We start from the raw sequence: 57,671 nt of genomic DNA on the forward strand, positions 1-57,671 counted from the left end.
GCAGGAGGTCAGCGGTTCGATCCCGCTTAGCTCCACCAAAATTCAGACCCTCGCTTCGGCGGGGGTTTTTGCTTTTCCGGGCCTGAAAAAAATCTGTGAAGCTGATAAAAACCCGCTAATCTTCATTCATATATATCCTTTCGTTAAACTCCTTATAAACATTAGGACTTTTCTTGTTTGGGGAACTTGCTTCGCTCAATTAATAAACATAAGATCTTGCGGTTATCACTACGTGTCCAGCCGGAATGTTCTCCAAATCATCATGATGTTGAAAATAAATGCTTCAGCCAAAAAATTTCTGCTGGCCCTAATCCTGAGTCTTATCTCAATTCCTCTGGCGCGCTTGCTTTCGCCTGGAATGGGGATTGATGACAATAATTTGTATCTCGCCTGGCTGCCGCTCAGCGTCATTTTATCTATGCTGCTGCTTTTTGGCCGTCATGCTGTCGTTCCGCTGTTTCTTGCCTTCGCGTTGACCAATATCTGGCTGTTGCCATTACCTTTCCCCCAGAGCCTGGTGCTGCTGGTGTGTCAGCTGTTTGCCCCTGTCCTTGCCTGTGAGGTGTTACGTTGGCGGCTGGGGCCACGCTGGCGGTTCGGGTTGTCCAACGGCCATATGGGATGGCGCATCTTCTGGGCCTGTTTCTTTGCGCCTCTGATGATGAAAGGGGCGATGTATCTGGCCGGACACTTCCTCCATTTCCCTGTTTCAGTCTCCGGCTTCTTTGTCCCGACGTCGGTGATGTACAGTCTGGTAGATATTCAGAGCCTGATCAGCGCGGCGCTGATCTTCACGCTGCTCTTTTACTACCCGTTACGAATGATCCTGAATCCTCGCTACGCGAGTGCTTTTTGGCGGCGTCATATCAGGCCCGCATTTGCGCGCCAGCAGTGGCTGTTTACCCTGAACTGGATCATTGCCCTGGCATTTCTGCTGTTCATACTCTGTGCGCCGTTTGATTCGGAATACATTGCGGGGTACCTGGTTCCCGTCATCTTTATTCTGTTCTTCCTCGTCATCAACCGTTTCAGCTATCCGCTTATTTGTCTGCTCTGGGGCATCTGCGCGTTTTTGCTCGTGGCCTACAACCGCAACTTTTTGCAGGGGGTGAACACGGAGTATGCGCTGTCGTTTGTGCTCTCAGTGCTCATCTCCTTTACCATCTGCATGCTGCATATGTCTCAAATTCAGGGGCGAAGTAATCGTATCAAGCGCAAGTTGCACAGCCAGGCGTTGCAGGACCCTTTAACGGGCTTGCCCAATCTGCGTGCCTTTGAAAGCTATCTGGAGAACCACCCTCAGGCCAGCGTCTGCTGCCTGCGAATGGATAACCTCGAGTTCTTAAGCCGCCACTACGGCATGATGATGCGCGTGCACTGCAAACGAATGGTGACTCAGGCACTGCAACCGTTACTGGGCAGGGAAGAGAGGCTTTTCCAGCTTCCAGGGAGCGAACTTTTGCTGGTGCTGCATGGTTCAGAAACGGCGGCGAGGCTGTCCTACATCGTCGACTTCCTCAATAGCCAGACTTTCTGCTGGCAGGGTGATTCGCTCGATCTCGAGTTTGGTGCTGCCTGGGGCGTGATTGAGGGGGAAGGCGAGGCGTTGCACCACACGCTGGGTCAGCTGAGCTGGCTCTCAGAGCAGGCCTGCGCCGCACGCCGCGTGCTGGCACTCAATAACAGCCTGGCAACGGTTTCAGACAACACAACGGAGCGAGTGCTCCAGTTGAGCCGCGTTAAGAAAGCGCTGGCTGAGGGGGGACTGCGGCTCTACGCACAACCCATCGTCAGTGAATCCGGCGACCGCTATCACGAAATTCTCGCCCGTATGGTCTGGGACGGAAAGGTGATCACGCCCGATCAATTCATACCGGTGATAGCCCAGTTTAACCTCAGCAAGCGCTTCGATCTGCTGGTGGTGGAAACGCTGTTTCGCGCCATGAAAGATCTCCCCGGTGAGCGCTTCTCCGTGAATCTGATGCCCTTTACCCTGATGCAAAAAGAGAGCGCCAACAAAATTATCGCTCTCTTCAAACAGTATGAGATCTCCCCGGCGATGGTGGTGCTTGAAATTACCGAGCAGCAGGCCTTCTCCAGTTCTGAAATCAGCATGCTGAATATCCGTCGCCTTCGTGAATATGGTTGCAGCATTGCCATTGATGATTACGGCACCGGATACGCCAACTATGAGCGTCTGAAGATCCTTGAAGCTGACATCGTGAAAATCGACGGCTGCTTCGTGCGCGACATTCTCACCGATCGGGTGGATGCGATGATCGTGAAGTCAATTTGCGAGCTGGCGAGGGTGAAAAATTTGACGCTGGTTGCGGAGTTTGTGGAAACCGAAGCGCAGCGTGATTTGCTCTATAAGATGGGCGTTGACTATTTGCAGGGTTACCTGATGGGCAAACCCCGGCCAATAGAGGACATGCTGGCCGAACAGCAGGCGTAAAAAAGCCGGGAAATCTCCCGGCTTTTAGCTGTGTGGGTTCTGAAACTTACAGAACCAGCGCCGCGATAGAAGCGGACAGCACGCTCACCAGCGTAGAACCGTAAACCAGTTTCAGACCGAAGCGTGAAACCACGTTGCCCTGTTCTTCGTTCAGACCTTTAATCGCACCAGCGATGATGCCGATGGAGGAGAAGTTCGCGAAGGAAACCAGGAAGATGGACAGAATGCCTTCTGCGCGCGGGGAGAGCGTGCTGGCAATCTTCTGCAGATCCATCATCGCAACGAATTCGTTGGAGACCATCTTGGTTGCCATGATGCTGCCGACCTGCAGCGCTTCGCCGGCAGGAACTCCCATCACCCAGGCCACAGGCCAGAAGATGTAGCCCAGAATACCCTGGAAGGAGATGCTGTGGCCGAACCAGCCGGTCACGGTTGCGAACAGGGCGTTCAGCGCGGCGATCAGAGCGATAAAGCCGATCAGCATCGCGGAAACGATAATCGCCACTTTAAAGCCTGCCAGAATGTACTCACCCAGCATCTCGAAGAAGCTCTGACCTTCATGCAGATTGGACATCTGCAGGTTCTCTTCACTCTGCTCAACGCGGTACGGGTTAATGAGCGACAGAACGATAAAGGTACTGAACATATTCAGCACCAGGGCTGCAACCACGTATTTCGGTTCCAGCATGGTCATGTATGCGCCAACGATGGACATGGAGACGGTGGACATTGCGGTTGCCGCCATGGTGTACATGCGGTTGCGCGACATCTTGCCGAGAATGTCTTTATAGGCGATGAAGTTTTCTGACTGGCCGAGGATCAGGGAGCTGACCGCGTTGAATGACTCCAGTTTACCCATTCCGTTGACTTTAGACAGCACGGTACCGATGGCGCGAATCACAATCGGCAGAATACGGATGTGCTGCAAAATACCAATCAGAGCGGAAATGAAAACAATCGGGCAGAGCACTTTCAGGAAGAAGAATGCCAGGCCTTCATCGTTCATTTTGCCGAAGACGAAATTTGTCCCTTCATTAGCGAAACCGAGAAGTTTTTCGAACATCTCGGAGAATCCTTTCACAAAGCCAAGGCCGACGTCGGAGTTCAGGAAGAACCAGGCCAGCAAGACTTCAATAACAAGCAACTGAATAACATAGCGAATGCGGATCTGTTTACGGTCATGGCTGACCAGTAAAGCGAGGATCCCAACCACGGCAAGCGCGAGGACAAAGTGTAGGACGCGGTCCATATTTGCTCCAAATATGAGGCAGGTTAAATTTCCGTGCACATTCTATGCAACAAGATAAAAGAAAACGAGATCTATGCCGCACTATAGTGAGAACCTGTGAGCGATCTCAAAAAAGGTGATCAACCATACATTTCTGTTATGTTGTGTAAAGGTGTTAAAAGTTACCTTTTTGTACTAATCTGACCAAGAGGCGAGCTTGCGGCCCCTCATTCCACCAACATGGCTCAACACGGCTATCGTTCCTGTCTATCAGAGAAATCATTATCACCTCTCCAAATGAACTTGATAATCATTCTCATTTTGGTAGCATGAAACATAGCAAAGGCTATATTTCAGAGGCAAAAATGACAAACAGTCGCGTTGAGAGTAGCAGCAGTCGCGCAGCGCGCAAGATGCGGCTTGCATTAATGGGGCCTGCGTTCATTGCTGCCATCGGCTATATCGATCCCGGCAACTTTGCCACCAACATTCAGGCGGGGGCGAGCTACGGCTATCAACTGCTTTGGGTGGTGGTCTGGGCAAACCTGATGGCGATGCTGATTCAGGTGCTCTCCGCAAAACTCGGTATCGCTACCGGTAAAAACCTCGCAGAACAAATTCGCGACCACTATCCGCGTCCGCTGGTCTGGTTCTACTGGGTGCAGGCTGAAATCATCGCCATGGCGACCGATCTGGCCGAATTCATTGGTGCAGCGATTGGTTTCAAGCTGATTCTGGGGATCTCACTCTTGCAGGGCGCAGTGCTGACCGGGATTGCAACCTTCCTCATTCTGATGCTGCAAAGCCGTGGGCAAAAACCGCTGGAAAAAGTTATCGGTGGCCTGCTTTTGTTTGTTGCGGCGGCCTATATCGTAGAACTGATTTTCTCACAGCCCGCGATGGCTCCGCTGGCGAAAGGGATGCTTATTCCTGCTCTGCCAACATCCGAAGCGGTATTCCTGGCGGCCGGCGTACTGGGCGCAACAATCATGCCGCACGTGATTTACCTGCATTCATCGCTTACCCAGCATCTGCATGGCGGTACGAGGCAGGAGCGCTACAGTGCGACCCGTTGGGACGTGGCTATCGCCATGACCATTGCCGGTTTTGTGAATCTGGCGATGATGGCAACGGCGGCCGCGGCGTTCCACTTTAACGGCCATACTGGCGTGACCGATCTTGACCAGGCGTATCTGACGCTGGAGCCGCTGCTCAGCCACGCCGCAGCCACGATATTCGGCCTGAGCCTGATCGCCGCCGGGCTCTCCTCCACCGTGGTCGGTACGCTGGCAGGGCAGGTGGTGATGCAGGGCTTCATTCGCTTCCATATTCCACTCTGGTTCCGTCGCGCCATAACCATGCTGCCGTCGTTTGTGGTCATTCTGTTGGGCCTTGATCCGACCCGCATTCTGGTGATGAGTCAGGTTCTGCTGAGCTTCGGGATTGCGCTGGCGCTGGTGCCGCTGCTGTTATTCACCAGCGATAAAAAATTGATGGGAGATTTGGTAAACACCCGGCTGGTGAAACGTGCGGGCTGGACAATTGTCTGCCTGGTAGTTGCGCTGAACGGCTGGCTGCTGGTGGGAACCTTACTGGGGCTTTAATTTGTGCAATAAAAAAGCAGCCCGGGGGCTGCTTTCGCGAAATCAATGTCGGTGGCCGTGACCTCCGTGGCCACGGCCCGGGCCGCGACCCCAGCCTCCGCGGTGGTCATCGCGGTCGTTCCAGCCTTCACGGTAGCCGCGCTCGTAGGCGTTGCGTTTGTCCCAGCCGCGATGCCAGCCGTTGTCGTGACGATGCCAACGGGCATCGCGCCATTCATAGTTGCGACGCCAGTAGTCGTGGTCGCGCCAGCGACCGCCGTCCCAGTAATTTCCGTAATTATCACGATCGCCAATTTGTAATTTTACGGATGGCACCAGGGTGATTTCACCCGCATTGGCGACCAGCGGAGCTGCCGCCAGTAATACCGCTGCCAGAATCAGTGACCTGAACATGTGTCTGTCTCCTTACGATCGAGCCTTTGTCGGCCTGTTAACGCAATATTACGAGGTGTTACAAGCAGGCTGCATCGGCTAACTCCTAATCCCCGGGAGACAGCACTTTTTGCTAAAATTGCTGTTAATCTGTGCCGTTAAGGATTGCGTCGATGGCGGCAATTTCCTCGGCCGTAAACTGACGGTTAGCAAGCATACCTACAGCATCGTCAAGCTGTGCAATTTTGCTGGCACCAATCAGGACCGAGGTGATTTTGTCATCACGCAGCACCCAGGCCAGCGCCATTTGCGACAGCTTTTGTCCGCGCTGCGCGGCGATGGCATTGAGCTTGCGCGCCTTCTCCACCTTCTCATCGGTAATCTGATCGGCTCTGAGGAATTTACTGCCGCTGGCGGCGCGGGAGTCCGCAGGAATGCCGTTCAGATAACGATCCGTCAGCTGACCGCCCGCCAGTGGGGAGAAGGCAACCGAGCCCACGCCCTGTTCCTGCAACAAATCAGTCAGTCCGTTTTCCACCCAGCGCTCGAACATTGAGTACTTCGGCTGATGAATCAGGCAAGGCGTGCCGAGATCCTGCAAAATAGCAAAGGCTTCGCGGGCGCGGTCGGCAGGGTAGTTGGAAAGCCCGACGTACAGCGCTTTACCCTGACGGACAACGTGGTCCAGCGCGCGCATGGTTTCCTCCAGCGGCGTGTCGGGATCCGGACGGTGATGGTAGAAGATATCGACGTATTCCAGCCCCATACGCTTCAGGCTTTGATCGAGGCTTGCGATCAGGTATTTGCGTGAACCCCAGTCACCATAGGGTCCATCCCACATGGTGTAACCCGCTTTACTGGAGATGATCAATTCATCGCGATACGGCAAAAAGTCCTCACGCAAGATACGGCCAAAGTTGCTCTCGGCAGCACCCGGCGGTGGGCCGTAGTTGTTGGCGAGGTCAAAATGGGTAATGCCAAGGTCGAAGGCGTGACGAAGCAGCTGACGGCTGGTTTCCACTAACGTTTCATCGCCAAAGTTGTGCCACAGACCCAGCGAAATCGCCGGCAGCTTCAGTCCGCTCCGGCCGCAGCGGTGATAGGTCATCTTCTCATAGCGTGCCGGATTTGCCTGGTAAACCATCTAAACCTCCAACAGGAACAGGGTGTGTATACGTTTACACTAATCAATGTTGTTCCGCAGGTACACTCCTGATTGCTGTAAATTCTGCTTTCCACTATGAAATTCTTATGCTTCTGGACAGACTCCGCGCATCTCTAATACTCAGAATATCTATGCGGCGAAAGGAAGATGGCTATGCAATCGACATACACAATCGCGGATTATCTGGTGGATCGTCTCGCCGGATGCGGTATTGACCATATGTTTGGCGTGCCGGGTGATTATAACCTGCAGTTTCTCGATCATGTCATCGACCACCCCAGACTGTGCTGGGTTGGCTGCGCGAACGAACTGAATGCCGCCTATGCGGCAGACGGCTACGCCAGGATAAAGGGTGCTGGCGCATTGCTGACGACCTATGGCGTAGGTGAGCTAAGCGCGCTGAACGGCGTGGCCGGGAGTTTTGCTGAGTATGTCCCTGTTTTGCATATCGTGGGCGCGCCGGGCACCGCAAGTCAGCAGCGGGGAGAGATGCTTCATCACACTCTCGGCGACGGCGATTTTGGTCACTTTTTTGAAATGAGTATTCCGCTGAGCGTGGCCCGCGCGAAGCTGACGGCGAGCAACGCCTGCCAGGAAATAGACCGGGTGCTGCGGGAAATGCTCACCGAACGCCGCCCGGCGTACCTGATGCTGCCTGCGGATGTGGCGAAGGCGCCCGCGACAGCCCCTGTAAACGCTCTCACACTTTCCCCTGCTGAAGTGGATAACAACGCTCTGGCCGAGTTTGTGGCCGCGTCGCGTGAGATGCTTACGCCATGTAAACGCGTTGCTCTGCTGGCGGATTTTCTGGCTCATCGCCACGGTTTGCAGCCTATGCTCAGAAGCTGGGTCGCATCTCAGCCAGTGGCCTGCGCCACGCTTTTGATGGGTAAAGGTCTGCTGAATGAGCACCAGCCGGGCTATGCAGGAACCTACAGCGGGGCCGCCAGCGCCGAAGAGACGCGGGCAGCTATCGAAGAATCAGATGCCATTCTGTGTATTGGTACCCGTTTCACCGACACGATCACCGCCGGTTTCACTCATAATTTGCCGCAGGCGAAAACCATCGAGCTTCAGCCGAACGCTGCACGGGTTGGCGCACGCTGGTTTAGCGGATTGCAGATGGAGCAGGCGGCAACGGCGTTGCAATCACTCTGCGCCGAACTTTCTGTGAACTGGAGCCTCCCGGCACCGCGTATCGCTTTTCCAGCAGGGAAATCCAGCGGCGCTTTGACGCAAACCAGCTTCTGGCAGGCGCTTCAGGATGCGCTTCTGCCTGGCGATATCATTCTCGCGGATCAGGGCACGGCGGCATTTGGCGCAGCATCGCTGACGCTTCCGCCAGATGCCATGCTGCTCGTTCAACCGCTTTGGGGCTCGATCGGTTTTACGCTACCTGCGGCGTTTGGCGCGCAGACGGCGGCTCCGGACAGGCGTGTGGTGTTGGTGGTTGGCGACGGGGCGGCGCAGCTGACCATTCAGGAGCTGGGGTCTATGCTGCGCGATGGGCTGAAGCCGCTCATTCTGTTACTCAATAATGACGGCTACACGGTCGAGCGGGCGATCCACGGACCGGAGCAGCGCTACAACGATATTGCTGCCTGGAACTGGACCCAGCTGCCGCAGGCGCTAAGCCTGAACTGTCAGGCCGAAAGCTGGCGGGTGACGGAGACGGTGCAGCTTCGCGAAGTGCTGGAGCTGGCATCCCGCCGTCAGAGACTGAGCTTTGTCGAGGTGGTGCTGCCGAAGCAGGAGATTCCGGAGCTGTTGCGGGCGGTAACCCAGGCGCTGGAGGCTCGCAACAGCGCCACGCAATAGGCCGTTCTAGCGGGGGGGCCTGGTAATCATCAGCGGTTTGCCCGCCAGCAGCAGCCAGGCGGGAAGCATGACGATACACAGCAGCGGCAGCAGGGTGGTGTCCGGCACGACGACGGCGGCCATGAACAGGCTCAGCCAGCCGTCGCGGGTCACCACCAATGTCAGGCCAAGTATCGCGCAGGAAATGGTGATTGCCGCCGGGACCGCATCGACGTGCGCGTGAAGCATCAGGCCGAGCGCCACGGCGACAAACACCGCAGGGAAAATACGCCCGCCGCGAAAACCGCTGGCTGTGGCAATCACCAGAGCCGCGAGCTTCGTGACGGCGATAAGCATGAAATCAGAGGCGCTCAGCGTCTGGCTGAACGCCAGCTGGTGCATCTCATCGAGCCCTTTAAACAGGGTAATTTGCCCGCCGAACGCACCCAACAGGCCCAGCAAAAAGCCGCCAAGCCCTAAAATAAGCACGGGGTGTTTCAGCCTGTGCATCAGCGCATGCAGGCGCGGCAGGCACCAGACCGCCACCATGCCGACGGCGATAGCAATAGCGGCGACGACCGCGCCGCTGAAAATATCTACCAGCCGCATCTGGCTGTAGTGGGCAACGGGCAGCGAAAACTGCGGATGGAAAAACAGGCTGGTGGTTAACGCCCCGGCCGCCGCCGCAATCATCGGGGCGAACAACCGATCCCAGAGGGGCGTATCATCGGAGCTGCTGAGCATCTGCGAGAAAATCAGCGCTGCGGCGATGGGTGTGCCGAACAGAGCGCCAATGGTGCCGGACGCCGCCAGGATGGTCCAGTCTATCGCCCCTACGCGGGGTAAGACGCGGGCACCGAGCGCGACAGCCAGCGCGATATTGACCGACATGATCGGATGTTCCGGACCCAGGCTGACGCCGCCCGCCAGGCCAATAATCAGCGCCAGCAGCAGGCCCGGCAGCGCAGAAGGTTGCACAGGCGCACCGATCAGCGGCTCCGTTGCCGGATCAGGGCCTGCATGGCCCGGACTAAAGCGGATAACCAGACCGACCGCAAGGCCGGTAGCGGTCAGCATCAGGATGATCCACAGGCCTGAATCGACGCCAACGCCCAGACGAGCCGGGAGCGTGGACCAGAGAAACTGTTGCAACAGCGCGGCAATTTTCATTGTCACCACCAGAATCAGGCTGGCGGCGATACCGATAATCAGGGCGGGAACCGATAACAAAAGCATGGTTCTGGCTCGCGGATGGAGCATGGTCATTTCCTTTTTACACTGAGCGCGCAACACTTTGCCGTTTAAGGATAAGAGCTTCATTGCAATTGGTGCTGAAACGGTAAAGTTATAGTGTGACCGGGATCGATAAATCGCGGGCGCTGTTGCGTTGGTCGTTGTTGTTATGCCTGCATGAATTTACAGTGTGCCAAAGACTTATTCTGACTTTAGCGGAGCCGTAACAGAATGACAAAGTTTGCTTTAACCGGGGATGTGGGCGGCACCAACTGCCGTCTGGCGCTGTGCGATCTGGCCAGCGGTGAGATTTCTCAGGCGAAAACCTATTCCGGCCTGGATTATCCGAGCCTTGAGGCCGCAGTGCGCGTGTATCTGGATGAACAGAAAGTTGACGTGAAAGAGGGCTGCATCGCGATTGCCTGCCCGGTCACCGGCGACTGGGTGGCCATGACCAACCATACCTGGGCGTTTTCTATCGAGGAAATGAAAAATAACCTCGGCTTTAACCATCTGGAAATCATCAACGATTTTACCGCCGTGTCGATGGCGATCCCGATGCTGAAAAAAGAGCATCTGATTCAGTTCGGCGGTAACGAACCGGTGGAAGGTAAGCCGATTGCCGTTTATGGCGCAGGGACTGGACTTGGCGTGGCGCATCTGGTTCATGTCGATAAGCGCTGGATCAGCCTGCCGGGTGAGGGCGGCCATGTCGACTTCGCGCCAAACAGCGAAGAAGAAGGGATCATTCTGCAGGAGCTGCGCGCCGAGCTGGGCCACGTTTCTGCGGAACGCGTGCTGTCAGGGCCGGGTCTGGTTTATCTCTATCGTGCGATTGTGAAAGCCGATGGTCGTCTGCCGGAAAATTTACAGCCGAAAGACGTGACCGAGCGTGCGCTAAGCGATGCCTGCACCGATTGCCGTCGTGCGCTTTCGCTGTTCTGTGTGATCCTGGGCCGTTTCGGTGGCAACCTGGCGCTGACGCTCGGCACCTTTGGCGGCGTCTATATCGCGGGCGGCATCGTGCCGCGCTTCCTGGAATTCTTCAAAGCCTCTGGCTTCCGCGGCGGGTTTGAAGATAAAGGTCGCTTCAAATCTTACGTGCAGGACATTCCGGTGTTCCTGATCGTTCACGATAACCCTGGCCTTATCGGCGCAGGCGCGCATCTGCGTCAGGCGCTGGGGCAGGTTCTGTAAGCGAAAAGGCGCCAGTGGCGCCTTTTTTACAGCTTCATCAGCTGGCGAAACTCTTTCACTTTGCTGCGGCTCACCGGTACCTGAAATTCGAGATCCCGCAGGCGCAGAATATAGGTGTTATTGAACCACGGCTCTATCTCACGGATTTTATTGAGATTGACGCAGTAGGAGCGATGACAGCGAAAGAAGTGCGCGGCCGGCAGCTTGCTGCAAAACTCCGTAATGTTCATCGGCATCACCCATGACTCGCGCTTCGTGTAAACGAACGTCATCTTTTCGTGTGCTTCGGCATAGTAGATATCGTGGATTGGCGTGACGTAAATCTTCTCATCGCGTATGAGATTGATGGTGTCGTTTTCCCGCTGCGGGCTGATGGCCTGGCCGTGACCTGTGGCCTGCGGCAGGGCGGCGTTTTCCAGCTTTTGCAGCATCGTCACAATGCGTGATTCCTGATACGGCTTCAGAATATAGTCGAAGGCTTCCAGTTCAAACGCTTCCACCGCATGCTCTTTCCACGCGGTGATAAACACGATAAACGGCTTGTGGGCGAACTGGCTGATGTTCTGCGCCAGCAGCACGCCGTCGAGCGACGGAATATTGATATCGAGGAAAATGGCATCTACGCGGTTATGCTGCAGGAATTTCAGCACGTCCAGTCCGTCGTCAAAGGTGCCGACAATCTCCATCTGGCTGTGCTCTTTAATAAGCCAGGTCAGCTCCTGCTGAGCCAGCACTTCATCTTCAACAATAATGACTTTCATACGACGTCCTTATGTCAGCAGGCTGGTGGTGGCCGTGCCCGACGTGCGCTGGTTCGGCACGTAAAAAGCAATCTCTGTGCCGGGCTCCAGGCGACGGATATGCAGTCCTTCGCCGTAAAGCAGCGTCACGCGGTGATGCACGTTAAGCAGGCCGATTTTATTGCCCGGCATTTCGTTGGCTTCGACTCGCGCAATCACCGCAGGATCGATACCGTGCCCGGTATCCCGCACGCTGATACGCACGCGGTTGCCGCTTTCGGCAATGCTGATGGTCACCACGCCTTTGCCCTTGCAGGGCTGAATGCCGTGGACGATGGCATTTTCAACCAGCGGCTGGATCAGCAGGCTTGGGATCAGGCAGTTCACCTCATCGTCGATGTCGTAGATAACCGTCAGCTTATCGCCAAATCGCGCCTGCTCGATGGCGATGTAGTCCTTGATCTGATACAGCTCTTTGCGGATGTCTATTTGCTCATCGTCCTTCAATTCAATGTTATAGCGCAGATAGCGTGACAGGTTGAAAATCAGCTGCCGGGCGGTGTCCGGATTGAGACGAATCGAGGATGAGATAGCATTGAGCGCGTTAAACAGAAAATGAGGATTAATTTTGCTTTGCAGCGCGCGCAGCTCTGCCTTATTTGCCATTTCGCGCAGCTGTTCGGTGCGTGACACCTCCAGCTGAGTGGAGATGATCTGCGACAGGCCGACCGCCATCTCCTGCAACGATGAAGTGATCTGGTGGGCGTGACGGTAATAAATTTTCAGCGTGCCGGTGACGATGCCCTTCTCCCACAGCGGGATGATGAGCAGGGAATGGATCTCCGGCGTGCGCCAGGCTTCGTCGTCGTTACGGATGATGATTTTACCCTCGCGCAGCGCCTGTTGCGTGCGCGGGCTAATCCCGGGATCGTTGTGCTTATAATTGGCTTCGCCAACGCCCACGTAGGCCAGCACTTTGTCGTTATCGGTGATGGCAACGGCGTCGGCGTGAATATCCTGACGAATGATGTCGCACACCTGACGCAGGGATTCGCTGTTCACATTGCGAAACAGCGGCAGCGTCTTGTTAGCGATATCCAGCGCGACTCTGGCCTGCCGCCCGGCAATGTCCTCTTTTTCTTTTTCCACGCTCTGCACCAGCAGCACGATAAAACCGATGCAGACGCTGCCGAAGATCATTGGCACGCCGATTTTTGCGACGATATCGAGGCCGAGTGAGATCGTCGGTGCCCAGACCACAACCAGGATCATGGTCAGCGTTTCACACAGCATCCCGCCCAGGATCCCCGCTCGCCAGTGCTTCTCTTTGGGGATTTTTCGGTTGATCCAGCCCGAAAGCAGCCCGGCAATAATGCTGGTGATAAAGCAGGGCACAGCCGTCACGCCGCCGATGTCTATCAGGTAACGGTGCGTCCCGGCAATCAGCCCGGTGATGGCCCCGACCCACGGGCCAAAAAGAATGCCGCCGGACATCACCGCGATAATACGCACGTTGACCAGCGAGCCTTCCACATGCACGCCGGACCAGGTGCTGAATAATGCAAACAGGGAGAAGATCGCCGTAACCGCCAGCAGCTCTTTTGGCGTATGGGCGGACTTGTGCAGCAGCTCGCGAAACAGCCGGATGCGGATGAGGAAGAACAGGCAAATCAGCATCAGGGCGGCCCGGTCAAAAACCGCCAACAGCATGTTAAAAATTTCGTGCATAGAAGTGCCACAGCCAGGAATGGAACCAATATGATAAAAAACCTCGTCGGCGATAGCCAGCAATCACGTCGGGAGCAGAACGGGGAAAAGGCGCAATTAAAAAAGGGGATAATGTCTGTGCGCCTGCAAAAGCAGGTTATTAAGGGGATTTGGCGTTTTTTCAGGTAAATAAGTTGATAATGAACTGTGGCTCATTATTTTCATAAGCCGTTAAAACGGGCTGGCAGGGTATCTGCTTTGTGATTAAAACTTCCTCATTTCAGCTCGCACAACTATTTTTACACCGCCCTCTCGACAGCAGGAAAAAATTCAGGTTATTTTCGTGAATGCCACACAGGTGGCAGCGTCGCTCGGACGGTCCGGGCGCTCACGTTATCCGAGGAATTTATGGCTGAGTTCAAACCTGAACGCCGTTTTACCCGCATCGACAGGCTTCCCCCTTACGTATTCAACATCACCGCTGAACTGAAGATGGCTGCGCGTCGGCGCGGCGAAGACATCATCGACTTCAGTATGGGTAACCCTGACGGTGCCACACCGCCGCACATTGTTGAAAAACTGGTTACCGTGGCCCAGCGCCCGGACACCCACGGCTATTCCACCTCTCGCGGTATTCCACGCCTGCGCCGCGCAATATCGCGCTGGTATCAGGAACGCTACGACGTGGAGATCGATCCGGAAAGCGAAGCCATCGTCACCATCGGCTCAAAAGAGGGGCTCGCGCATTTAATGCTGGCGACGCTCGATCATGGCGACACCGTTTTGGTGCCGAATCCAAGCTACCCCATTCACATCTACGGCGCGGTCATTGCCGGGGCACAGGTACGCTCGGTGCCGCTGGTGGAGGGCGTTGATTTCTTTAATGAACTCGAACGCGCTATCCGTGAAAGCTACCCGAAACCGAAGATGATGATCCTCGGCTTCCCGTCGAACCCGACCGCGCAGTGCGTCGAGTTGGATTTCTTCGAGAAAGTGGTGGAGCTTGCGAAGCGCTACGACGTGCTGGTGGTTCACGATCTGGCCTATGCCGATATCGTTTACGACGGCTGGAAAGCGCCGTCCATTATGCAGGTGCCCGGGGCGAAGGACGTGGCGGTGGAGTTTTTCACCCTCTCCAAAAGCTACAATATGGCAGGCTGGCGTATCGGCTTTATGGTTGGCAACCCGGAGCTGGTCAGTGCGCTGGCGCGTATCAAAAGCTATCATGATTACGGCACCTTCACACCGCTGCAGGTGGCGGCCATCGCTGCACTGGAAGGCGATCAGCAGTGCGTGCGCGATATCGCCGCGCAGTATAAACGCCGCCGCGACGTGCTGGTAAAAGGCCTGCACGAAGCGGGATGGATGGTGGAGATGCCGAAGGCGTCGATGTACGTCTGGGCGAAGATACCTGAGCAGTACGCCGCCATGGGCTCGCTGGAGTTTGCGAAGAAAATGCTGCATGACGCGAAAGTCTGCGTCTCGCCGGGGATTGGTTTCGGCGATTACGGTGACACACACGTACGCTTTGCGCTGATTGAAAACCGTGACCGCATCCGCCAGGCCATTCGCGGTATCAAAGCGATGTTCCGCGCAGACGGCTTGCTGCCAGCGGCGAGCAAAGCGGCGACGGAAGACGCTGAGTAATATCAATTGCCCGGCGGCACTTCGTTTGCGCGGGCCTACAAAATCCATTTCTTTTCGTAGGCCGGGTCAGCGTCAGCGCCACCCGGCAGCTACACCCAGAAATGCAAACAGGAGCCAAAAGGCTCCTGTTTTTTAACTGCATGCTCAGGGCTAAATCATCAGGGCGAAGGTGCCGGCCCAGACGATGACCATAAAAGAGATGCCCATAATAAAGTATTTCACGTCACATCACTCCGCGTATGTTTTGATACGCCCTAATGAAAACTATCCTGACTGAGTATAGAGAGCTGACACCGCCTCAGATAAAACTGGGATTTGTCCTGTTTTACCCTTCGGCATCACCTCAGAATGCTGAGCTTCATGTGCTCCAGACGGCGCTAATGTACGCTTAAAAATGAGGGGTGACAAGCATGATTTTTTTATTAATTTTTAGTTACTTACGAGTGTCGTGGAACGGCGACACATTAGTTTCGGCCTGCAATAAATCCCTTTCTGGCGACGTTAAAAAATGCGGCAAACTGAGCGGTAGTACCGCATTGAAATTATAGGGTTTTTACGCGAAGCGAAGAAAGTGAGCCAGCAAAAAGGATGCTGGCTCAGCAGAGAAAAGCGACTAACGGTATTGCAGAATGCCCTGAGCCGCAGGCAGATAACGCAGAGAGAACCAGACCACGTCTTTGCCACAGCGGGAAGTTTGGGCCAGCTGGGCCGCCATTTGTTTGGCTGCCATGGGCTGCGCGCTAAACGTTTTGCCTGGCGTCACGTCAAAAACCTCATACACGGTGCCGCGAGCGGGCGACGTGGCGTGACAGCCTGCTGCCGCGTCCAGATACAGCTGACGCTGGGTCGGGTTCAGCGTTTTGACGCCCAGACCATCCTGCACCCACACGCCGATCCGCAGTTTTTCAATCTCAGCGATCATCGCGGCATAGCCTTCAGGCGTCATGTTGCCCGCAAAGAAGCTGCTGATATACACCGGTTTGTTGTCGTGTTTTGCCAACAGTTGGCGCGTGTCGCTGAGCCAGGCAAGCAGTTCGACACGCCTCTCCGGGCTGCGCCAGTTCAGATCGTCGATTTCCGCACTCAGGTACCAGCCGTCAGGCCGAAAGTCAGGCGAGTCCGACCAGCGTTTTGCCTGCTGCAAATCGGCCACGCGCAGGCGACCAAGATAGTGCTTCAGCGCGGCAGCTGACTGCTTCTGGCGGGAGAAAAACTCCGGGTCGGCATTGAGGCCAACGATCACCTTCAGTCCTGCTGATTGCGCGGCGGCGGCCCGCTGCCTGAGCTGCTGGCTGCCGTTTTCATCGGCAAAAGCGGTGCCGTACTGCGTCCATTGCAGCACCAGCGTATCGAATCCCTGGCGATGCAGCTTCTGCATCAGCGTCGACCACTGTTCAGCAGAAACGCCGCTGTCGCGTAGCTGCGGCTGCCAGAACACGGCTTTCATGGCGTTCGCCCAGGGGCTTGCCAGCAGCGCCAGCAGCAAAAGGTGGCGTAGTTTCAGCATTACCAGTGCACTCCCACGGTGAAGAAGGCGTTATTGCGGTCACCGCCTTCCTGATTGATAGCTTTAAAGGTGCGCTGATACTCAAGGCCGAGGCTCACCTTGTGCGGCCAGGCGTTGTACTGCGATTCACCGGTCCAGATATTCCAACGCACGCCGATGCCGCCGAGCTGGTTGGCCTGGGTTTCTTTATCGCGATAGCCGTTAGCCTGCACGTGCGCGTAAGGCTCTATCGTCTGATTACGGGCAACCTTCTGATGCCAGCTGGCGCGGTAATCCGCCGTCCAGGCCTGATTGTCCTGACGCACGTACTGCGCGGCATCGAGATAGAGATTCTGCGCGAACCAGCCGCGGCCGTTCGGGTGCCATTCGTCGCTGAACCTGCCATTGTTGAGGAACGATGCGCTGGCGCGCAGCATGGTATCGGTTTCGCCGTGATGATGGTCGAGCGCGAACTGCTCTTCAACGGCGAAGAACAGGGTGTAATCATGCAGCGGCTTCCAGCGAAGGCCCGTGCCGAGCATCGGGTTTTTTACCGGCAGCATCACGCCACTGTCGCCGGTGTCGGCGAACAGTCTGCTGTACACCGAGAGCATATCGCCGTTAACCAGCATATTGCGGCCAATACGGTATTCAGCCTCAAGCTGGCCGTAGCTGCGATAGCTTTGCCCCGGCGCCGCGCCGCCCACTTGCGAACTGGAGGCGCTTCGTGCGCCGCTGCGCAGGCCAATCGATGAATCGAAGTTGAAGGTCCAGCGACGGCCGATATCTTCATGCAGACGCCGGACGTCAAAACGCTCCTGATTTTGCTTCGGTGTCAGCGGCGCTACTTCCGCTTCCGCATCCAGCTCATCCACCACCTGACGCGCATACAGCTGCGTCTGAGGAATATTGCCGAGACGCTCGTTGGCATACATCAGTTGGCGAATCAGCTGTGGATCGTCAGGCGTGGCCTTCAGCGCTTTTTCTAATGCATCACGGGAGAGGGCATACTGACGATTGCTCCACAGCGCGTAACCCAGTGCGGCCTGCGTGGCGGCGTTATCCGGCTCGATGAGCAACGCCTGACGCAAATCGGCAATGGCTTCTGGCGTGCGCTTTTGCTCCCGGTAAAGCGAGGCACGAGAGGTCAGGGCGCGTACCGTCGGCCCGGCTTCAATGGCGCGATTCAGGTCAGCAAGCGCTAACTCTGGCTGCGCGGGCAGATAACGCTTGGCGTGCAGCCACAGCCAGCTTTCGCTGTTGTCCAGCCCACGCTTTTGCGCTTCATCGATCCAGCTATCGCGTGCGACGCTGTCCCCTGCCGCCTGTGCGGTGTTGGCCGCCGCCATCACGTCTTCATCGCTCATCTGAGCGACGGGCACGGATTTCCATGCGCGCATCGCGGTAGCGTAATCCTCCACCGCATAGGCCTGATAAGCCACGGCCCGGTGCTGATAAATATCGGGCTGACGTTGCGCAGCCTGCTGGTCCGCATAAAGCGCCAGGCCCGGAAGATCGGGACGATAGCAGTTTGCCAGACGACTCCAGGCTTCAGCGTTGTAGTGGGCAGACATGTCGCCAAGCAGTTGACGTGTGGCCTGGCAATCGGCACCTGCAAGCTGGCTTTGCAGCAGGCGCAGGTTTGCGGTCGCCAGCGGCGCACGCAGTTTCGCCATCTGCGCCGGGGTGGCTGCGTCCGGGTAGCGGTTCAGCAGCCCGGCCAGGCGCTGCATCAGCTTTTCTGTTTCCTGAGCGGCACCGGCAAACGGGTAGCGCGAAAGCAGCAGAGTGGTGGCTTCGCGGCTTTTCCCGTTTTGTATCAACTGCCAACTGAGCTGATCGAGCAGTGCGAGGCTATGAGGCGAGCGCTGATACATCTGCCGCGACAGCTTCAGTCTTTCGGCATCGTTGTGGGTGGCGGTGCTCAGGGCGTAGCGTTCCGCCAGCATTTCATCCGCCGGAACCTGGTTAAGAATATGGCGTGCTGTGGCGTAATCTTTTGCTTTCAGGGCGGCCGGGAATGCGGTTCCGGCCATGTACCGCTGGTTCGCGGCAAACTGCGGCTGATACTGTTTCAAGGCCTGTTCCGGCGCACGTGTACGGGAGATCAGATACAGCCAGCCCTGTTCCTGCTCGGCAGACTCAAATTTTGGCTGATGCCCGGCCAGGTAGCGCCCAAGCGCGGCGTTGTCGTTACGCGTTGCCAGTGAGCCTGCCCATGCCAGCTGATAGTCCGGGCGGAGAAACAGACCTCTGGCCTGAAGCGTTTCCAGACGTGCATCCATCTGCCCGGCCAGCAGTACCTCAAACCACTGTTTTTTCTCTGTGGCGTTCAACGTCTTGCGATCGCTTTTACGCTCAAAGAGATCATCGGCCATTGCCCAGTTTTTGTCGTAAATGGCCCGTTGCAGCACGCCGTTTTCCAGGGCCAGGCCTTCACCCGTGTGTGACAATACCGGATCAGCAAGCTGCGCCCTGGCAATGGAGAGCTGTTTCAGACGCAGGGCGTTCTGGCCCGTTTCACTGCGACACTCCACGGTGGGGGCCGCATCGCAGGCTTTTTGCTGGGCCAGCAGCTGTTCGACGTTTGTCACCGGCGTGGTTTTACGCGGAATAGCGGCCAGCTGGCCTAGTAGCCGCGTGTCGCGGGGATGCTTAGCAAGTTGCTCTTTCAGCAACTGCCTTGCCTGATCGTCATGGCCAAAATGGCGCAAAGCTTCGGCCAGATAGAGCGTTAGCGGCACACTGTCCGGCGCCCGATCGTGGATATGGCGAAATTCTTTCAGCGCCGTTTGTTCATCATTTTGCTTCTGTGCGCGCAGGGCCTTTTCCAGATGCGGATAAATCACAAAGTGGCGGTAGTTGCTGAGATCGAGATCGGCGGCGCTGGTCCCGATGGCCTGAGGCTGTGCCAGCGCGCTGCTGCTCAGCATGGTGCCAATCAGCAGGCTAATGGCCGTGAGGGTGAACTCCCTTTTCATGCGGCTTGCTCCTGCTCTTGCTCCAGTTCTGCCAGTTGGGCGTCGGTAATGCCTGTGCTTTTCAGCAGGGCGGGCATGGAAAGCTGTAATTTCTGCTGAAGCTTCAGAACCTGGTCGAGCGTTTCCTGCGTGACTACGCCTTCTGACACTAAAAACTCTCCCAGCGGCTTTTCGCTTCTTTCGTGGCGCAGCAGCAGGGCACTCATGGCGGAGTTATTGATGTGACCAAGTGACGTGAGCACTTCGGCAAACAGCAGCTGGCGCGGCACAAACTGCTGCCACAGCGCGCTTACCTGTTCAGCGTCAAGCCAGCCTTTTTTCTGCGCCGCATTTAGCAGCGCGCGATCGTCCATGCGACGATGGCGGGCGTACCAGTAGCGAAGCCCGGTCACGACCTGGCCACGAGGCACAATGACGTAGCGCACCGTACAGCCCATTTTGCGCTCCAGTGCTGCCAGCGAAACGGGATCAATGCCGTCCTCACTGGCGACTGTCAGCACCTTACCTTGTTTGCGGATCGGTAATACGGCATAGCGCAGGGCAATGGCGGCGGGCATGGCGTCGATTAATGCACTGTCAATCTCCCAGGCATCAATGGATTCCATCTTCACGCCGCTCTGTTCAGCCAGTGCGGCGGCGAGTTGTTCGGCAGTGATCAGCCCCTGCATCAACAGAGAACCGCCGAGACGTAAGCCAATGACGCGTTCGGTCAGCGCCTGCTCCAGCTGTGCTTCGGTTAAAATGTTCTGCTCAATCAGGATCTGCCCCAGCGGACGCAGTGCGCGGTTAATGCCGGTGACGCTCGGAAAGTCATGGGTGGTTTTATCCCAGGCCACGCGGCGCGGATCGCCATGCTGAATGACCTGACGCAGCGCGCGCCAGTTAGCCATGAAGTTAATCAGGTTGCCCCAGAAAAGACGCAAAATCGAAAGCAGACCCTGGGCGAGGCCGTAATAGACCGTCACGAAAATCACGCGCTGGAGAATACGGTTCGCCATCAGCGCAAAGTTGCACCACAGCAGCGTCACCAGCCACGGGCCGCCGGTGAAGATGGAGAGAAATTGCCAGGCGTCCGGCCAGATGCGCTGATAAATCAGCAGCAAAACCAGCTGGATCATGATGATCATCGCAAAGAAGCTCAGGAAGTTACTGATGGCGCCTTTGCGGTCGCGCCAGAGGAAATAGTTGAGCTTTGGGCTCTGGGTCCAGCGGTGGGTTTTGAATCCCTGGAATACGATGCCGATTATCCAGCGCGACTTCTGACGCATGGCGGTGGTAAAAGTGTCCGGGAAATATTCGCGTACGCAAATCACCGATGAAGAACGCTTACGCTGTAAAAACCGCCGTGGTTTGCTGGCCTGTTCGGCCTCTTTCACCACCGGGAAGCGGACAAATATCTCCGTCATCCCTTTGGCCTTCAGGCGAAAGCCGATGTCGTAGTCTTCGGTCAGACTCTGGACGTCGAAAGCGATGCCATCACCGTCCGCCAGCAGTGCCATCACTGCCCGACGGCTAAAGCAAGTACCCACGCCCGCGCTGGGGACCTGGCCTGCGATAGCTTCCCGAACGGGCACGTCTTTTCCGTGCAGCTCGGCGAATTCATCGATATAGGACATGCTGGTGAAGTGGTGCCATTCGCGCTCGAACGGATAAACCGGAATTTGAATAAGGTCTTTTCTGTCGACCAGATAATTAAACAGACGCAGCTCCATCGGCGAAATAACATCTTCAGCATCGTGGAGAATAAAGCCTGCGAAGGTGAAATTGGCGCTGCGCTCAAATTGAGTAATCGCATCAAGAATATTATTCAGGCAGTCGGCTTTGCTGGTGGGGCCGGGGCGGGCGCAGACTACTTTATGAACGTTTGGAAAGCGCGCGCAAACTTCATCCACGTCGCGCTGCGTATCCGGATCGTTCGGATAGGTGCCGACAAAAATGTGGTAGTTTTCATAATCCAGTGTCATGGCGGCAAGTTCAGCCATGTTGCCAATGACCCCGGTTTCATTCCAGGCGGGCACCATAATGGCGAGAGGCTTTTCGTCAGGCTTGTAAAGCTGCTGATAATCCATGTGCTGATGGCGGCGGTACACCGTCAGGGCGCGAACCGTTCGGCGGAACCAGTAGATGATGTCGATGAACAGATCGTCCAGGCCACTGATAAGCATCATAATGGCTAAAGCGATCGCGACCACCTTGAGTCCATACAGATACGTAGAAAAGACATCCACGAACCAATCCATCATTGTTATCCCTAAAATTAAATCGCGCGGATAATACCATATTGGTATGTTTATTTCATGATCGATTGATTGTGTGAATGTGTTGTTGTGGAAATGTAACCTGCGAGAAATCATATTTCCGCGTTATTTTTCTTAGGGGCTTAGCAGGCTTTCGTTAATTTAATGGGGGTGTGCTATGGGGGTAATTAAAGCAAGGAGAAGAAAATAAAATAAGGCTGATAATAATTTCAGGGTAATAATAAGGTCTAATCAGCCCATATTGACATGGGCTGTCGTGGCTTAGAATTGATACTTGTACGAGAGCTTAAAGCGTTTTTCCGCGTCATCAATATAGGTATTGTTGTCCTGAATATAGGTAAAACCACTTATGGAGTTGTGTTTGTCGAAAGAATAGCCCAGGCCCAGTCCGCCGAAGTAGCCTTTATAGTTTTCGCCATCATCGTTTTTTGAACCATAGGTCACACCGGCAAAACTCAGCAGGCGCAGACTCGGGGTCAAGGGCTTGAGCACGAATGCGCCGAGGTAGCCGCTGCTGCCCGAAGTATCCATTGCGGTAAAGCCATTCTCTTCAGAGGGATCGCCTGAAAAACCGGACTCGGTGCAGGCCCGATGCTGGTTTTTATCACAAACAATTTGATCGCCGGTGTTGTAGGTGTACCCGGCCATCGGGAAGATCTGGAAACCAGCAGGCTCGAAGCCGAAATAGCTTAACGGAATAAAGGTGCCGACAGAGTAGTTCGTCTGGGAGGCACCGTTAGGGTATTCGTTCTTACCAAAGTTGAAGTTCAGAATACCGACCGGAAACAGCCAGGAACCACCCACACGCCACTCGCTGGCATCGCTGTTCACTTTGACGTTCATTTTCCGTGCTTCGTCGAAAGCGAGTGAGCCTGAAAAATCGACATTGCTGTCGTTCATATCATAGTTATCAGACCATGCCACACCCACTTTCGTGGTGACTTTGGTCGGGTCGTCGTCGGATTTTTGTTGGTTGGTTTTGACAATGCCCGCCTGGGCAAAGGCGAGAGGCGGGAGCAGGCTCAGGCAGAGAACTAAAAGGGAAGGCGGTCGAAGAGTCATGCGGTATCCAGAAGTTAAAAAGTAAAAGCCCGGGATCTTACATCGGACAATGACCAGGACGCAGGTTTAAATTTAAATATAGGTTTAATATTGGATTTGTTGGGCATGACGGGGGAGGAATGGTGTCCCCTGCAGGAATCGAATAACTGTCTAATTTTATGATATTATTGGTTTTATTTTTATCATAAATATCTGGTACCAGCAAAAATACCATCAAGGGCCGTCAGAATGATGATTTTGGGCAAAGCAGGAATGTAATCCAGGAATGGCAAGACATCATATAGCCGACACTATGCTGTATGAGGCATTGAGCTGTTAATATAGCCGCCCCGAGCATGAAGCTGCGTGTGATGGAGTGATATGACTAGTAATCATTGGCTGGACCAAATGACTGAGTGGCTCAACGAAGCCCGACAGACGCACCAAAATCGCAACAAAAAAGATGCTGTTGAGTTTAATGTCTTTCGGTATATCACTGCTGACGAAAATGGTCTTTCACGCATCCTGGCTGACTTGCTCGACGTGCGCGGTGTTCATGGTCAACAAGCTCTCTTTCTCAGCACCTTTCTGGATTTGATTGGGAAAACCTTATGGGATGCAACGTCTTGTCGGTTTGTTGAGTGTGAACAGCAGACTGATGCCCTGGGCACTAAACGTCGAATTGATATCGTCGTACAAGGGGGTCGATGGACACTTGGTATAGAGAACAAACCCAGTGCCGCCGATCAACCCAATCAGGTTTTGGACTATCTCCACGAGCTAAGGAAGCGCCGCAGCGTACTAAACGAAACGCTACTGATTTACCTGACTCCTGAAGGGAGCAAGCCAACCCCGTTTAGTATTGATGTACACCAATGTGACGCCGCGCTTCAGTCTGGTGAGCTTGTTCTCCTGTCATATCAAAGCCTCGTCGTTTGGCTTGAAGGACTGTGCAAAAATGATGATATACCTTACCGCTTGCGAGTCTTTCTATTCGATTTGCAGCGTTTTATTTCGGTGAATGTGCTGAATTGCAGAGAGGGAAAGGTTGTGGATGTTTTGTTAGACAAAATCTTTACTGACGAATCAACGCTGGATACTACGTTAAGTCTACTAAGCCTGCAAAATAGCATTTATCAAACGCTGACGAAAAAAGCGACTGCAGATTTGATTCCACCAGCAGGCTGGGAGGTATGTCGAAAATTATATCCAGATTACGGGATTGGATTGCGTCCACCAGAGGCCATTGGCTGGCACTACTGTATCGAACCTGCCAAAGGGAGTTATCAGGATTGGAGTTACGGCATCAAGCTGGATGATGCTTCGAATACTACCGAATCAGCCTTGCTGGCTGCGCAACAACTCAAAATAGATTTCCCAACAGGGGCGAAAGCGAGTGCCTGGTGGCCATGGTGGCGTAGCTTTAATGGATATTTGCCGCATGACCTTGACCCCATTGAATACAGAGATTGGCTTTCGAGTAATCGTGCATGGCTTGAAATGAACAATGGTGAGTTCTCCAGGCGCTGTGTCGATTTGTTTGTTCGGTTACATGAGTCGGTTAGCCGTAGATGTGGTTCTAACGAATAATGGTTTTCCAGTCGTTGCCCAAAACCTCGTTTCAGGTCATTACGTAACGCACTAATCTGTGTAAAATCAGAGCTAACCCAATATCGTGGAGTGCTCTGCTATGGCTGGCATAAACAAAGCTCATTTGACTGAAACGGACATCATTACCAAATTCATCCTGCCAGCGGTTAAAGATGCAGGCTGGGACATGATGTCGCAAGTCCGTCAGGAAGTGAAACTCCGCGATGGTAAGATTGTGGTTCGTGGCAAACTGGCCTCGCGTATCAAAGTTAAGTCTGCTGACATTGTGCTCTACCACAAACCGAATTTGCCACTGGCGGTGATAGAAGCCAAAGCCAATCAGCACGCCATCAGCAAAGGGATGCAGCAAGGTCTGGACTACGCCAGCCTGCTTGATGTTCCCTTTGTGTTTGCGACCAATGGCGACGGTTTTGTTTTCCACGATAAAACCAACCCGCAGCAGCTTGAATCAGAAATAACCCTCAGTGATTTTCCAGCCCCCGAACAGCTTTGGCAGAAATACTGCGTCTGGAAAGGGTTTACTCAGGAACAGCTGCCCGTTATCAGCCAGGATTACTTCGATGATGCCAGTGGAAAATCCCCTCGTTATTATCAGATGCAGGCGATCAACCGAACGGTAGATGCTGTATCAGCGGGTAAGAATCGCATTTTGCTGGTGATGGCAACCGGTACGGGCAAAACCTACACCGCATTCCAGATAATCTGGCGGCTGTGGAAAGCGAAAAACAAAAAACGCATTCTGTTTCTCGCTGACCGAAATATTCTGGTCGATCAGACCAAACGTAATGACTTCAAGCCATTTGGTTCAGCGATGACCAAAGTTACCGGGCGTACAGTTGACCCCGCTTATGAAGTACACCTGGCGCTGTACCAGGCGATCACCGGGCCAGAAGAACATCAAAAAGCCTATAAGCAGGTTGCACCGGATTTCTTTGATCTGATAGTCATCGACGAATGCCACCGTGGCAGCGCCTCTGAAGATTCTGCCTGGCGTGAGATCCTGGAATATTTTGGCAGTGCCACTCAGATTGGCCTGACGGCAACGCCGAAAGAAACCGAAGAAGTCTCCAGCACTGATTACTTTGGTGATCCGGTTTATACCTATTCCCTGAAAGAAGGCATTGAAGATGGCTTCCTGGCTCCGTACAAAGTGGTGCGCGTCGATATCGACGTCGATGTGCAGGGATGGCGACCGGTTAAGGGTCAGTTAGATAAATACGGCGAAGAGATTGAAGACCGAATCTACAACCTGAAAGATTTTGACCGCACGATGGTGATTGATGAACGCACCATGCTGGTGGCGCAGACCATCACCGACTACTTGAAACGTACCAACCCGATGGATAAAACCATCGTCTTCTGCAACGACATCGACCACGCAGCCCGTATGCGCCAGGCCTTGGTGGTGCTCAACCCGGAACAGGTGCTGAAGAACGAAAAGTACGTAATGAAAATCACCGGCGATGACGATATCGGCAAGGCGCAGCTGGATAACTTTATTGACCCCAAAAAAGCCTACCCGGTTATCGCGACAACCTCTGAGCTGATGAGTACCGGTGTCGATGCGCAAACCTGCAAGTTGGTGGTACTGGACCAGAACATTCAGTCGATGACCAAATTCAAACAAATCATCGGGCGCGGCACGCGTATCAACGAAAAGCACGGCAAGCTGTGGTTCACCATTCTCGACTTCAAAAAAGCGACAGAGCTGTTTGCCGACCCACGCTTTGATGGCTTGCCAGAAAAAGTGCTGGTGGTAAAACCTGACGACATTTCGGACCCGGCGTCTGATTTTAATGATCAGCTTGATGCGGAAGATAACGTGGATGGCGATGATAACGTCGTCAATGAAGCGCGGGAAGAAGGCGCGGAATACAAAGTTAATCGTGACCCGCTAAATGGAAATGGTGAATTCCATGACGATGACGAAAACAAAGTCCGCAAATTCTATGTGAATGGTGTGGACGTTAAAGTGTTGGCGAAGCGCGTTCAATACTACGATGCCGACGGTAAACTGGTGACTGAATCCTTCCAGGATTACACCCGTAAAACAATGCTCAAAGACAGTGAATATGCGTCTCTGGATAGCTTCGTGCGTAAATGGCAGGAAACGCCACGCAAGCAGGTGATCATTGAAGAGCTGGAACAACTGGGGATCCTGTGGGATGTGCTGGCCGAAGAGGTGGGAAAAGATCTCGATCCGTTTGATCTGCTCTGCCACGTAGTGTACGGTCAGCCGCCGTTGACGCGCCATGAGCGTGCCGCCAACGTGCGTAAACGTAATTACTTCATCAAATATGCCGAACCCGCGCAGCAGGTGCTCAACACGCTGCTGGATAAATACGCTGATGAAGGCGTGAGGGAAATCGAAGATGTGCAGGTGTTGAAGCTGAAACCCTTTGATTCGCTGGGGCGTCCGATTGAAATCATCAAAACCCGCTTTGGTGACAAACAGGCTTATGAGCAGGCAGTGAATGAACTGGAAAACAAAATCTACCAGCTACCGCCGCGCTTCGCCTGATACAGCATAAATTTATTGCCACCGGCTGCGTCTGCTGTCGGTGGCATCCTTTTTTAAGAACGGAATAACACCATGTCAATTAGCTCAGTCATTAAATCCCTTCAGGACATCATGCGTAAAGATGCAGGTGTGGACGGCGATGCCCAGCGTCTGGGGCAGCTTTCATGGCTGCTGTTCTTGAAGATTTTTGATACTCAGGAAGAAGAACTGGAGCTGGAGCAGGATAACTACAGCCTTCCCATCCCAGAACGCTATCTGTGGCGTACCTGGGCGGCGAACAGCGAAGGGATTACCGGCGATGCGCTGCTGGAATTCGTCAACGACGACCTGTTCCCAAAACTGAAGAACATGACCGCACCAATCGACACTAACCCTCGTGGTTACGTGGTCAAGCAGGCTTTCAGCGATGCCTACAACTATATGAAAAACGGCACGTTGCTGCGTCAGGTAATCAACAAACTTAACGAAATCGATTTCAGTAGTAGTCAGGAACGTCATCTATTTGGCGATATCTACGAGCAGATCCTGCGCGACCTCCAAAGCGCTGGTAACGCTGGTGAGTTCTATACCCCGCGTGCGGTAACACGCTTTATGGTTAATCGTATAGATCCGAAACTGGGCGAGTCGATTATGGATCCAGCCTGCGGCACCGGCGGCTTTCTCGCCTGCGCGTTCGATCATGTGAAAGAGCAATACGTTAAAACGACAGAAGACCATAAAACGCTGCAACAGCAGATCTATGGCGTGGAGAAAAAGCAGCTGCCGCACCTGCTGTGTACCACCAATATGCTGCTGCACGGCATTGAAGTGCCGGTGCAAATCCGTCACGACAACACGCTGAATAAGCCGCTGTCCTCCTGGGATGAACAGCTGGACGTGATCATCACCAACCCACCGTTTGGCGGCACCGAAGAAGACGGCATTGAGAAAAACTTCCCGGCAGAGATGCAGACTCGTGAAACCGCCGATCTGTTCCTGCAGCTGATTATCGAAGTGCTGGCCGACAAAGGCCGCGCGGCGGTGGTGTTGCCGGACGGTACGCTGTTTGGTGAGGGCGTAAAAACCAAAATCAAAAAGCTGCTCACCGAAGAATGCAACCTGCACACCATCGTGCGTTTGCCAAACGGCGTGTTTAACCCGTACACCGGTATCAAAACCAATATTTTGTTCTTCACCAAAGGGCAGCCAACCAAAGATGTGTGGTTCTATGAGCACCCGTACCCGGATGGGGTGAAGAACTACAGCAAAACCAAACCGATGAAGTTTGAAGAGTTCCAGACCGAAATCGACTGGTGGGGCAACGAAGCTGATGGTTTTGCCAGCCGTGAAGAGAACAACCAGGCGTGGAAAGTCAGCATCGGCGACATCATTGCCCGCAACTTTAACCTTGATATCAAGAACCCGTATCAGGGCGAAACCGTCAGCCACGATCCGGACGAATTACTGGCGCAGTACCAGACACAACAGGCTGAAATCAGCGAGCTGCGTAATCAGCTGCGCGATATTCTCGGGGCCGCGCTGGCATGTAACAAGGGGGCGAACTGATGACCGTTGAGAAGCTTATCACCGACCATATAGATATCTGGTCTTCCGCGCTGCAAACCCGCTCCATGGCCGGGCGTGGCAGTAACGGCAAAATCGACCTCTATGGCATTAAGAAACTGCGCGAGCTGATTCTGGAACTGGCGGTGCGTGGCAAACTTGTGCCGCAAGACCCGAATGATGAACCGGCGTCTGAGTTATTGAAACGTATTGCTGTCGAGAAAGCGGAGCTGGTGAAGCAGGGGAAAATTAAAAAGCAGAAGCCGCTGCCGGAAATTAGCGAGGATGAGAAGCCATTTGAGTTGCCGGTGGGGTGGGAGTGGGTACGTCTTGCAGAGGCATTTGATGTACGGGATGGAACACATGATACTCCTAAATATCAAATTTCAGGTTACCCGCTGGTAACTAGTAAAAATCTATCTTCAGGAAGACTTGATTTAAGTGATATAAAATACATTAGTGAAGAAGATTATAAAAAAATAAATGAGCGTTCATTTGTAGAACGTGGTGATGTTCTTTTTGCAATGATTGGCAGCATTGGAAACCCTGTAGTCATTGATATTGATGATGAATTTTCCATTAAAAATGTCGCATTATTTAAATACTATAAAAAAGAACTCTCTCAGCCATATTTTCTAAAAAACGTACTTGAAGCACTCTCAGTAAACCTTAAAATCGCCTCATCTGGTGGAGTACAACCATTTGTTTCACTTGGCGCTCTTAGAAATATAGTTATTGCATTTCCTCCTTTAGAAGAACAAAGGAGGATAATGATGAAGTTGTCGGAATTAATGTCCCTCTGCGACCAACTGGAACAGCAATCCCTGTCCAGTCTGGATGCCCACCAGCAATTGGTAGAAACCCTTCTGGCAACGCTAACTGATAGCCAAAATGCCGAAGAACTCGCCGAAAACTGGGCGCGAATCAGTCAACACTTCGACGCGCTGTTTACCACCGAAGCGAGTATCGACACGCTGAAGCAAACCATTCTGCAACTGGCGGTAATGGGTAAACTTGTGCCGCAAGATCCAAGCGACGAACCCGCTTCTGAACTGCTTAAACGTATTGAGCAGGAAAAAGCGCAACTGGTGAAAGAAGGAAAAATAAAAAAACAAAAACCGTTGCCGCCAGTGAGTGAAGAAGAAAAAAATGTTGTGCTGCCAAATGGATGGATACAGGCACGAGTGGATGATGTTTTTAATATTATTGTGGATTGTCCTCACTCAACGGCTAAGTTTGTAGAAAAGGGGGTGTTATGTATTGACACTAATACATTTAAAAATGGCAGGTTAATTAATGATAAATTCCGTTTTGTTTCATATGATACTTATAAAGAACGTGTTTTGAGACTGGAGCCTATAGCTGGAGATATTGTTTTTGCGCGAGAAGGAAGTGTTGGTGAGTCAGTTGTCATTCCGGATGATTTAAAGTGTTGTCTTGGTCAGCGAGTTATGTTGTTGCGCCCATCCCCAAAAATGAATTCAGAATTATTAAGATATTTATTGTCGTCCAAAAAAACTTTAGAGGAATTGTTGTCACTTCATAAGGGCATTGGTGCAAAGCATGTAAATGTAAAAGATATAAAAAAACATGTTATTGCATTACCGCCAGAAAATGAGCAAAACAGGATCTTAGTTAAGATCAATGATATGTATGTTTTATGCGATCAACTCAAATCCCGTCTGCAATCCGCCCAGCGAACCCAACTCCACTTGGCGGATGCGCTCACAGAAGCAGCATTAAACTAAGGAACAGACGATGCCGGTTCATCATGCTATCTGGCAGGTAGGTGAGAATCCTCAGCCGCTGACCATCAGTAAGCTCGCCAGTGAAAAACTGCTGCAGAAGATGATTATTCAAGATCCGTCCATACTATCCGATCAGTGGATGATTATTGGTGAGGAGGTCAATACGCTCGACAGCGGGCGTATCGATTTGTTGGCTATCGCGCCGGATGCCTCGCTGATCCTGATTGAACTGAAACGTGATCGAACGCCGCGTGAGGTAGTCGCGCAGGCACTGGATTATGCCTCTTGGGTGGATGACTTAACCGCCGATCGCCTCTCGCAGATCTATGAAAAATTCTCTGGTGGCAATCTTGGTGACGCATTCAGACAGCGCTTCAACGCTGAACTCGAAGACGACGTTATCAACAAGTCACACCAAATAATCATCGTCGCGGCGGAGCTGGATCCCTCCACTGAACGCATCGTCGACTATCTGAGTAAATACGGAATCTCGATTAACGTGCTGTTCTTCAGGGTGTTCCAGCATGGAGATGAGCAGTTCTTAAGTCGCACCTGGCTTATCGACCCGAGTGAGACACAAACCAATGCCGCACAGGCTACTGCCACCGGCGCTAGTGCCAAAGAACCCTGGAACGGTGAGTTTTACGTTTCGTTTGGTGATCCACAAAGTCGGGTCTGGGAAGAGGCGCGTCGCTACGGTTTTATCAGCGCAGGTGGCGGAAGTTGGTATAGCCAGACTTTAAAGCAATTACAGCCAGGCAACCGCGTCTGGGTGAAAATTCCGGCAACAGGTTATGTCGGTGTCGGCATAGTACAGAGCGCCGTTGAACCTGCCAGTAGTTTTACGATCGACACCGATAACGGTGAAAAGCTGGCGATGGACGTACTCAAGTTTGGCGACTGGTATCGCGAAAATGCCGACGATCCCGACAAATCAGAATATTTTGTTCCTGTGAAATGGCTTGAAACCCGCAGTGAACAACAGGCGGTGAATGAGGTCGGGTTCTTTGGCAATCAGAACACAGTGTGTAAGCCTACCACGCCAAAATGGCGTCATACGGTTGATAAACTAAAGCGTAGCTTCTCCCGTTGGAACGCAGAGTGATCTGAGCAAAAGTATGTGTAAATCGTACCGGAGAAAAGTATGACCACAGCAACAATAGGACAGTTGGCGGTAGTGCAAAAACTCAAGAGCCTCGGGGCAAGCAATGTTGTCGCTCAGAAAGAAGGCAATAAACCGTTTATCACATTTATTGCCCCAAACGGTAAAACGTACAAAGTGACGACCAGAGCCAAAACGGCAGGAACCTGGCAAACATCAACCCGCTACGGAATTGAACGTGCTGTTGATAAAAATGGCAGTGAGTTTTGGGTATTTATAGATCTGGGCCGGGAGCCTAATGCTTTCTATATCACGCCGCTCTTCTGGATCATGAATGATATTCATCAGGCTCATCTGGATTATCTGGGTAAGCATGGCGGACACCGTGCACAAAATGATGAGTCAACACATCATGCCATTTCAGTGAAACGTATTGCTGGCTGGGAAGATTGTTGGGAGCAAATGGGATTTTAGTAGCAAAGGTTGTTGTAAATACATCTTTGATATGAGCGTGCCAGAAAGCTTCATGATGTCGTTCCCATTCTCCGGCAAGGATGCCAGCGAGAAATTTCCCAATCTGTACATCATCCGACCATTCCACTTGCTTTGAAGGTCTACAGCCATAAATGGCACCACTCAAGAGGCAATTGAAAACTGTGTAAGAGTGATGGTTGCTGAAAGGGTTGGTATTGCTGGTGTTATGAAACGAACTGAAGTGGTGTGAAATATCTCAATGGTGTCCCCTGCAGGAATCGAACCTGCAACTAGCCCTTAGGAGGGGCTCGTTATATCCATTTAACTAAGGGGACGAAGCGGCACGAGTATAGCGTTTTTTGGCAGTCAGGTTAAGCACATAGCTGACTGACTGCTCAAAGTGTCGCCGTCTCCCTTATTTTGTATCTTCACTTTCCTGTTGTTTCGCTTTGGCTTTTGCTTCGGCTTTTCGTTTGTTGCTCATATCGTTACGGATTTGGGCATGGCTCAGCAGGGCGAAAATAAAGGTGCCTCCACAGATGTTTCCGGCAAGGGTCGGCAGGGCGAAGGGCCAGAAGAAGTCGTGCCAGTGCAGGGTGCCGCTGAATACCAGGTAGAGAATTTCCACGGTGCCCACCACGATGTGGGTGGTGTCACCAAGCGCAATCAGCCAGGTCATCAGGATGATGACCACGATTTTCGCCGCGCCAGCGGCCGGGAACATCCAGACCATGGTGGCAATCAGCCAGCCGGAGATAATGGCGTTGGCGAACATCTCCGCTGGCGTATTTTTCATCACGTCCATGCCGATTTTGGTGAAGGCATCGCGAGTCGGTTCGTCAAAAATAGGCATGTATTCGAAAGCCCAGGCGGCAATGCCTGTCCCGACGATATTTCCGAGCAGCACCACGCCCCACAAGCGCATCAGCAGGCCAAAATTACTCAGCGTTGGGTTTTGCATCACCGGCAGCACGGCGGTGACGGTGTTCTCGGTGAAGAGCTGTTGGCGCGCCATAATCACGATGATAAAACCGAAGGTATAGCCCAGATTTTCCAGTAAAAACCCACCGGGCACGCCCTCAAGATGAACGTGAAAAATGCCTTTGCCCAGCAGCGATGCACCCATCGACAGTCCGGCGGCGATGGCGGACCACAGCAGCGCCATCGCATCGCGCTCCATCTCTTTTTCACCGTCCTGACGAATGTGCTCGTGAATAGCCATCGCCCGGGAGGGGAGACGATCTTCATCCACTTCAATCTTTTCACCGCGGTCTTTTTCGTCGCTTTCCACTTTCAGTTCTTCCGTATGGCGGTCGATTTTTTCGTCTTCAAGCTTGTCCATCCGGAATTACCTTCATCTGTTTACCTGCGGTAAAGCGTAGCGGGTTTTAGTGGCGGGTACCTCGCGCTAAACTCTTAATTTCGGCTTATGCCATCAATAGCGATACGTCTGTTTCAAAATATGTATAAAATCAGTATGAGCAGTGATTTATTTACAGGGAGACATTTATGAATTTTCGCCTGTCTGCGCTTGCGTTAAGCGCAACGCTGCTGGTGGGCTGTGCCAGCACGGGTGACCAGTCGCAAGGTCGTTCAGATCCGTTCGAAGGCTTCAACCGTACCATGTACGACTTCAACTTCAACGTCCTGGACCCGTACGTGCTGCGCCCAGTGGCTGTCGCCTGGCGTGACTACGTTCCGCAGCCTGCGCGTAACGGCATCGGTAACTTCACCGGTAACCTTGAAGAGCCAGCGATCATGGTAAACATGTTCCTGCAGGGCGATCCGTATCAGGGGATGGTGCACTTTACCCGTTTCTTCCTGAACACCCTTTTGGGGATGGGCGGCTTTATTGACGTCGCCGGTATGGCGAATCAGAAGTTGCAGCGCGTCCAGCCGCATCGTTTCGGCAGTACGCTGGGGCATTATGGTGTGGGCTATGGCCCGTATTTACAGCTTCCGTTCTACGGCAGCTTCACGCTGCGTGATGAAGGTGGCGACACGGCAGATACCCTGTATCCGGTGCTGTCATGGCTGACCTGGCCGATGTCTATCGGCAAATGGGCGGTGGAAGGTATTGAGACGCGTGCGCAGCTGCTCGATTCCGATGGCCTTCTGCGTCAGTCTTCCGATCCGTATATCATGGTGCGCGAGGCCTACTTCCAGCAGCACGATTTTATCGCCAACGGCGGCAAACTCAGCGCGGAAGAGAACCCGAATGCGAAGGCTATCGAAGGTGATTTGAAAGACATTGATTCGCAGTAATCCTTGTCGCATAAAGCAAAAAGGCCGCTAAGCGGCCTTTTTTAATGTCTGATAAGCACTTATCAGAAGCGGTAGTTGAAGTTGGAACCGAACAGCCACGCTTTACCATCAGAGCGGAATTTGTACGGGCCTTCTTCGATGGTCACGTTCTGACCGTGCATATAAGAAGCGCCAACGTCGATGGAAGCATCCTGGTTAAACGCATAGGTTGCCCCTGCGCTCAGCCACAGACGGTCCTGATCCGGGATGGAGATAGAGCGGTGATCGGCCGGAACCGGGCTGTCATCAAACGCGATACCGGTACGGAAGGTCCAGTTGTCGTCGTAGTAGTAAGTCGTACCCAGCGCCAGACGCCATGCGTCCTTGAAGCTCTCATCTTTATAGAACAGCGTCTGACCGTTCGAACCGTTCGCTTTCAGCTCCTGGAACTGACTCCAGCTGGTGTAGGTCGCGCTGTAGTGGATAGCCCACTGCGGTGCGACTTTGTTATAACCAGACAGCTCCCACATTTCCGGCAGGTTCAGGGTCAAAGAACCATCGACGGTGCGACCGTCGGTACCCGCTGGCAGGCCGAAGTTGCCGAGGATCTGGTTATAGGCAGACGGCAGGTCGCTCTTATATTCACCTTTGTCGAAGTCCACTTTGACTTCAGAACGGTATGTGAAGCCGTAGCGGTTATTTTTGTCCAGTTCATACAGGATACCGGCGTTCCAGCCGAAGCCCCAGTCGTCACCCTTCAGGCGAGCAATCTGAGTATCGGCAGGGATCTGCGCGACAGCACCAGCCAACTGCGGGTTAGAGTTCAGCGCACCAGAACCAGCAACAATCTGGCCCAGGTCGCCTGCATAACGCTCAATTTTCGCTTTAGCATAGACAGCATCAAAGCCGAGGCCGAAGCTCCATGCGCTGTTCAGGCGATATGCCGCGCTCAGGTTCAGGTTCGCGGTGGTCAGATCGGTTTTACCGCCCACGCTTCCCGCCGCGTAGTCGTTGTTGTATTCCGTTGCCAGGCCATAGTTAGAGGTGACAGATGCACCAAAACCAAATTGATCGTTAACAGGCATGACAAAGTGTAAGTTAGGTACCCAGGCAGTTGGCGCGATGTTATCGGCGCTGGTGCTCTTGCCTGTTGGCGATTTGCCGGAGATGTTGACGTCCGGATCAATGAACACGCCACCGATCGACATCTGCGGGCGGTCATACATCATGATCAGCGCCGGGTTGCGGCTGGCGTTACCCGGATCGTCGGCGATAGCGCCTTCACCGGAGTATGCACGGCCTAAGCCAGAAGCTGAGAATTCATTTAACTGGAAGCCTGCGGACCAGGCCTGGGAGGAGACAAGTGCCACTGCAACTGCGAGAGCAGATTTTGTAAAACGGGTTTTTTGGCTCATGACCATAACCTCAATTGAGTTATTTTTATGCAAAATTTGTTACATGCCGTAACAGAAGCGCGAAGTGTAGGGTCTGTGTTACGTCAGAGAAATCAGACCAGTGCCGAGAGTATAGGTCTGACCAGCTGGGATGTTGCAAGTTTGTTTATAAGTTTTTTCAAGTGTGATCGAAGAAACATGATCCACCTGGCAAAATTGGGGCCATAAGGGTTCACCTGAGCGGGTGAATTTTGTTTTAGATCATTTTTAGTTGTGATTTAGGTCACTTCCGGCCGCAGAAATAAATATCGACTGGAGACGCCAGGGGCAGGGGCGTAAAATAGACGCATTGTTTATCTGGCACCCTGAGTGCGAATACAGAGGAAATTTACGATGAGTAAAAAAAGTGCTGATGAAACCCCGGTTTGCTGCTGTATGGATGTTGGCACCATTATGGACAACACCGACTGCACCGCATCATACAGCCGCGTGTTCGCTACCCGTGCTGAAGCGGAACAAACTCTGGCGGCGCTGAGCGAAAGAGCGCGCGGTGTAGAATCCGATCCGTGCAAAATCGCCCCGACCTTTAAAGAAGTCGAAGGCGGCGTACAGCTGGATATCGATTTCGTTTTCTGCTGCGAAGCTGAAACCCTGATTTTCCAGCTCGGTCTGCGTTAATCCCTTCTCTTAAACGGTCCTGCCTGGCAGGGCCGTTTTCTTTTTTATCTCAATGTGTTTTGGCTCTCACTTTTCGGCTTCCCCGATTGGCTGGATGTAAAAAATTAGTTAAGACTGTTATCAGGTCAGACCACTTTTTTTACATCATCAGGGGAAGGTTATGAGTCAGGCATTACCGCTTATCACCCGTCAGGGCGATCGCATTGCCATTGTCAGCGGGCTGCGTACGCCTTTTGCGCGTCAGGCGACGGCATTCCACGGCATTCCGGCGGTCGATCTCGGCAAAATGGTTGTGGGTGAACTGCTGGCTCGCAGCGAAATTCCCCCCGAGGTTATCGAACAACTGGTGTTTGGTCAGGTCGTGCAAATGCCTGAAGCGCCGAACATTGCACGTGAAATCGTCCTTGGAACCGGTATGAACGTGCATACCGATGCATATAGTGTGAGCCGCGCCTGCGCCACAAGCTTCCAGGCCGTTGCCAACGTCGCCGAAAGCCTGATGGCCGGAACCATTCGCGCCGGAATCGCCGGCGGGGCGGATTCCTCTTCCGTGTTACCGATTGGCGTCAGCAAAACTCTGGCGCGAACGCTGGTCGACGCTAACAAAGCCCGGACGCTCGGGCAAAAACTCAAACTCTTCTCCCGCCTGCGTCTCAAGGATTTGGCCCCGGTGCCTCCTGCCGTGGCTGAATATTCTACGGGCCTGCGCATGGGCGACACCGCCGAACAAATGGCAAAAACCTGGGGCATCACCCGCGAGCAGCAGGATGCGCTGGCGCATCGCTCCCACGTGCATGCCGCTAAAGCCTGGGAAGAGGGCAAGCTGGCCGACGAAGTTATGACGGCCTATGCACCACCTTTCCGTGAGCCGCTGGAAAAAGATAACAACATTCGCGGCAATTCCACCATCGCGGATTACGCCAAACTGCGCCCCGCATTTGACCGTAAGCACGGCACAGTCACCGCCGCCAACAGCACGCCGCTCACCGATGGTGCCGCCGCCGTTATTCTGATGACGGAGTCACGTGCTAAGGAGCTCGGCCTCAAACCACTGGGGTATCTGCGCAGCTACGCGTTTACCGCCATTGACGTCTGGCAGGACATGCTGCTCGGTCCGGCCTGGTCTACGCCGCTGGCGCTTGAGCGTGCCGGGCTGACAATGGCCGATTTAACCCTCATTGATATGCACGAAGCTTTTGCCGCGCAGACACTGGCGAACGTCCAACTGATGGCCAGCGAACGCTTTGCTCGCGACGTGCTGGGCCGCAGCCACGCCACAGGCGAAATTGACGACAGTAAATTTAACGTGCTTGGTGGCTCGATTGCCTATGGGCATCCATTTGCCGCCACAGGGGCGCGCATGATCACCCAAACGCTGAACGAGTTACGCCGTCGCGGCGGTGGCTTTGGCCTGGTTACCGCCTGTGCGGCGGGCGGCCTCGGTGCAGCCATGGTTCTGGAGGCCGAATAATGGAAACGACATCCGCATTTACTCTGACCGAGCGCCTCGATAACGTTGCGGTCATTACCATCGACGTGCCCGGCGAGAAGATGAACACCCTGAAGGCGGAGTTTGGCGTTCAGGTGAGGGCCATCCTCAAACAAATCCGTGAGAACAAAGCGCTGCGCGGCGTGGTGTTTATTTCCGCCAAGCCCGACAACTTTATTGCAGGCGCGGACATCAACATGATTGCCGGCTGCCAAACCGCGCAGGAAGCCGAAGCGCTGGCGCTTCAGGGCCAGCAGATCATGGCGGAAATTCATGCGCTGCCGGTTCCGGTTGTCGCTGCCATTCACGGTGCCTGCCTGGGCGGCGGCCTGGAACTGGCGTTAGCCTGCCACACCCGTATTTGCACAGACGATGCGAAAACGGTGCTGGGGCTTCCGGAAGTGCAGTTAGGGTTGCTGCCGGGCTCCGGCGGCACGCAGCGGCTGCCGCGCCTGGTCGGGATCAGCACCGCGCTGGACATGATCCTCACTGGGAAACAGCTTCGCGTGCGGCAGGCGTTAAAAGCCGGGCTGGTGGATGACGTTGTGCCACACTCGATTCTGCTGAAAGCCGCCGTTGAGCGGGCAAAACAGGAGCGTCCTGCCAGCCGTCGTCTGCCCGTTCGCGAGCGCATTCTTGCGGGGCCGATTGCCCGCAGCCTGGTGTTCAACATGGCGGCGAAGAAAACAGAAGAGAAAACTCACGGTAACTACCCGGCGACCGGGCGTATCTTAAGCGTGCTGGAAACGGGCCTGGCGCACGGCAGCAGCAGCGGGTATGAAGCGGAAGCCAGAGCCTTCGGCGAACTGGCGATGACGCCGCAGTCCAGAGCGTTACGTTCCATATTCTTCGCCAGTACGGAAGTGAAAAAAGATCCCGGGGCGACGGCTGAACCTCAGCCGCTGCATTCCGCTGCGGTGATTGGCGGTGGGCTGATGGGGGGCGGAATTGCCTTTGTCACCGCGAGCAAGGCAAAGCTGCCGGTACGCATCAAAGACATTAATGCTAAGGGAATCAATCACGCGCTGAAGTACAGCTGGGAGCTGCTTGATAAGAAGGTGCGTCGCCGCCATATCAGAGCCAGTGAGCGCGACAGCCAGCTGGCGCTCATTTCCGGCACAACGGAGTATCGGGGGTTTGCGCAACGCGACGTAGTGATTGAGGCCGTTTTCGAGGATTTAGCCCTCAAGCAGCAAATGGTGGCTGACGTGGAAGCGAACTTTGCGCCGCACACCATTTTTGCTTCGAACACTTCGTCGCTGCCGATAGGCGACATTGCCGCGCAGGCTCAGCGCCCGGAGCAGGTGATTGGCCTGCACTTCTTCAGCCCGGTGGAGAAAATGCCGCTGGTGGAGGTGATCCCACACGCCGGGACGTCGGAGGCGACGATAGCCACCACGGTAAAACTGGCAAAACAGCTCGGCAAAACGCCGGTGGTGGTGGCCGATAAAGCGGGCTTCTACGTAAACCGCATTCTGGCCCCATATATTAATGAGGCGATGCGGCTGCTGACCGAGGGCGAATCCATCGACAAAATCGACGGGGCGCTGACGAAATTTGGCTTCCCGGTGGGGCCAATCCAACTTTTGGATGAGGTCGGGATTGATACCGGGACTAAAATTATTCCTGTGCTGGAAAGCGCTTACGGAGATCGTTTCAGCGCGCCTGCAAATATCATCAGCGCAATTTTGAACGACGATCGCAAAGGCAGAAAAAATGGTCGCGGTTTCTATCTTTACGGCGCAAAAGGGCGTAAAAGCAAAAAACAGCCTGACCCTGCAATTTATACGCTTATTGGCAGCGGGCAGAAAGGTTCGCTCTCAGAGCAACAAATTGCCGAGCGCTGCGTGATGATGATGCTCAATGAAGCGGCGCGCTGCTTCGACGAGCAGGTAGTGCGCAGCGCGCGCGATGGTGACATCGGCGCGGTGTTTGGTATCGGATTCCCGCCGTTTTTGGGCGGCCCGTTCCGCTATATGGACAGCCTCGGGGCGGGTGAAGTCGTGGCGATTCTGCAACGCCTGGCTACCCAGTTTGGGCCACGGTTTACGCCGTGCGATGCATTAACAAGGATGGCAGAACAGGGCCTGACCTTTTGGCCCGCAAATGAAACTGAGACGTTACGTTGAGGTCAAATAAAGGTAAATCCTGACGAGTGATAACGCTGTTGAATGGCTATTTTGTAAACAGAGATTGACTATACTTACGCCATTGAGGTAAAAAACAGCGTTTCATTCATCGAATGGATCAGGCACAATGCCCGGCCATCGGGTAAACAGCGTGTTTTGACGTGTGTTTTACTTCGGTGCTTCTGGTTAACAAAAGCGGTGCAATATGCAAGTTTTTATCATGCGTCACGGCGACGCTGCCCTGGATGCAGCCAGCGATTCGGTTCGTCCTCTCACCACCTGTGGGTGCGATGAATCCCGTCAAATGGCAACCTGGCTGAAAGGTCAAAAAGTGGATATTGAGCGCGTTCTGGTCAGCCCGTTCTTACGAGCCGAACAAACGCTGAACGTGGTGGGGGAGTGCATGAACCTGCCAAAAGAGATCGATGTCCTGCCGGAACTCACGCCTTGCGGCGATGTGGGCCTGGTCAGCGCGTATTTGCAGGCGCTGGCTAACGAAGGTGTGGCCTCTGCGCTGGTGGTTTCTCACCTGCCGCTGGTCGGCTACCTGGTCTCCGAACTCTGCCCTGGCGAAGCGCCGCCGATGTTCTCCACATCCGCGATTGCCAACGTCACGCTGGATGCCAGCGGGCAAGGCCAGTTCAACTGGCAGATGAGCCCCTGCAATCTGAAAATGGCGAAAGCCATCTGAGATCTCCAGGCCCGGTAACGCAGTGCCGCCGGGCACTCCAGCATCAAAATACAAAAGGCGGGAAATGCTCCCGCCTTTTTGTCAAGGTAATTCCGGCGGCTGCCACTCTTCCACTTCTATCAACACCAGCAAGGCTGCATCTCCGCCGTACTCTTTCGGTGCCTGATGAAATGCCATCACGTGCGGGTGCTGCGCCAGCCACAGCGGTGTTTGCTGCTTGAGAATGTGCTTTCCGTGGCCGTGCATGACGCAGGCGCAAAACAGATGTTCACGACGGCAGGCTGCAATCAACGCGCCCAATTCTTGCTTGGCCTGCATCTGGGTCAGACCGTGCAAATCGAGAAACAGCTCCGGCGAGTAATCACCGCGGCGCAGTTTTTTCGCCTCAAAATGGCTGACGTCGGCGCGCACGTACTTCATCGCACCTTCCGTGTTCAGCAGCGGCTGAAACTCATCGGAAAAATAGTGGCTGTTGTCGGCCTGTTCCTGAAGCAGACGCTTGACCGGCACTTCACTGATTTTTTTGCGCGCAGGGCGATGGACTATGGTGTCCTGCTTGATCTGACGGGTGCCGGTCATGAGCTGGCGGAACAGCGTCTGATCCTCCTCGCTGAGTGAGGGTTTCTTCTTCATCGTCTCTTCTCATTTTCGCTTTGCGACAGTTTACCCGACTCTCCGCACCTGCGGGCAGTGAAAACGCATATTTCCCAAAGCCCGCGTTGCAAGAATGCTGATTTATCGCCGTCTTCGTGGCAAACTAGCCGCCGAATTTACGCGTCATGCCCTGGAGGGGAAAGTGGATAAGATTTTTGTCGATGAAGCAGTCAACGAGCTGCATACCATTCAGGATATGTTGCGCTGGTCCGTCAGCCGCTTCAGCGCGGCTGGCATCTGGTACGGTCACGGCACGGACAACCCGTGGGATGAGGCCGTCCAACTGGTGCTGCCATCGCTCTATCTGCCGCTGGATATTCCGGAAGACATGCGCATCGCGCGTCTGACCTCCAGCGAAAAGCATCGCATCGTCGAGCGCGTGATCCGTCGCGTGAACGAGCGCATCCCGGTTGCTTACCTGACCAATAAAGCCTGGTTCTGCGGCCACGAATTTTACGTTGATGAACGCGTGCTGGTGCCGCGTTCGCCGATTGGTGAGCTCATCAACAACCGCTTTGCGGGCCTGGTTGCCCGTCAGCCTGAACATATTCTGGATATGTGTACCGGCAGCGGCTGTATCGCCATTGCCTGTGCTTACGCCTTCCCGGAAGCGGAAGTCGACGGGGTGGATATCTCCCCGGATGCGCTGGCCGTGGCCGAGCACAATATCGAAGAGCACGGGCTGATTCACCACGTCACGCCAATTCGTTCCGACCTGTTCCGCGACCTGCCAAAAGTGCAGTACGACCTGATTGTCACCAATCCGCCTTACGTGGATGCCGAAGACATGGCGGACCTGCCAAACGAATATCGCCACGAGCCGGAACTCGGCCTGGCGTCCGGCTCCGACGGCCTGAAGCTGACGCGCCGCATTCTTGGCAACGCGCCGGACTACCTGAGCGATGACGGTATTCTGATTTGTGAAGTCGGTAACAGCATGGTACATCTGATGGAGCAGTATCCTGACGTGCCGTTCACCTGGCTTGAGTTTGACAACGGCGGTGACGGCGTCTTTATGCTCACCAAAGCGCAGCTCCTGGCTGCCCGCGAACACTTCAGCATCTATAAAGATTAATTACAATTCGATGGAGCCGTGATGGCCGGAAACACAATTGGACAACTCTTTCGCGTAACCACCTTCGGCGAATCCCACGGTGTGGCCCTCGGCTGCATCGTGGACGGCGTACCGCCGGGCATTCCGCTGACGGAAGCCGATCTCCAGCACGACCTTGATCGTCGTCGCCCTGGCACTTCGCGTTACACCACGCAGCGCCGCGAGCCGGATCAGGTGAAAATCCTCTCCGGCGTTTTTGAAGGCGTAACCACCGGGACCAGCATTGGCCTGCTGATTGAGAACACCGATCAGCGCTCCCAGGACTACAGCGCCATCAAGGATGTGTTCCGTCCGGGCCACGCCGATTACACCTACGAACAGAAATATGGCCTGCGTGACTATCGCGGCGGTGGCCGTTCCTCCGCTCGTGAGACCGCCATGCGCGTGGCCGCAGGCGCGATTGCCAAAAAGTATCTGGCAGAGAAATTCGGCATTGTTATCCGCGGCTGTATGACTCAGATGGGCGACATTCCGCTGGAGATCAAAGACTGGAGCCAGGTTGAGCAGAACCCGTTCTTCTGCCCGGATCCGGACAAAATCGAAGCGCTCGACGAGCTGATGCGTGGCCTGAAAAAAGAAGGCGACTCTATTGGCGCGAAAATTACCGTCGTGGCTGACGGCGTGCCGCCAGGCCTTGGCGAGCCGGTGTTCGATCGTCTCGATGCCGATATTGCTCACGCGCTGATGAGCATCAACGCGGTGAAAGGCGTGGAAATTGGCGACGGTTTTGACGTGGTTAGCCTGCGCGGCAGCGAAAACCGCGACGAAATCACTAAAGACGGCTTCCAGAGCAACCACGCCGGTGGCGTGCTCGGCGGCATCAGCAGCGGGCAGCAAATCATCGCCCACATGGCGCTGAAGCCAACCTCGAGCATCACCGTGCCGGGGCGCACGATCAACCGCTTCGGTGAAGAGGTTGAGATGATCACCAAGGGCCGACACGATCCCTGCGTGGGGATCCGCGCGGTGCCGATCGCAGAAGCGATGTTGGCGATTGTGCTGATGGATCATCTGCTGCGCCAGCGGGCGCAAAATACGGATGTGAACTGCACTCTGCCTCGCTGGTAATACTCACCAGGGACTTGCGGGAAAATGAAAAAAACCGTTATCGCGCTGCTGGCACTTCTTGCCAGTAGCGTTTCCTTCGCCGCCACGCCGTGGCAGAAGATCAAAGAGCCGATTCCCGGCACGGCGCAGTCGATTGGTGCTTTTGCCAACGGCTGTATCGTCGGTGCCAATCCGTTACCGCTGCAGTCTGATAACTATCAGGTGATGCGCACCGATCAGCGCCGCTACTTTGGTCATCCGGATCTTATCCAGTTCATTCAGCGTCTGAGCCGCCAGGTTCACAACGCAGGGATGGGCACGCTGCTGATTGGCGACATGGGGATGCCCGCGGGCGGGCGCTTTAACGGCGGCCATGCCAGCCATCAGTCCGGGCTGGACGTTGACATTTTCCTGCAGCTGCCGCAAACGCGCTGGAGTTCGGCACAGCTGCTTAAGCCTCAGGCGCTGGATTTAGTGGCGGCGGATGGCAAGCACGTGGTGCCATCGCTGTGGTCACCGCAAATCAGCAATCTGATCAAGCTCGCGGCGAAAGATGACGACGTAACGCGCATTTTCGTGAACCCGGCTATCAAGCAGCAGCTTTGCCTGGATGCGGGCACGGACCGCGACTGGCTGCGTAAAGTGCGGCCGTGGTTCCAGCATCGGGCGCATATGCACGTGCGTCTTCGCTGTCCGGCGGGAAGCCTGGAGTGTCAGGATCAGGCCGCTCCTCCGGCGGGTGACGGCTGCGGGGCTGAACTGCAAAGCTGGTTTGAACCGCCGAAGCCTGGATCAACCAAACCTGAGAAGAAGACGCCGCCGCCGTTGCCGCCTTCCTGCCAGGCGCTACTGGATGAGCATGTTCTCTGATGGAATTTTTTAACGATTTCTTTATGCTGTCGCCGCTGCTTCTGGCGGCTCTGTTCTTTATTGCGCTGCTGGCTGGGTTTATTGATTCCCTGGCGGGCGGCGGCGGCCTGCTGACTATTCCTGCGCTGCTGGCAGTGGGTATGTCGCCTGCCAACGCACTGGCAACGAATAAGCTGCAGGCCTGTGGCGGCTCGCTCTCTTCTTCACTCTATTTTGTCCGCCGCGGCGTGGTGAATTTAAAAGAGCAGAAGCTCAATATTCTGATGACCTTTATCGGCTCGATGAGCGGCGCGCTGCTGGTGCAGCACGTGCAGTCGGACGTCCTGCGCCAAATCCTGCCGCTGCTGGTTATCGGCATTGGCCTCTATTTTCTTCTGATGCCGAAACTGGGCGAAGAAGACAGGCAGCGCCGTCTGCACGGCCTGCCGTTCGCGCTGGTGGCTGGCGGATGCGTCGGTTTTTACGACGGTTTCTTCGGCCCGGGCGCAGGTTCATTTTACGCACTGGCGTTCGTCACGCTCGCCGGGTTTAACCTCGCCAAATCCACCGCACACGCCAAAGTGCTGAACGCCACCTCCAACGTGGGTGGTCTGCTGCTGTTTATCCTCGGCGGCAAAGTGATTTGGGGCACGGGTTTTGTGATGATGGCAGGACAATTTTTAGGTGCGCGAATGGGATCGCGACTGGTGCTCAGCAAAGGACAGCAGCTGATCCGGCCGATGATCGTTATCGTCTCGGCGGTGATGAGCGCTAAACTTCTCTATGACAGTCACGGGGCGGAGATCCTCCAGTGGTTGGGAATTCACTGATGCAACAACAACACCATTTTCAGCAGCTGATAGACATTTTTGATGGCTGCTTTGCTGACGATTTTAATACCCGTCTGATTTCAGGCGAAGATGAACCGATCTATCTTCCCGCTGATGACGACGCGCCGTACAACCGCATCGTCTTCGCTCACGGTTTTTATGCCAGCGCTCTGCATGAGATTTCTCACTGGTGTATTGCGGGAGCCGAGCGCCGCAAGCAGGTGGATTTTGGTTACTGGTACTGCCCGGACGGGCGCGATGCCAAGACTCAGGGCCAGTTCGAAGATGTGGAAGTCAAACCGCAGGCGTTTGACTGGCTGTTTTGCGCGGCGGCGGGTTTTCCGTTTAACGTCAGCTGCGACAACCTCGAAGGGGATTTTGAGCCAGACCGCATCGTGTTCCAGCGGCGCGTCCATGCGCAGGTGATGACGTACCTGAAAGAGGGGATCCCGGCACGTCCGGCGCGCTTCATCGCGGCTTTACAGAATTATTATCAAACGCCGATGCTAACGGCGGAACACTTCCCCTGGCCGGAAGATCTAAATTGAGGAAAGAAGATGATCGCAGAATATGAATCGCGCATTCTGGCATTAATTGATGACATGGTTGAGCACGCCAGCGACGACGAGCTGTTTGCCAGCGGCTACCTGCGCGGCCACCTGACCCTCGCCGTTGCCGAGCTGGAAGCGGGTGACGATCACTCTGCTGAGGCCGTTTATGGACAGGTGGCACAGAGCCTGGAAAAAGCCATTCAGGCCGGAGAGCTGAACCCGCGCGATCAGGCGCTGGTGCTTGGCATGTGGGACACGCTGTTCCAGAAAGCGAAGGTTTAATGGTTTAGTTGGGAGTGAGGATCGCTGCGGTCTGATCCCCTGACCCCGACCCTCTCCCAAAGGGAGAGGGAGCAAACCCTAAAAAAGGTACCCGAAAGGGTACCTTTTTGCTTTCACCTTTCGCCACCCGGCAATTTCTCTCCGGATCACCAGTACAGCGGCCAGACCTGCCGCAGCCGCGCCAGAGCCTCGAGATAGAAATAATCCCCCCAGATACAGCACTGATCCACGCCTTTCCCGCTGCCCATGTGGTACACCGAGTGCTTCAGCAGCCCTTCGGTGGCCTCGTCTTCACGTGCCAGATAGTTATCCGTCAGCGATTTCACGATTTTCAGCGCCATCTCCTCGTAATGGGCACGATGGGGATCCAGCGTCGGCAGCGCTTTCACCAGTTCCAGCAACCCGCAGGCGGCGATGGCCGCAGCTGAGCTGTCGCGTACCGCATCCGTGCCGAGCAGGGCTAAATCCCAGTGGCAGACTTCGTCCTCCGGCAGGCGGTTGAGGAAGTAGTGGGCGAGGTTGCGGGAAAGTTCGACCATGCTTTCGTCACCGGTGTGCAGGTAGCTCAGCAGGAAGCCGTAAATGCCCCACGCCTGGCCGCGTGACCAGCAGGAATTGTCGCTGTAACCCTGATGGGTATTACCAAAGCGCGGCTCGCCGGTGACGACATCCATGTAATACGTATGATACGTAGAGGCATCCGGGCGCACGATGTAACGGGCTGCCTGCTTCACGTGCGCCGTTGCGGCTTCGGCATAGCGCGAATCCCCCGTTTGCTCACTCGCCCAGTAAAGCAGCGGCAGGTTCATATTGCAGTCGATAATCATCCGGCCCTGCTGTTCCGGGTCGTTGAGGTCGCCCCAGGCCTGAATGATTTTTGCCGTCGGGTTGAAGCGCTCCATCAGCGTATCGGCGGCCTTCAGCGCCGCCTGGCGCGCGGCTTCGTTTTCCGTCAGTCGCCACGCGGAAACACAGGAAAGTGAATACAGGAAACCCAGATCGTGCGTGGCCGTATCAATCCGCTTCTCAATGCGTTCGTAAAAGGAGGGCAGGGTGCGCTCCGCCGCCTCGCGAAAACGCACTTCGCCGGTCATCTCCCACGCCAGCCACAGCTGTCCGGTCCAGAAACTGGTGGTCCACTCCACATTTTTGGTGCGCGGCCAGATGCCCTTTTCGCAGGCTTCGCCCGGGAAGCTGTCGCCAAAGGCGGCAATGTTGGTATCCAGCTTCTTCGTAATACGCGTTAATGCAGCGTCCAGACTTTGCCGCAGCGCCTGGCGGTCAATGGCATACAGCTCAACGGGGCGCAGCGGCTCGGTAACAACGGAACGGGTCATAACGTCTCCTTAATGACTTTTGGCAGGGGCAATGGATACCGCATTCAGCGTCTGCTCGTCCTCAGGGTAAGGATCGCGGGCAGAGCGGCAGCGGGAAAGGGTGAGAGTAGAAATCAGGGTAAAGAGCAGGGCGCAGCAGCCCATCATCAGGTAGGTTTGCTCGAACCCGATTTTTGCATACAGGTAGCCCGCAGGCGGCGCAACGACTACCGAGCCGACGTAAATCATTGCCTGATAGCCCAGCAGGTACATGGTGGCATTCACCTTTTGGTGGAAATGCTCGGCGATGTACTTGAAGACCGAAATCAGCAGCAGCGCAATCTCCATGCCGTACAGCGGTTTAATGATGGAAATCATAATGGGATCGGTCGTCAGGCCGGAGGCAATCAGACGCGCACCTACCACGCAACCGCAGAGCAGCAGGCCTTTTTTCGCGCCGTAGTGGTTCACCAGCATCGGAATGAACATCATCATCACGAACTCGGTACCGGACTGGATCATGCTGAGGTAACCGTACCAGGCGTTTCCCTGCTCCTTTGTGGCAAAGAAGGAGACGAAGTAGCGCGGGAACTGCTGTTCGGCGACAAACATCATCCAGGCCACGCCCGCCACATAGAGGCTGAACATCCAGAATTTACGATTTTTCATCAGCAGGACGACATCGCTGAAGACAATCTTATTGGCCGAAATCACGTTGTTGGCGCGCAGCTGCTCCGAACCAATTTTCAGGCTGATAAGGACCAGCAGCATCAGCACAGAGGTGGCGCTGCTGACGAGGAAATTCGCCAGCGGCGTGAGGTTGAACAATACGCCGGAAAGGGAGGCTGCCAGCGCCCAGCCAAGCGACCCCCACATTCTCACACGGCCAAACTCGACGCCGTAAATGCGGCTGAAGCGGTCAGCGTAAGATTCCGATGCCGCCACGCCTGCGTACCAGCCGAGGCTCAGGTACAGCGCACCGACGATGATGCCCGCCGTGGTGTGGCTCAGCAGCAGCGGCTGATAGACAAAGATAAAGAACGGTGCCATCAGCGCGGAAACGGCGCAGACAAAATAGAGCAGCCATTTGCTCATGCCGATTTTATCCATGATGTAGCCGTAAATCGGCTTCATGATCACCGCAAACACGCCGTTGATGGCGAAGACGCTGCCGATGGTGATGCTGTCGAGGCCGACCTTCTGGCTCAGCCACAGAGCGTAGAGGCCGAAGCTTGAGGACCAGGTGAAAAAATAGAGGAAAATGAAGGTGCTCATTTTCACTTGCGCACTGTGCGGGGTTGTCGCGTTCATGTCATTTTCCTCAGCTTCACGGCCGTTCAGTCAGGGCGAAGTGCGCTTCGTGTGTCGCCGACGTCAGGTGCATAACGCCCTGTTGCAGGCTGGCCGTCGGGCGGTTAGTTTCGTCGTATTCCTGCGGATTTCCGGCCCAGATGGCGCTTATCAGCAGATGCTCGCCGGGTGATAATTCACCGCGCAGCACTGGCACCGCTGCCCGGTCGGCGAATAACAGATTGCTGTTCGGCGGGGTTAGCACCACGTCACCTTTGCGTGGGTTATCGCTCAGGCAGTGAATGGCGCTGGTGTCTCTCACGCCGTGAAGTGCGCTGACGCCTGCGGCAAGCTGCTGTTCCGGCTGCGGGCGGAAGCAGAGGCTGAAGCCGCCTTCGGCCGTGTCCAGCTCGCGGGCCGTTTGCAGGTGATGCACGCGAATCTGCCAGTCGCCCAGTGCGGTAAGCCAGCTGTCGATGGTGACGTCATGCCAGGGCTGCCAGCGGCTGTAAAGTGTGTTACCCGACAGACTGACCTGCTCGCAGTCGCGGCGGCCTCGCCAGTAGTTGTCCTTTTCGCTGAGCAGCAGCATGGAGTCCGGCGAGGCGTGAGGCAGGCCAAAGCGTCCGCGCTCCACGTTAAAAGCAAAGCGCGCCGAGTAGGCAAATTTGCAGTACTTCGCTTCGGTGTTAACGAAATTGTTCCGTTCCCACTGCCCGGCGGTCAGCAGCCATTCGTGATCGGGCTGGTGGACTAAAATCTGCGCGGCTTTATTAATCGGATGAGGCGAGTGGCGCGGCGGCAGCGCTTCCTCTTCGGCCTGCCAGAAGGCATTGTTTTCATTCAGCGCCAGTACCAGCACCGTTTTCAGCGCCCAGTAAGGTGAGCCTGGCGCGTTATAATCTTCCGCCATAATCAGGTTCGGGTAGCTGTAGCCGACGCTCAGCACGCCGTCACGGTCGAACGGCTGCTGCTGCATCCACCAGCGCAGATGGCGCAGCACCAGGCCTTTCTGGACCCCAGGCGTGTAAATCTCCAGTCCGGCGAAAGCAGCGGCACTCCAGAAGGCGGCCTGGGCAAAGCGATAGGTCAGGCTGCGGCCAAACGGGATGGCCGCGCCGTCGTCGGCAAAGAAGTGAATAAAATCATTGGCAAATACGGTGGCGCGCTGGCGCAAAACGGCACAGCGCTCAGGATCAACGTCCTTCATCATCGTGGAGTAGATCAGGCCGTAGAAGTGGAATCCCATCGAGATGTAGTAGTCACGTGGCCTGTCCGGGCCGTCGCTGTACCAGCCGTCGCCGAGCCAGTAGCGTTCCATGGCGGCGAAATGGTGCTCAATTGCTTCATGGTTCACCGGCATACCGGCGTGATGAAAACCGACCTGCACCAGGATCGGGAAGAAATGCCAGTTGTTATCGGGGATGGTGGCGGTTTCGCTTTGCTTCAGCCACTGCCACAGGTGCTGCTTTTCCTGCTTGTCAAAGTGGGCAAGCAGCGGCTTGTGCGCCAGCGCCAGCAGCATCCCGTAAGCGGCCATTTCCACCACGCGCTGATCGCTGTGGCCAATTTCTCCCCAATATTCCGCGTGGGCTGGGTTAGTGCCATTTTTAATCGCCTGAATATAAAGCGAAAGCTGCTCCGGCTCCTGACCGCCCGCCAGCAGAGGCGTGACGCCCCAGAGTAAACGGGAGAAGGCTTCCATATTGGCAATACGTTGGCCGTAATGGGTGGTGAAGTTTGCCAGATCCACGCCGCTGTCGTAGCTGTTAAAAAAAGGCGTGACGGCATTCAGCATTTCGTTCACCCAGCGGGTGAGGTCGCTGCGGTTTTGTAGGGGATTATCAAAGGTTATCTGATCAGGTTGCACGAGGCCCTCCCGTTAAGGACGAGATGAAGAAAGTTGTTGTTATTAGTGTTTTTTAAGGCCGATTGATGGCGGCGAAAGCAAGCGTAGCCGCTTTTAAGAACCTCTCTGAGTGAGCCGCTTCACAAAAATGAACCGTTATTTTAATTTCGCTGGATTTCACCCGTGAGCAGGGCAATAAATTGCAAACCGTAGGCTAAAAACTTAATTCTGTTGTCATGGTGATAAAATGAGCGATTCGCAGTTACTGGAAAGGATCACCCTCGAACATCAGGCTATCTCTTTCAACAGGATGTGGGGCTCCAGCGCGCTGTATTATCACTGGCATCAGTGCGTAGAGTTTCTCTATATCTCAGAGGGCTATGGCATCGTTGTGGTGGATAACCAGCACTATACTGCGCGCCCCGGGCGGCTGTTTATCTTCCCACCGTTTCGCCTGCATAAAGTGCATGTCGATGAAAGCGAACGCAACCATTACCACCGCTCCACCATGCATATTGAGCAGTCAGCGGTGGCGAGTAACCTGCAACAGTTTCCCCGTTTTCAGGCGCAGTTTTCCCGACTCGCGGCCAGCAGCGCTCAGGCACAGGCCATCGATCTTGAGGAACATGCTGATTATATGGAAACTATTCTTGCGCGTTTTGCCGCCCTGGATTCCCGCGAACACTATCCCGCAGATGAAGTGGCTTTTCTGACGATGCAGATCATGTCCCTGTTGCCCGAGCTGCCTGAAGAAAGCCGCCCGCAGCAGCAAACGGCGTCGGCGCAAATCATGCAGTGGCTGGAGGAGCACTATGGCGAGAAGTTTTCGCTGGAGTCGCTGGCGAGGGATATCGGGCTGTCGCGTAGCTATACGTCGCGGATTTTCCGCCAGCAGACCGGCGGCGGCATTCACGAGTATTTACTGACCCGCAGGCTGAAGCGCAGCTGTGATTTGCTGCGCACCAGTGAAATGAGCGTTGATACCATTGCGACGAAGGTGGGTTTTCAGGACGTGACCTACTTCATCACCTGCTTTAAGCGCATGATGCACCAGACGCCGTTGCAGTATCGGAAGCAGGCACGCCTGCGCATCAACGTGCTTTAACGACCTCTTTGCCTTTCAGCAACTTACGGACCCACAATCGGTTTGGATTGAGGCCTGCGAGGGTGGTCGCATCCAGCGGCAGCGGCTCATGATTCATCTGCGAGGCGAGAACCTCTGCGGCCAGCGGGGCAGTGCACAGCCCGCGCGAACCCAGTCCACCAAGCATAAACAGGTCCTTGTGGATCGGGGCGGTAACCGCATTTTCGCGGTTTTCGGCAAGGGTGGCGTAGGTATTCAGCGTTTGCTCATAGTCCGGTACGTTGCCGATCATCGGCAGGTGATCGCGGGTAGCGCAGCGCACGCCGCAGCGGGCTTCTCCCTGGCTGATATCCACTTCTTTCGGCCATTCGGCGTGGGGGAAGCAGTCGAGCAGGCGCCGGTGGTTATTCTGTTGATCTTCTTCGCTGTAAGCCATTTCCGTCTGACCGCGATGGTAGCTGGCGCCGATGCAGTGCTGCTGATTATTCGGGTTTTGCGGCGTCAGGTAGCCGTCGTAGCATAACACCTGGCGAAGCTTTGCCAGTTCAGGCGTGGTGGGAATATGGCTCACCTGGCCGCCGACGGCATAGACCGGAAGCTCTGCGGTTTGCGTGAACTGGCTAATCTGATGGCCGTTGGCGAGCACGCAGCTTGCGTGGTGATGCTTTTCGCCATTCGTGAAGCGAAGGGTCCAGCCGCTTTCCGCCGCTTCCAGGCTTTCGCAGCGGTGATTCCAGCACACCTTCAGTCCGTTTTTACAAGCCAGTTCGATGGCAGCCGCCGTCAGCTGCGCCGGGCACAGCCAGCCGCCGAGCGGGTACTGAATGCCCGAACAGTCCGTGTCGACGCCCGTATTCTCCATCACTTCTTCAGCGGTCACTGCGACGGCAATCTCCTCCGGCAGGCCGAGCGAGAGCATTTGCGCGATCTTCTGCGCGCTTTTTTCATCCCAGCCAAGCTGTGTCACGCCGCACCAGTCATGGTCGAATGCTACGGGTAACGCGTCGTACAGGCGGCGTGCAAAGGTAAACGCCGCCGGGAAAAACTGCGCCAGCGCTGGATCGTGAGCCGTTAATAAAGGATAAAGCGCACCCTGGCGGTTGCCGGATGCGCCCTGAGCCGGGGCGGCATCTTCACAATAGAGCGTCACCTTCCAGCCGCGCCGCAGCAGCGCGAGGGAAAGCAGGGCGCTGGCAACGCCGCCGCCAATGATAGCAGTTTCCCGATTGTCACCACCTGTGCGGGCAAACCACGGCGTGCGGGCCAGGGTTGGCTGAGAATCATCCCGATACCCGGTCAGCATTTCTCGCTTGCGGCCAAAGCCTTTGCTTTTCTGCATGCAAAAACCCGCGTCGTTCAGGCCGCGACGCACGAAGCCCGCTGAAGTGAAGGTGGCTACTGTGCTGCCAGGACGCGCCAGTTTTGCCATCGCGTTAAACAGCGTGGGTGTCCACATGTCGGGGTTTTTTGACGGTGCGAAACCATCGAGGAACCAGGCATCAACCTGCTGATTGAGCGAATCATCGAGGGTGTCGACCAGGTCATTAATATCGCCAAACCATAAGTCGAGCGTGATTCTTCCTTCATCGAGCAGCAAACGGTGGCAGCCGGAAAAGGGCAGTGGCCACAGGCCCTGGAGCTGCGCGGCAAGGTCTGCCAGCTCAGGCCAGTGCTGATGCGCGAGGATCAGATCGTCCAGCCGCAGCGGGAATTTCTCAAAACTGATGAAATGTAATCTTTGTAGCGTAGCCTCAGGGTGCGAGTCACGAAACACGTTAAACGCCTGCCACAGCGTGAGGAAGTTGAGTCCGGTCCCGAAACCGCTCTCGGCGACCACGAAGTGAGGGCGGTCGTGTAAAGCGAAGCGTTCAGGTAACCGGTTTCCGCCGAGAAAGACGTATCTTGTCTCCTCCAGGCCGTTATCGTTGGAAAAGTAGACATCATCGAAATCTCGGGAAACAGGTGTACCCTCATTGTTAAATTCGAGGTTGGCAGGTTGTATGGCGTTTTGTTTCACGTAAGTTACTCGCAATGCAGGGCGTGGGGCGATCTTAACGATGTGTGCCAGGTGGCGCAAATTTATACCTAAATTGGCTGATCGGACTTGTTCAGCGTACAAGTGTACGCTATTGTGCGACTCGACACTTTAATGAGTATTGACAGAGGTATTGAATGAAACGTGCAGTGATTACTGGCCTGGGCATTGTTTCCAGCATCGGTAACAACCAGCAGGAAGTCCTGGCATCCCTGCGTGAAGGTCGCTCTGGGATCACTTTCTCTCAAGAATTCAAAGATTCTGGTATGCGTAGCCACATCTGGGGCAACGTCAAACTGGACACCACGGGTCTGATCGACCGTAAAGTGGTCCGTTTCATGAACGATGCCTCTATCTATGCTTATCTCTCTATGCAGCAGGCTGTGGAAGATGCAGGCCTGAAAGAAGACGTTTATCAGAACAACCCGCGCGTTGGCCTGATTGCCGGTTCCGGCGGTTCTTCTAAATCTCAGGTCTTCGGCGCAGACGCAATGCGTAGCCCGCGCGGCCTGAAAGCGGTCGGCCCTTACGTGGTGACCAAAGCGATGGCCTCCGCGGTTTCCGCCTGCCTCGCAACGCCGTTCAAAATTCACGGCGTGAACTACTCCATCAGCTCCGCCTGTGCGACTTCCGCACACTGCATCGGCAGCGCGGTTGAGCAGATCCAGCTCGGCAAACAGGACATCGTTTTTGCTGGCGGCGGCGAAGAGCTGTGCTGGGAAATGGCCTGCGAGTTCGATGCGATGGGCGCGCTGTCCACCAAATACAACGAAACGCCAGAAAAAGCTTCCCGTACCTATGATGCGAGCCGTGACGGTTTCGTAATCGCAGGCGGCGGCGGTATGGTCGTGGTTGAAGAGCTGGAACACGCTCTGGCCCGCGGCGCACACATCTATGCTGAAGTCGTTGGCTACGGTGCAACTTCTGATGGCGCAGACATGGTTGCTCCATCGGGTGAAGGCGCGGTGCGCTGCATGCAGCAGGCGATGGCGGGCGTTGATACCCCAATCGACTACCTGAACTCCCACGGCACTTCTACTCCGGTAGGCGACGTGAAAGAGCTGGGCGCAATCCGTGAAGTCTTCGGCGACAACACCCCGGCGATCTCTGCAACCAAAGCGATGACCGGCCACTCCCTGGGTGCCGCAGGCGTGCAGGAAGCCATCTACTCCCTGCTGATGCTGGAACACGGTTTCGTGGCACCAAGCATCAACATCGACGAAATGGACGAGAAGGCAGTTGGCCTGAACATCGTGACCGAGCCGACCGAGCGTCAGCTGAACACCGTGATGTCCAACAGCTTCGGCTTCGGTGGCACCAACGCCACTCTGGTAATGCGTAAGCTGAAAGCCTAAGACTCAGGTCTGCATCTGATAATGAAAAAGGAGCCGAAAGGCTCCTTTTTTACGTCTGCGATATAACACAAAGCGTCAGGCCGCGTAGCCCTGCGCCTCAGTCTGTTCAAACAAACGCTTGTGCAGCATTTTGACTGCGCTATCGGCACTTTCACCGGGAAGCAGAACGCTGAGATTATGTTCCCCCGCGCCGTGGCAGACCATGCGCACCGCGCAGCCATCCAGCTGCGAAAACACATCACGGCACAGGCGTTCAGACTGGGAAAGCCGATGACCGACCAGCGTCATCAACGCCAGCCCGCTTTCAACCTCCAGCACACAGTGCGCAGCAAGTTTTTCCTGCAATGATGTGAGCAAATCACCATCGTCACCTGAGGTCGCGTGAGTGGCATCAAGGATCCAGGCTATGCCGTTTTCCGAGGTGCTTACCAGTTCCGCCTGGAGCCTGAGCTCTGCAAGCAGTGCAAAAATGCGGGCGTTGAATTCAACGGAGGATTGCGCATCAGGGCGGCGGCATTTGACCAGCGTCTGCTTACGACGCACGGCCAGCGCCCGATAGCTCGTCGGGTTTTCCGTCTCGCGACACACCCGCGTCCCACCTGCCTCAGGGTTTTTGCTGGAACCGACAAACACCGGGATATTCTTGCGCATCGCAGGCATCAGCGTGGCCGGGTGCAGCACCTTCGCGCCGTAGGCCGCCATGTCGCTGGCTTCGCTGAACGAAAGCGTATCAATACGCTGTGCCTGAGGCACGATCCGCGGGTCAGTGGTGTAAATGCCTGCCACGTCAGTCCAGATATCGACCCGCGAAGCAGTCAGCGCTTCGCCGAGCAGCGAGGCGGTGTAATCACTGCCGCCGCGCCCAAGCGTCGTAGTTCGCCCGTCGGCATCGCTGCCGATGAAGCCCTGGGTCACGACAATCGAGTCCTCAACGTGTGGAAGCAGGCGGGTTTGTACCTGCTGCGCAATCGCGGTGATATCCGGCTCGGCACAGCCAAAATGTGAATCGGTACGAATAATCTCTCGCGCATCCAGCCAATTAGCTTTCGCTCCACGCTCGCTTAAAATCGCCGTGAACAGCAGGGTGGACAGGAGTTCGCCGTGGCTGACAAGCTCATCGCTCAGGGCAGGTGAAGAAGCCTGTGCCGCCTGATCTGCGAGTCGGGTGATGCTGTCCAGCAGCGTGTCAATCGACGGGCGAACAGCATCAGGCTGCTTGAGCGAGGAAAGAATAGCGTGGGTGAGCGCACGGAGCGTTTCGATTTTGTCAGAGCGATCCTGGGCAGAGAGCCCTTCGGATAACGAAACTAACAGGTTGGTTACGCCTGAAGAGGCCGATAAAACCACGACACGGACCTGTGGATCGGCGAGGACGATACTGGCACTACGGCTCATCGCATCAAAATTGGCAACGCTCGTGCCGCCAAATTTGGCCACGACAAAAGGGGAATAAATGCGTGTCATAACAATCTCATATCAGGGCGCCATCACGGATGGCAGAAAATTTCATTCTTGGCTTAAGGGAAGCGTGCTTCGCCTTACGAGTGCTCCGCCCGCGGAGAACTCTGATGACAACCCAGGAAACGTTCCTGTTGTCGATAACGTGTTTCGCCCGTTACACGTTACCGGTGTTTGCGCATTAATTTTTTATTACAACATCCAGATTATTAAAGCCGGGGGATAGTAAGTGATTTATTCCCGCGATGCGATATTTTTTATGCCTCCATAAGTTAAATCTGGTCTGATCAGATTCTTCTTGAGTCATTGTTACAATTTTAAAAGTAAAAAAGCGTAAACAACTTCTGAACCCGCAGTGAGGTTATGGATAAATGCCTTTCTTCTATTGAGATCCTATCTGCTTAATAAGCGACAGATTTGTCGCGAAACTTAAACTCTGTCATTTAAATATCACATTTTTCTTTTTGATTTTTAAGGGAAATATTTGAAATTAAATGGTCGAAAATTAATGATTGAGTCCATTGTCAAAAGGGCATATATTAGCCCCGCCTTTTTTAGGCCAACCCTTTTAACTATTATTCAATCCGGCGTTAAGTTAGCCGCGGTTGTGGGAGTGATATGATGACGGATAAAGTCCGTATTGATACTTTAAGTGCTGATTCCTTACCGCAAAGCAATGATACCTATTTAACAAGACAGGCTCAGTTTGAGTCTAATGTCAGGAGTTATCCGCGTAAGCTGCCGCTGGCCATTGCCAAAGCGCTGGGCGTCTGGATTACTGATGTTGAAAATAATCAATATCTTGACTGTCTTGCAGGCGCCGGTACCCTGGCCCTGGGTCACAATCATCCCGATGTGCTTGAAAGCATTCAACGTGTCATCACAAGTGGCTTGCCGTTACATACGCTTGACCTTACCACCCCTTTAAAAGATGCGTTTTCCGCTTATCTGCTCTCCCTGTTACCAGGGCAGGGCCGCGAATATTGCCTGCAGTTTACCGGCCCATCCGGTGCCGATGCGGTTGAAGCGGCGCTGAAGCTGGCGAAAAAAGTGACCGGACGCTCCGGCATTATCAGCTTCTCCGGCGGCTACCACGGCATGACGCACGGTGCGCTCTCCGTGACAGGTAACCTGTCGCCGAAAGAAGCCGTCAGCAACATGATGCCGGAAGTGCAGTTCCTGCCGTATCCGCACGAGTACCGCTGCCCGCTGGGCATTGGCGGCGAAGCGGGCGTGAAGGCGCTGACTTACTATTTCGATAACCTGATTAACGACGTTGAAAGCGGCGTGCGTAAACCTGCGGCGGTGATCCTTGAAGCCGTTCAGGGCGAGGGTGGCGTGAACCCGGCCCCGGCCGAGTGGCTGCAGCGCATCCGTAAAGTGACGCAGGAAAACGGCATTCTGCTGATTATCGATGAAGTGC

44 protein-coding genes and 1 tRNA gene (1 of these 45 running past the window's edge) are annotated in these 57,671 nt (G+C 54.7%); 25 read left to right on the forward strand and 20 right to left on the reverse strand.

Annotation, left to right across the window (positions count from 1 at the left end; genetic code table 11):
- Positions 1 to 262 precede the first annotated feature (262 nt).
- Positions 263 to 2,455 (forward strand): EAL domain-containing protein, encoded by a 2,193-nt coding sequence (locus CRO87_RS04180; protein ID WP_097161680.1) that lies wholly within the window; start codon positions 263 to 265, stop codon positions 2,453 to 2,455.
- Between the two features lie 46 nt (positions 2,456 to 2,501).
- Here CRO87_RS04180 and nupC read toward each other — a convergent pair whose 3' ends face one another.
- A complete protein-coding gene (gene nupC / locus CRO87_RS04185) occupies positions 2,502 to 3,704 on the reverse strand; it encodes a nucleoside permease NupC (protein WP_097161681.1) in 1,203 nt (400 codons plus the stop codon).
- Positions 3,705 to 4,048: 344 nt separating this feature from the next.
- Here nupC and CRO87_RS04190 point away from each other — a divergent pair, with 344 nt between their 5' ends.
- Positions 4,049 to 5,287, forward strand: coding sequence for an Nramp family divalent metal transporter (locus tag CRO87_RS04190; protein WP_097161972.1), 1,239 nt, complete (start codon positions 4,049 to 4,051; stop codon positions 5,285 to 5,287).
- A gap of 42 nt (positions 5,288 to 5,329) precedes the next feature.
- On the opposite strand, the gene CRO87_RS04195 is transcribed toward CRO87_RS04190, so the two are convergent.
- Complete coding sequence (locus CRO87_RS04195) at positions 5,330 to 5,680, reverse strand: DUF2502 domain-containing protein (protein ID WP_097161682.1); 351 nt, start codon at positions 5,678 to 5,680, stop codon at positions 5,330 to 5,332.
- 124 nt (positions 5,681 to 5,804) lie between these two features.
- Positions 5,805 to 6,803 carry an L-glyceraldehyde 3-phosphate reductase gene (gene mgrA / locus CRO87_RS04200; protein WP_097161683.1) on the reverse strand — a complete coding sequence of 333 codons (999 nt, stop codon included), beginning with the start codon at positions 6,801 to 6,803 and terminating at the stop codon, positions 5,805 to 5,807.
- Positions 6,804 to 6,977: 174 nt separating this feature from the next.
- On the opposite strand from mgrA, the gene CRO87_RS04205 reads away from it, so the two are divergent.
- A complete protein-coding gene (locus CRO87_RS04205; protein ID WP_097161684.1) occupies positions 6,978 to 8,642 on the forward strand; it encodes an alpha-keto acid decarboxylase family protein in 1,665 nt (554 codons plus the stop codon).
- Positions 8,643 to 8,648: 6 nt separating this feature from the next.
- Here CRO87_RS04205 and CRO87_RS04210 read toward each other — a convergent pair whose 3' ends face one another.
- Positions 8,649 to 9,881 carry an ion channel protein gene (locus CRO87_RS04210; RefSeq protein WP_097161685.1) on the reverse strand — a complete coding sequence of 411 codons (1,233 nt, stop codon included), beginning with the start codon at positions 9,879 to 9,881 and terminating at the stop codon, positions 8,649 to 8,651.
- Between the two features lie 204 nt (positions 9,882 to 10,085).
- Here CRO87_RS04210 and glk point away from each other — a divergent pair, with 204 nt between their 5' ends.
- The gene (gene glk / locus CRO87_RS04215) at positions 10,086 to 11,051 is read left to right on the forward strand and encodes a glucokinase (RefSeq protein ID WP_097161686.1); all 966 of its coding nucleotides are present in this window, start codon (positions 10,086 to 10,088) and stop codon (positions 11,049 to 11,051) included.
- 26 nt (positions 11,052 to 11,077) lie between these two features.
- Here glk and CRO87_RS04220 read toward each other — a convergent pair whose 3' ends face one another.
- The gene (locus tag CRO87_RS04220; protein WP_097161687.1) at positions 11,078 to 11,812 is read right to left on the reverse strand and encodes a LytTR family DNA-binding domain-containing protein; all 735 of its coding nucleotides are present in this window, start codon (positions 11,810 to 11,812) and stop codon (positions 11,078 to 11,080) included.
- Between the two features lie 9 nt (positions 11,813 to 11,821).
- Positions 11,822 to 13,519 (reverse strand): sensor histidine kinase, encoded by a 1,698-nt coding sequence (locus CRO87_RS04225; protein WP_097161688.1) that lies wholly within the window; start codon positions 13,517 to 13,519, stop codon positions 11,822 to 11,824.
- 387 nt (positions 13,520 to 13,906) lie between these two features.
- On the opposite strand from CRO87_RS04225, the gene alaC reads away from it, so the two are divergent.
- On the forward strand, positions 13,907 to 15,145 hold the full coding sequence (gene alaC / locus CRO87_RS04230; RefSeq protein WP_097161689.1) for an alanine transaminase: 1,239 nt from the start codon (positions 13,907 to 13,909) through the stop codon (positions 15,143 to 15,145).
- 150 nt (positions 15,146 to 15,295) lie between these two features.
- On the opposite strand, the gene ypdK is transcribed toward alaC, so the two are convergent.
- From ypdK to CRO87_RS04250, 5 genes are all read right to left on the reverse strand, one after another.
- On the reverse strand, positions 15,296 to 15,367 hold the full coding sequence (gene ypdK, locus CRO87_RS22270) for a membrane protein YpdK (protein WP_101706262.1): 72 nt from the start codon (positions 15,365 to 15,367) through the stop codon (positions 15,296 to 15,298).
- A gap of 391 nt (positions 15,368 to 15,758) precedes the next feature.
- On the reverse strand, positions 15,759 to 16,652 hold the full coding sequence (locus CRO87_RS04235) for a DUF4434 family protein (protein WP_097161690.1): 894 nt from the start codon (positions 16,650 to 16,652) through the stop codon (positions 15,759 to 15,761).
- Complete coding sequence (locus CRO87_RS04240) at positions 16,652 to 19,612, reverse strand: phage receptor (protein ID WP_097161691.1); 2,961 nt, start codon at positions 19,610 to 19,612, stop codon at positions 16,652 to 16,654. Before CRO87_RS04240 ends, CRO87_RS04235 begins: the two co-directional genes overlap by 1 nt.
- Positions 19,609 to 21,852: a cyclic di-3',5'-guanylate-activated glycosyltransferase NrfB gene (gene nrfB / locus CRO87_RS04245; protein WP_097161973.1), complete on the reverse strand. Its 2,244-nt coding sequence runs from the start codon at positions 21,850 to 21,852 to the stop codon at positions 19,609 to 19,611. Before nrfB ends, CRO87_RS04240 begins: the two co-directional genes overlap by 4 nt.
- Positions 21,853 to 22,131: 279 nt before the next feature.
- Positions 22,132 to 22,932 carry a hypothetical protein gene (locus CRO87_RS04250; RefSeq protein WP_097161692.1) on the reverse strand — a complete coding sequence of 267 codons (801 nt, stop codon included), beginning with the start codon at positions 22,930 to 22,932 and terminating at the stop codon, positions 22,132 to 22,134.
- 360 nt (positions 22,933 to 23,292) lie between these two features.
- On the opposite strand from CRO87_RS04250, the gene CRO87_RS04255 reads away from it, so the two are divergent.
- The 6 genes from CRO87_RS04255 to CRO87_RS04280 all read left to right on the forward strand — a co-directional run bounded on the left by CRO87_RS04255 (position 23,293) and on the right by CRO87_RS04280 (position 31,909).
- Entirely contained in the window at positions 23,293 to 24,501 is a 1,209-nt protein-coding gene (locus CRO87_RS04255; RefSeq protein WP_097161693.1) for a PD-(D/E)XK nuclease family protein, read from the forward strand.
- A 100-nt stretch (positions 24,502 to 24,601) separates the two neighbouring features.
- Positions 24,602 to 27,043, forward strand: coding sequence for an EcoAI/FtnUII family type I restriction enzme subunit R (gene hsdR / locus CRO87_RS04260; protein ID WP_097161694.1), 2,442 nt, complete (start codon positions 24,602 to 24,604; stop codon positions 27,041 to 27,043).
- A 72-nt stretch (positions 27,044 to 27,115) separates the two neighbouring features.
- Positions 27,116 to 28,588, forward strand: a complete 1,473-nt coding sequence (locus tag CRO87_RS04265; RefSeq protein WP_097161695.1) for an N-6 DNA methylase — start codon at positions 27,116 to 27,118, stop codon at positions 28,586 to 28,588.
- Positions 28,588 to 30,333 (forward strand): restriction endonuclease subunit S, encoded by a 1,746-nt coding sequence (locus CRO87_RS04270; protein WP_097161696.1) that lies wholly within the window; start codon positions 28,588 to 28,590, stop codon positions 30,331 to 30,333. Before CRO87_RS04265 ends, CRO87_RS04270 begins: the two co-directional genes overlap by 1 nt.
- A gap of 10 nt (positions 30,334 to 30,343) precedes the next feature.
- Entirely contained in the window at positions 30,344 to 31,438 is a 1,095-nt protein-coding gene (locus CRO87_RS04275) for an endonuclease NucS domain-containing protein (RefSeq protein WP_097161697.1), read from the forward strand.
- 39 nt (positions 31,439 to 31,477) lie between these two features.
- The gene (locus CRO87_RS04280) at positions 31,478 to 31,909 is read left to right on the forward strand and encodes a hypothetical protein (protein ID WP_097161698.1); all 432 of its coding nucleotides are present in this window, start codon (positions 31,478 to 31,480) and stop codon (positions 31,907 to 31,909) included.
- A gap of 260 nt (positions 31,910 to 32,169) precedes the next feature.
- On the opposite strand, the gene CRO87_RS04285 is transcribed toward CRO87_RS04280, so the two are convergent.
- A tRNA-Arg gene (locus CRO87_RS04285) sits at positions 32,170 to 32,244 on the reverse strand.
- Between the two features lie 80 nt (positions 32,245 to 32,324).
- Positions 32,325 to 33,251 carry a formate/nitrite transporter family protein gene (locus CRO87_RS04290; protein WP_097161699.1) on the reverse strand — a complete coding sequence of 309 codons (927 nt, stop codon included), beginning with the start codon at positions 33,249 to 33,251 and terminating at the stop codon, positions 32,325 to 32,327.
- Positions 33,252 to 33,418: 167 nt separating this feature from the next.
- Between CRO87_RS04290 and mlaA the strand changes: the two genes are divergently transcribed.
- Complete coding sequence (gene mlaA / locus CRO87_RS04295) at positions 33,419 to 34,174, forward strand: phospholipid-binding lipoprotein MlaA (RefSeq protein WP_097161700.1); 756 nt, start codon at positions 33,419 to 33,421, stop codon at positions 34,172 to 34,174.
- Between the two features lie 62 nt (positions 34,175 to 34,236).
- Here the strand turns inward: mlaA and fadL are convergent, their stop codons facing one another.
- On the reverse strand, positions 34,237 to 35,568 hold the full coding sequence (fadL, locus tag CRO87_RS04300; RefSeq protein ID WP_176504255.1) for a long-chain fatty acid transporter FadL: 1,332 nt from the start codon (positions 35,566 to 35,568) through the stop codon (positions 34,237 to 34,239).
- A gap of 372 nt (positions 35,569 to 35,940) precedes the next feature.
- Between fadL and CRO87_RS04305 the strand changes: the two genes are divergently transcribed.
- The 4 genes from CRO87_RS04305 to sixA all read left to right on the forward strand — a co-directional run bounded on the left by CRO87_RS04305 (position 35,941) and on the right by sixA (position 40,534).
- Positions 35,941 to 36,225 (forward strand): YfcZ/YiiS family protein, encoded by a 285-nt coding sequence (locus CRO87_RS04305; RefSeq protein WP_097161702.1) that lies wholly within the window; start codon positions 35,941 to 35,943, stop codon positions 36,223 to 36,225.
- A gap of 160 nt (positions 36,226 to 36,385) precedes the next feature.
- On the forward strand, positions 36,386 to 37,696 hold the full coding sequence (gene fadI, locus CRO87_RS04310; protein ID WP_097161703.1) for an acetyl-CoA C-acyltransferase FadI: 1,311 nt from the start codon (positions 36,386 to 36,388) through the stop codon (positions 37,694 to 37,696).
- Complete coding sequence (fadJ, locus tag CRO87_RS04315) at positions 37,696 to 39,843, forward strand: fatty acid oxidation complex subunit alpha FadJ (protein WP_097161704.1); 2,148 nt, start codon at positions 37,696 to 37,698, stop codon at positions 39,841 to 39,843. Before fadI ends, fadJ begins: the two co-directional genes overlap by 1 nt.
- Positions 39,844 to 40,048: 205 nt before the next feature.
- A complete protein-coding gene (gene sixA / locus CRO87_RS04320) occupies positions 40,049 to 40,534 on the forward strand; it encodes a phosphohistidine phosphatase SixA (protein ID WP_097161705.1) in 486 nt (161 codons plus the stop codon).
- Positions 40,535 to 40,615: 81 nt separating this feature from the next.
- On the opposite strand, the gene smrB is transcribed toward sixA, so the two are convergent.
- Positions 40,616 to 41,167 (reverse strand): endonuclease SmrB, encoded by a 552-nt coding sequence (gene smrB, locus CRO87_RS04325; RefSeq protein ID WP_097161706.1) that lies wholly within the window; start codon positions 41,165 to 41,167, stop codon positions 40,616 to 40,618.
- Positions 41,168 to 41,330: 163 nt separating this feature from the next.
- Between smrB and prmB the strand changes: the two genes are divergently transcribed.
- The 6 genes from prmB to CRO87_RS04355 are packed head-to-tail and all read left to right on the forward strand — an operon-like array spanning position 41,331 to position 45,861.
- Complete coding sequence (gene prmB / locus CRO87_RS04330; protein WP_097161974.1) at positions 41,331 to 42,263, forward strand: 50S ribosomal protein L3 N(5)-glutamine methyltransferase; 933 nt, start codon at positions 41,331 to 41,333, stop codon at positions 42,261 to 42,263.
- A gap of 21 nt (positions 42,264 to 42,284) precedes the next feature.
- A complete protein-coding gene (gene aroC, locus CRO87_RS04335; RefSeq protein WP_097161707.1) occupies positions 42,285 to 43,370 on the forward strand; it encodes a chorismate synthase in 1,086 nt (361 codons plus the stop codon).
- Positions 43,371 to 43,394: 24 nt separating this feature from the next.
- Positions 43,395 to 44,219 (forward strand): penicillin-insensitive murein endopeptidase, encoded by an 825-nt coding sequence (gene mepA / locus CRO87_RS04340; RefSeq protein ID WP_097161708.1) that lies wholly within the window; start codon positions 43,395 to 43,397, stop codon positions 44,217 to 44,219.
- Entirely contained in the window at positions 44,219 to 45,028 is an 810-nt protein-coding gene (locus CRO87_RS04345) for a sulfite exporter TauE/SafE family protein (RefSeq protein WP_097161709.1), read from the forward strand. Before mepA ends, CRO87_RS04345 begins: the two co-directional genes overlap by 1 nt.
- Positions 45,028 to 45,576, forward strand: a complete 549-nt coding sequence (locus CRO87_RS04350) for an elongation factor P hydroxylase (protein WP_097161710.1) — start codon at positions 45,028 to 45,030, stop codon at positions 45,574 to 45,576. Before CRO87_RS04345 ends, CRO87_RS04350 begins: the two co-directional genes overlap by 1 nt.
- 9 nt (positions 45,577 to 45,585) lie before the next feature.
- Complete coding sequence (locus CRO87_RS04355) at positions 45,586 to 45,861, forward strand: YfcL family protein (protein WP_097161711.1); 276 nt, start codon at positions 45,586 to 45,588, stop codon at positions 45,859 to 45,861.
- Between the two features lie 146 nt (positions 45,862 to 46,007).
- On the opposite strand, the gene CRO87_RS04360 is transcribed toward CRO87_RS04355, so the two are convergent.
- Genes CRO87_RS04360 through CRO87_RS04370 form a run of 3 tightly spaced genes read right to left on the reverse strand, consistent with a single transcriptional unit; the run spans position 46,008 to position 50,337 of the window.
- Positions 46,008 to 47,198, reverse strand: coding sequence for a glycoside hydrolase family 88 protein (locus CRO87_RS04360; protein WP_097161712.1), 1,191 nt, complete (start codon positions 47,196 to 47,198; stop codon positions 46,008 to 46,010).
- Between the two features lie 9 nt (positions 47,199 to 47,207).
- Positions 47,208 to 48,488: an oligosaccharide MFS transporter gene (locus CRO87_RS04365; protein ID WP_097161713.1), complete on the reverse strand. Its 1,281-nt coding sequence runs from the start codon at positions 48,486 to 48,488 to the stop codon at positions 47,208 to 47,210.
- A 16-nt stretch (positions 48,489 to 48,504) separates the two neighbouring features.
- Positions 48,505 to 50,337, reverse strand: a complete 1,833-nt coding sequence (locus tag CRO87_RS04370; protein WP_097161714.1) for a DUF2264 domain-containing protein — start codon at positions 50,335 to 50,337, stop codon at positions 48,505 to 48,507.
- 226 nt (positions 50,338 to 50,563) lie between these two features.
- Between CRO87_RS04370 and CRO87_RS04375 the strand changes: the two genes are divergently transcribed.
- Positions 50,564 to 51,421: an AraC family transcriptional regulator gene (locus tag CRO87_RS04375; RefSeq protein ID WP_097161715.1), complete on the forward strand. Its 858-nt coding sequence runs from the start codon at positions 50,564 to 50,566 to the stop codon at positions 51,419 to 51,421.
- Here CRO87_RS04375 and mnmC read toward each other — a convergent pair.
- A complete protein-coding gene (gene mnmC, locus CRO87_RS04380) occupies positions 51,408 to 53,417 on the reverse strand; it encodes a bifunctional tRNA (5-methylaminomethyl-2-thiouridine)(34)-methyltransferase MnmD/FAD-dependent 5-carboxymethylaminomethyl-2-thiouridine(34) oxidoreductase MnmC (protein ID WP_176504256.1) in 2,010 nt (669 codons plus the stop codon). The two genes, CRO87_RS04375 and mnmC, sit on opposite strands and share 14 nt — an antisense overlap.
- 155 nt (positions 53,418 to 53,572) lie before the next feature.
- On the opposite strand from mnmC, the gene fabB reads away from it, so the two are divergent.
- A complete protein-coding gene (gene fabB / locus CRO87_RS04385; protein WP_097161717.1) occupies positions 53,573 to 54,790 on the forward strand; it encodes a beta-ketoacyl-ACP synthase I in 1,218 nt (405 codons plus the stop codon).
- A 75-nt stretch (positions 54,791 to 54,865) separates the two neighbouring features.
- Here fabB and lysC read toward each other — a convergent pair whose 3' ends face one another.
- The gene (gene lysC, locus CRO87_RS04390; protein ID WP_097161718.1) at positions 54,866 to 56,254 is read right to left on the reverse strand and encodes a lysine-sensitive aspartokinase 3; all 1,389 of its coding nucleotides are present in this window, start codon (positions 56,252 to 56,254) and stop codon (positions 54,866 to 54,868) included.
- Between the two features lie 615 nt (positions 56,255 to 56,869).
- Here lysC and CRO87_RS04395 point away from each other — a divergent pair.
- Positions 56,870 to 57,671, forward strand: the 5' portion of a protein-coding gene (locus CRO87_RS04395) for a diaminobutyrate--2-oxoglutarate transaminase (protein ID WP_176504262.1). 581 nt of this gene lie beyond the right edge of the window; 802 of the gene's 1,383 nt are visible here — the first part of the coding sequence; it begins with the start codon at positions 56,870 to 56,872; its stop codon lies beyond the right edge, outside the window.

The sequence above is a fragment of the Enterobacter sp. CC120223-11 genome (assembly GCF_900215375.1).
Classification (GTDB): Bacteria; Pseudomonadota; Gammaproteobacteria; order Enterobacterales; family Enterobacteriaceae; genus Scandinavium.

Coding starts and splice junctions, on each gene's coding strand:
- fabB (WP_097161717.1), top strand. CDS start 53,573: ATGAAACGTGCAGTGATTACTGGCCTGGGCATTGTTTCCAGCATCGGT.
- CRO87_RS04205 (WP_097161684.1), top strand. CDS start 6,978: ATGCAATCGACATACACAATCGCGGATTATCTGGTGGATCGTCTCGCC.
- mlaA (WP_097161700.1), top strand. CDS start 33,419: ATGAATTTTCGCCTGTCTGCGCTTGCGTTAAGCGCAACGCTGCTGGTG.
- glk (WP_097161686.1), top strand. CDS start 10,086: ATGACAAAGTTTGCTTTAACCGGGGATGTGGGCGGCACCAACTGCCGT.
- CRO87_RS04265 (WP_097161695.1), top strand. CDS start 27,116: ATGTCAATTAGCTCAGTCATTAAATCCCTTCAGGACATCATGCGTAAA.
- CRO87_RS04240 (WP_097161691.1), bottom strand. CDS start 19,612: ATGAAAAGGGAGTTCACCCTCACGGCCATTAGCCTGCTGATTGGCACC.
- CRO87_RS04280 (WP_097161698.1), top strand. CDS start 31,478: ATGACCACAGCAACAATAGGACAGTTGGCGGTAGTGCAAAAACTCAAG.
- sixA (WP_097161705.1), top strand. CDS start 40,049: ATGCAAGTTTTTATCATGCGTCACGGCGACGCTGCCCTGGATGCAGCC.
- CRO87_RS04190 (WP_097161972.1), top strand. CDS start 4,049: ATGACAAACAGTCGCGTTGAGAGTAGCAGCAGTCGCGCAGCGCGCAAG.
- fadJ (WP_097161704.1), top strand. CDS start 37,696: ATGGAAACGACATCCGCATTTACTCTGACCGAGCGCCTCGATAACGTT.
- hsdR (WP_097161694.1), top strand. CDS start 24,602: ATGGCTGGCATAAACAAAGCTCATTTGACTGAAACGGACATCATTACC.
- CRO87_RS04290 (WP_097161699.1), bottom strand. CDS start 33,251: ATGGACAAGCTTGAAGACGAAAAAATCGACCGCCATACGGAAGAACTG.
- CRO87_RS04210 (WP_097161685.1), bottom strand. CDS start 9,881: ATGCTCCATCCGCGAGCCAGAACCATGCTTTTGTTATCGGTTCCCGCC.
- alaC (WP_097161689.1), top strand. CDS start 13,907: ATGGCTGAGTTCAAACCTGAACGCCGTTTTACCCGCATCGACAGGCTT.
- CRO87_RS04355 (WP_097161711.1), top strand. CDS start 45,586: ATGATCGCAGAATATGAATCGCGCATTCTGGCATTAATTGATGACATG.
- CRO87_RS04220 (WP_097161687.1), bottom strand. CDS start 11,812: ATGAAAGTCATTATTGTTGAAGATGAAGTGCTGGCTCAGCAGGAGCTG.
- CRO87_RS04365 (WP_097161713.1), bottom strand. CDS start 48,488: ATGAACGCGACAACCCCGCACAGTGCGCAAGTGAAAATGAGCACCTTC.
- mepA (WP_097161708.1), top strand. CDS start 43,395: ATGAAAAAAACCGTTATCGCGCTGCTGGCACTTCTTGCCAGTAGCGTT.
- aroC (WP_097161707.1), top strand. CDS start 42,285: ATGGCCGGAAACACAATTGGACAACTCTTTCGCGTAACCACCTTCGGC.
- smrB (WP_097161706.1), bottom strand. CDS start 41,167: ATGAAGAAGAAACCCTCACTCAGCGAGGAGGATCAGACGCTGTTCCGC.
- CRO87_RS04360 (WP_097161712.1), bottom strand. CDS start 47,198: ATGACCCGTTCCGTTGTTACCGAGCCGCTGCGCCCCGTTGAGCTGTAT.
- lysC (WP_097161718.1), bottom strand. CDS start 56,254: ATGACACGCATTTATTCCCCTTTTGTCGTGGCCAAATTTGGCGGCACG.
- CRO87_RS04180 (WP_097161680.1), top strand. CDS start 263: ATGATGTTGAAAATAAATGCTTCAGCCAAAAAATTTCTGCTGGCCCTA.
- CRO87_RS04305 (WP_097161702.1), top strand. CDS start 35,941: ATGAGTAAAAAAAGTGCTGATGAAACCCCGGTTTGCTGCTGTATGGAT.
- CRO87_RS04255 (WP_097161693.1), top strand. CDS start 23,293: ATGACTAGTAATCATTGGCTGGACCAAATGACTGAGTGGCTCAACGAA.
- CRO87_RS04250 (WP_097161692.1), bottom strand. CDS start 22,932: ATGACTCTTCGACCGCCTTCCCTTTTAGTTCTCTGCCTGAGCCTGCTC.
- CRO87_RS04235 (WP_097161690.1), bottom strand. CDS start 16,652: ATGCTGAAACTACGCCACCTTTTGCTGCTGGCGCTGCTGGCAAGCCCC.
- nrfB (WP_097161973.1), bottom strand. CDS start 21,852: ATGGATTGGTTCGTGGATGTCTTTTCTACGTATCTGTATGGACTCAAG.
- CRO87_RS04375 (WP_097161715.1), top strand. CDS start 50,564: ATGAGCGATTCGCAGTTACTGGAAAGGATCACCCTCGAACATCAGGCT.
- CRO87_RS04350 (WP_097161710.1), top strand. CDS start 45,028: ATGCAACAACAACACCATTTTCAGCAGCTGATAGACATTTTTGATGGC.
- mgrA (WP_097161683.1), bottom strand. CDS start 6,803: ATGGTTTACCAGGCAAATCCGGCACGCTATGAGAAGATGACCTATCAC.
- CRO87_RS04345 (WP_097161709.1), top strand. CDS start 44,219: ATGGAATTTTTTAACGATTTCTTTATGCTGTCGCCGCTGCTTCTGGCG.
- nupC (WP_097161681.1), bottom strand. CDS start 3,704: ATGGACCGCGTCCTACACTTTGTCCTCGCGCTTGCCGTGGTTGGGATC.
- CRO87_RS04225 (WP_097161688.1), bottom strand. CDS start 13,519: ATGCACGAAATTTTTAACATGCTGTTGGCGGTTTTTGACCGGGCCGCC.
- fadI (WP_097161703.1), top strand. CDS start 36,386: ATGAGTCAGGCATTACCGCTTATCACCCGTCAGGGCGATCGCATTGCC.
- CRO87_RS04275 (WP_097161697.1), top strand. CDS start 30,344: ATGCCGGTTCATCATGCTATCTGGCAGGTAGGTGAGAATCCTCAGCCG.
- CRO87_RS04195 (WP_097161682.1), bottom strand. CDS start 5,680: ATGTTCAGGTCACTGATTCTGGCAGCGGTATTACTGGCGGCAGCTCCG.
- fadL (WP_176504255.1), bottom strand. CDS start 35,568: ATGAGCCAAAAAACCCGTTTTACAAAATCTGCTCTCGCAGTTGCAGTG.
- CRO87_RS04270 (WP_097161696.1), top strand. CDS start 28,588: ATGACCGTTGAGAAGCTTATCACCGACCATATAGATATCTGGTCTTCC.